Below are 57671 nucleotides of genomic sequence, written 5' to 3' on the forward strand. Positions count from 1 at the left end.
ACGACCACGTCGCTCGCGCGCACGCGGTCGGCGCCGAAGCCATCGTGGTGTCGGTGGGCTACCGGCTGGCTCCGGAGCACCCGTATCCCGCCGGGGTCAACGATGCGTGGGCCGCGCTGCAGTGGGTCGGTGCGCACGCCGCCGGCCTCGGCGGTGACCCGAGCCGCATCGCGGTCGCCGGAGATTCGGCGGGCGGCAACCTGGCCGCGGTGACGGCGATGCTGGCCCGCGACAACGCCGGGCCCGAGTTGGTGTTCCAGCTGCTGTGGTACCCGGTGGTGACCGCCGATCTTTCTCTGCCGTCGCACATCGAGAACGCCTTCGCCCCGATCCTGGACCGCGAGGTGATCGCGGCCTTCCTGGCCTGGTACCTGCCGCCGGAGGTCGATATCACCGACCCCACGGTGCTGCCCGTCACGCTCGCCCCGGCCAACGCCGCGGATCTGTCGGGCTTGCCGCCGGCCTTCATCGGGACCGCGGAGCACGACCCGCTGCGCGACGACGGGGCGCGCTACGCCGAGATGCTCAAGGCCGCGGGCGTTGCCGCGGAGCTGAGCAATGAGCCGACCCTGGTCCACGGCTACGTCAACTTCGCCCCGGTGATACCCGCGGCCGCGGCGGCTGCCGACCGCGGCTTGACCGCACTGCGGAAGGCGTTGTACCCCTAGCAGATGCAGCCCAACTATCAGACCGTGATCGTCGGCGCCGGATTCTCCGGTATCGACGCCGCGATCAAGCTCGACAAGGCCGGGCTGTCCGACTACCGCGTGATCGAGCCTGGCGCCGGCGTGGGCGGCACCTGGCACTGGAACACCTATCCCGGTGTCGCCGTGGATATTCTGTGGTTCTCCTACCAGTTCTCCTTCGAGCAGAGCCGGCAATGGTCGCGCACCTACGCACCGGGCCGGGAGCTGAAGGCCCATGCCGAACACTTGCCGGGCGCTGGGGACACCCTGCAACAGGTTGGAGCTCAAGGTTGAACGAATTGCATTACCTCACCGCAACAGAGTTGGCGCATCTGCTTGCTACCCAGCAGGTAAGCGCCGTCGAGGTCATCCAAGCGCACCTAGATCGAATCGACGAGGTTAATCCGCGTGTCAATGCCATCGTTACCCTCGTTGCCGAACAGGCGCTCGCGGCGGCGGCGGCGGCTGATGCCAGAGAACCGACCGGACCACTTCACGGACTGCCAGTCGCGCACAAGGATCTTGTCGACACCGCCGGCATCCGCACAACCTACGGATCGCCGCTTTTCGCAAACAACGTCCCCAGACGGGACCACTTGATCGTCCAACGGCTACGCACTGCCGGAGCCATCACCATCGGTAAAACGAACACCCCAGAGTTTGGCACCGGCTCGCACACGGTCAATGACGTATTCGGAGCCACCAGAAACCCCTACGACCTGTCCAAGTCCGCAGGTGGAAGCAGCGGCGGCGCTGCTGCGGCCCTGGCCAGCGGTATGGTGCCGCTAGCCGACGGATCCGACATGGGCGGCTCGTTACGCAACCCCGCGTCATTTTGCAATGTGGTCGGCCTTCGCCCAACACCTGGCCGAGCCCCGAACCCGTCAGAGATCGCAGCCTGGTTCAGCCTGCCCGTGTCTGGTCCGATGGCGCGGACAGTCGAGGACCTGACGCTAATGCTCGGAACTATCGCCGGTTTCGACCGCCGCTGTCCGTACTCGATTAAGGAAGATTTGAAGCTGGATCCTGAGCAGAGCATAGCGGGGCTACACGTGGCCTGGAGCCCGGATTTGGGCAGCTTGCCGGTAGATCATCGGACGATGGAAGTCACCGCGAGAGCGCCGAAAGTGTTGGAGCAGCTTGGTGCTCATGTCGAGCAGGTCGATTTGGATCTGAGCGGGGCAGAGGAGGCATTCAGGACCTACCGAGCGTGGTACTACGCGCTGGCCTTTGGCGATTTGACGAATCTGGGCCCCAACACCGCCTGGAATGTCGAGCAGGGCCGTCGGGTCACTGGCACCGATCTGGCCAAAGCCGAGCTAGCGCGCAGCAGCCTCTATCAGCGTATGGCCACTTTCTTCGATACCTACGACATTCTGATCGCACCGGTCAGCCAGGTCCCCCCGTTCCCGATCGAGCGACCATACGTCGATGAGATCAACGGAGAAAAGATGCCTGATTACCTCGCTTGGATGCGCTCTGCCTACTGGATCAGCGTGCTGCATGCGCCAGCTGCTTCCGTACCTGCCGGGTTCACCGCTGACGGCCTGCCGATAGGACTGCACATCGTGGGCAGACCATTTGAAGACGCCGAGGTCCTGCGCGTGGCACGAGCATTCGAACAGGTCACTCTGCACGGCTTGAACCGCCCACCGCTCTAGCGCGACGCAGCGTTCAGCCCAAATCTATCTCGACGGGTGGTGTCTGAAGCGGGCTGCGGTGAGCAGCGTAGCGCGGCGACCGAGACGCGAGCAGCCGGTACGTGCCGTTACGCGCCACCACCACCCTGGAGGCGCAATGGCGCAGTCGTCGTTTCGACCTCGACGACTACCGATTCACCAACCGCTAAGCTCGAGGCATGGCCAAGGAGTTTTCGCGTCTGGACGAGTCACTCCGCGAATTCATGGACAGTCAGGCCATGTTCTTCGTCGCCACCGCCCCGACGGAAGGCGGGCGAATCAACCTCTCCCCCAAGGGATACCGCGACACCTTCGCGGTGCTCGACGATCACACCGTGGCATACCTCGACCTGTTCGGCAGCGGGGTGGAAACCATCGCCCACTTGCGCGACAACGGGCGGATCACGCTGATGTTCTGCTCATTCGCTCGCAACTCGCGCATCCTGCGGTTGTACGGCACCGGACGCGCGGTCCGGCCCGACGACGCCGAATTCCCCGCTCTGCTAGCCCATTTCGGCGATCAGCATGCCGACATCCGGGCCGCGATTGTGATCGGTGTCGAGCGGATCGCCGACGCCTGCGGATTCGCGGTGCCGTATTACGAGCTCATCGACGAGCGGCCCGTGCTCGACACGTATCACGCCAAAGCCACCGACGAGACGTATGTGCGTGCCGTCGGCCGCAATCTGCGCAGCATCGACGGGTTGCCCGGCTTAGAATCCGATCATCCCCTGCCGCGCTAGATCGCGCGCTTGAGTTCGTCGACCTTGTTGAGCTGTTCCCACGGCAGGTCGATGTCGGTGCGGCCGAAGTGGCCGTAGGCGGCGGTCGGCGCGTAGATCGGGCGCAGCAGGTCCAGGTCGCGGACGATCGCCCCGGGCCGCAGGTCGAAGACCTCGGGCACGATCTTCTCGATCTTGACCGGGTCGACCGTGGCGGTGCCGAACGTCTCGATGAACAGCCCCACCGGCGCGGCCTTGCCGATCGCGTAGGCCACCTGCACCTCGACCCGTTCGGCCAGCCCGGCCGCGACGATGTTCTTGGCCACCCAGCGCATCGCGTACGCCGCCGACCGGTCCACCTTCGACGGGTCCTTGCCCGAGAACGCGCCGCCGCCGTGGCGGGCCCAGCCACCGTAGGTGTCGACGATGATCTTGCGGCCGGTCAGGCCGGCGTCACCCATCGGGCCGCCGACGACGAACTTGCCGGTCGGATTGATCAGGACCCGCGTCGACGAGGAATCCAGCGTCTCGTGGGCCAGGTCGGCCAGCACGGTCTTGATCACGTGCTCGCGCAGGTCGGGGTCCAGCGTCTTCACCAGGTCGATGTCGGCCGAGTGCTGGGTGGAGATCACCACGGTGTCCAACCGCACCGGAACGTCGTCCTCGTAGGCGATCGTAACTTGGGTCTTGCCGTCCGGGCGCAGGTAGGGCAGGGTACCATTCTTGCGGACCTCGGTCAGCCGCCGCGACAGCCGGTGAGCCAGCGCGATGGGCAGCGGCATCAGCTCGGGGGTGTCGCTGATCGCATAGCCGAACATCAGGCCCTGGTCGCCGGCGCCCTGGGAGTCCAGCGGGTCCGCGGCGCCCTCGACGCGGGTCTCGTGGGCGGTGTCCACACCCTGGGCGATGTCGGGCGACTGCCGCCCGATGCCAATGTTGACACCGCAGGTTTCCCCGTCGAAGCCCTTGTCCGAGTGGTCGTAACCGATCTCGAGGATGCGCTCGCGCACCGTGTTGGCGATGTCGGCGAAGGCCTCCTTGGCCGTCGTCGTGACCTCGCCGATGACGTGCACCTGACCGGTGGTGACCGCCGTCTCGACGGCCACGCGCGAGCGCGGGTCCACGGCCAGCAGCGAGTCGAGCACCGAGTCACTGATCGCGTCACAGATCTTGTCCGGATGCCCCTCGGTCACCGACTCACTGGTAAACAGCCGACCCTTTTCGCTCACTGCGTCTTCCTTCCGTACTCACTAATGTTAGTTAGGCAAATTATCTTAGGTGCCTTCAACTCAACCGGCTCCGGCGCGCGAATGCAACCTCGCGTTATCCGTTGTCGCCCTGCAGAAAAGTGACGATCGCGTCAACGATGCGACTGGCCATCAGCGTCTTCGATCCGTGCCGCAGCGCGGCCTCGGTTCCGTCGGAGGCCAGCAGCCAGCCGTCGTTGCTGTCCACCTCGAACGCCCGGCCGTCGCCGACCGCGTTGACCACCAACAGGTCACATCCCTTGCGGCGCAACTTCGCTCGCGAGTGGAACAGCACGTCGCCGTTGGCGTCGCCGGTCTCCGCGGCGAAACCGACGATGGCCCGCATGTTGGGCAGCTCGCCGTGGGCTCGCGCCCGGACCGCGCCGGCCAGCACGTCGTCGTTGCGCACCAACTCGATCGTCGGCGCGTCGTCGGCATCGTTCGGGCCTTTTTTGATCTTCGCGGCGGCAACGTGCGCGGGCCGGAAGTCGGCGACCGCGGCCGCCATCACCAGCACGTCGGCGGCGGGAGCGTGCTTGGAGACCGCGTCGGCGAGCTGCTGGGCCGTGCTGATGTGCACGACTTCGACGCCGGCCGGGTCGATCAGCCCGACGGTATGCCCGGCGATCAGCGTGACCTCGGCGCCGCGCTGGGCGGCGACCCTGGCGACGGCGTAGCCCTGCTTGCCGGAGCTGCGGTTGCCGATGAAGCGGACCGGGTCGATCGGTTCGCGGGTGCCACCCGCGGTCACCAGGAGCTTGCGACCGGCCAGGTCGTAGGGCAGGGCGTCACCGCGTTCCAGCAGCAGATGGGCCAGGGTGGTGATCTCCTCGGCCTCGGGCAGCCGTCCTTTGCCGCTGTCCGCGCCGGTGAGCCGTCCAAACGCCGGTTCCAGCACCACAGCGCCCCGACGGCGCAATGTCGCCACGTTGTCGACAGTGGCCGGGTGTAACCACATCTCGGTGTGCATCGCCGGGGCGAACAGCACCGGACAGCGCGCCGTGAGCAGCGTCGCGGTCAGCAGATCGTCGGCCCGGCCGTGCACGGCGCGGGCCAGCAGGTCGGCGGTGGCCGGTGCCACCACGACCAGGTCGGCCAGCTGACCGAGCCGGACGTGCGGCACCTCGGGAACGTCGGCGAAGACGCCGGTGTGCACCGGCTGCCCGGACAGCGCCTCGAACGTGGCGGCGCCGACGAAGCGCAGTGCGGATTCGGTCGGGATGACGCGGACCTCATGGCCTGCCTCGGCCAGCTGCCGGACGACGGTGCACGCCTTGTACGCGGCGATACCGCCGGAGACGCCGACGACGATCCGCTTGCGATCCACCTACGCCGGCCCTTCCTCGTCGAAGCGGCTCACAGACCTGATCACAGAGTCCGGTCCCGTCCCGTTACTCGCCCTCGGTGTGCTCGAGCAGGTCGGCGTGGATCTCACGCATCGCGATCGAGAGCGGCTTTTCCTGCAAGCCGGGCTCGACCAGCGGGCCAACGTACTCAAGGATGCCCTCGCCGAGCTGGTTGTAGTAATCGTTGATCTGCCGGGCTCGTTTGGCCGCGTAGATGACCAGCGCGTACTTGCTCGAGACGCGGTCCAGCAATTCGTCGATGGGCGGGTTGGTGATGCCCAATGGGGTGTCGTAGGCGCGCTGTCCCCCGGCCGACGGATCGAATTGATCCACGGCGGTCAGCGTCGCGTCGGACTGCGGAATACTCACTTAACACATTCTCCTGGCGCTTGTGCCTGTTCAAGAGCGGTTGAAATAGCTGAAATTTTGATTCGTGATCGCGTCTGACGAGTCGGCTCAGGCCGTACCAGGCGCGTTTCCCACGACCAAGGATACCAATTCGGCGCACGCAGACTCCAATTGACTGTTGACCACGACCTGGTCGAAGTCGTCTTGGGCTGCCAGTTCCTCCCGGGCGGTTTCCAATCGGCGCTGAATGGCCTCCGGCGTTTCGGTGCCCCGCCCGACGAGCCTGGCCTGCAGATCCGCCCAGCTCGGCGGGGCCAGGAACACGGTGATCGCCTCCGGCATCGCCTTCTTGATCGCCCTGGCTCCGGCCAGGTCCACCTCGATCAGCACCGGAAATCCCGCACTGGTCGCGGCGCGGACCGGCGCCGCCGGGGTGCCCGATCGCTGCAGTCCACCGTGGATGTCGGCCCACTCCAGCAGGGCACCCTCGTCGATGAGCTGCTGGAAGCGGGCGGGACTGACGAAGTGGTAGTCGACGCCGTCGACCTCTCCCGGCCGTGGCGCCCGCGTCGTGGCCGAGACGCTGAAATGCAGGTTCGGTACCTGTTCTCGCAGACACCGGACCACTGTTGACTTACCGACCGCTGAGGGGCCGGACAGCACCACCACGCGCCCCTTGCCTGATGGCTCGAGACGTGTGCGGTGCGCGGCGCCCGGTCCCTCGTCGACGTTCACCGGCGCCCCTGAGTCGGCGCGCCCACAGGCCAACCGGCCGGTATCGCCGCTGGTCGGCTGTGTTCGATGGTCCGCCTTCTCGTCAGGCCTTTCGGCCTGCATCGTCGGCGGGTTAGGCGGAGCCGAACTTTTCCAGCAGGGCCTTGCGCTGGCGATCGCCCAGGCCACGCAGACGGCGGGTCGGAGCGATTTCGAGCTCGGTCATGATTTCCTGCGCCTTGACCTTGCCCACCTTCGGCAACGCCTCAAGCAGTGCCGACACCTTCATCTTGCCCAGGACTTCATCACTCTCGGCGTCCTTGAGCACCTGGGTCAGGTTGGTGCCACCGCGCTTGAGACGGTCTTTCAGCTCTGCACGTGCTCGACGTGCGGCAGCCGCCTTCTCCAACGCGGCCGCGCGCTGCTCGTCGGTCAACTGGGGAAGGGCCACGATTCCTCCGTATCTAGATCAATCTCGTGTCTCTGCCGGGTGCTTGGGCCCAGCGGAGACGACCGTACTCACGCTTCCTGACAAAATCTAACCCGACCCCCTGGTTAAGAGGTTAAATGCCCAGCTTGCGCGGCGCCTACAAGTGCAGTCAGCGGCCTGCTTCGGCATCGCTGGCGGCGCCGGGATTCGGCACTTCAGCGGCCGCCGTGACCCCCCGCGAAGCATCGGGATTATGCCTTCTAACTGCGGGTTTAGCTCTGTGCGGTGCCACGCCGGGGATGGGTTGAGGGACCGTCGCGAAGGCCGCCGACTGATAGCCGCGAGGCCTCGTGCTGGGTATCACGATTTGCCATGGCGTGTCGCGCGTGTCGCGGCGTGGACAAACACCAGGTCGTCGGGCGGAAGTTGGTGGAGAAAGATTCCGATGCTGTTAACCGGGGCCCGAAGGCGCCCGCTATTGGACGCCGAGATAGGCGACGGAGTCCAGCATTCGTTCGGCCGCCGCCCGCAGCTCCGACACGCTCGGTCCGGCCCGCAGCACCTCGCGGGCCACCGCGGGCAGCAATTGGCCCGGAACGGCCCCACCCAGGCCCGCCAGGGCCTCAGGACGGCCGCCCTGCACGCCGACGCCCGGCACCAGCACCGGGCCGCCCAGCGCGCTGACGTCAGGCGCCTCGAAAACCGTCGCACCGACGACCACGCCGACGTGTCCCGGCTCGGTCGGGGTCGACGACCGGTTGACCACCGCCGCTTGGTCAATGACCAGCTGGGACACCGTGCGGCCGTCGAAGGTGGCGCGCTGCACGGTCGCGCCCTCGGGGTTGGAACTGGCCGCCACCACGAATACGCCCCGGTCGTGTGCGGCGGCGGCCTCCAGCAGCGGGCGCAGCGAGCCGAACCCCAGATAGGGCGAGGCGGTCACGGCGTCGGCGGCCAACGGCGAATCGCCGGCCCAGGCCGTGGCGTAGGCCGCCATCGTCGTACCGATGTCGCCGCGCTTGGCGTCGGCCAAGACCAGCACCCCGGCCGCCCGCAGCGCGGCGATGGTGCTTTCCAGCACCGCGTAGCCGGCCGAGCCGTAGCACTCGAAGAACGCCACCTGGGGCTTGACGACGGCGAAGCCGGAGAAGGCGTCGACACAGATATCGCAGAACTTGGCCACCCCGTCGGCGGTAGCCGGCAGGTCCCAGGCCCGCAGCAGCTCGGGGTGCGGGTCGATGCCCAGGCACAGCGGCCCGCGACGCGCCTTCGCCTCGGCCAGCCGGACGCCGAACCCGGTCATCGAGCGTCCTTTTCCGCCGGTCCCCCGCGTCCGATCGCGCTGTGCAGCTCCTGCAGCGAGCGCACCCCGATGTCACCGCGGATGCCGGCCTCGATGCCCTGCACCGCGGCCGACGCGCCCTGCACGGTCGTCACGCAGGGGATGTTGACCGACACCGCGACGGAACGGATTTCGTAGCCGTCGATGCGCGGGCCGGAGTTCCCGTACGGGGTGTTGATCACCATGTCGACGTCACCCGCCTTGATCGCCTCGACCGCCGACACCTCGGGACGACCGGGCTGCGGCGGCTCGAAGTGCTTGCGAACCTCGTCGCAGGGAATTCCGTTGCGGCGCAACATCTCCGCGGTGCCTTCGGTGGCCAGCACCCGGAAGCCCAGGTCGGCCAGCCGCTTGACGGGAAACACCAGCGATCGTTTGTCGCGGTTGGCGACCGACACGAAAATGGTGCCCGCTGCGGGCAGTGAACCGTAGGCGGCGGTCTGGCTCTTGGCGAAGGCGCTGCCGAAGTCGCGGTCGATGCCCATCACCTCGCCGGTGGACTTCATCTCCGGGCCCAGCAGGGAATCGATGGCCGACCCGTCGGCGCGACGGAACCGGTGGAACGGCAGCACCGCCTCCTTGACCGCGATCGGAGCATGCTGGGCAGCGTTGGCCCCGTCCCCCGTCGGCGCCAGCATGCCTTCGTCACGAAGCTGAGAGATGGTGGTGCCCAACATGATCCGGGCACAGGCTTTGGCCAGCGGAATCGCGGTGGCCTTGGACACGAACGGCACGGTGCGGCTGGCCCGTGGGTTGGCCTCCAGGACGTAGAGCACGTCGTCCTTCAGGGCGTACTGCACGTTGAGCAGCCCCACCACGCCGATACCGTGGGCGATGGCCTCGGTGGCCCGGCGCACCTTCTCGATGTCGCTGCGGCCCAACGTCACCGGCGGCAGCGCACACGCCGAGTCGCCGGAGTGGATGCCGGCTTCTTCGATGTGCTCCATGATGCCGCCGATGTACACCTCGGAGCCGTCGCAGAGCGCGTCGACATCGATTTCGACCGCGTCCTCGAGGAAGCGGTCGACCAGCACCGGGTGCTCCGGGGAGAGCTCGGTGGCGCGGGTGATGTAGCTCTTCAGCGTCTCTTCGTCGTAGACGATCTCCATGCCGCGCCCGCCCAGCACGTAGGACGGCCGCACCAGCACCGGGTAGCCGATCTCGTCGGCGATCCGGCGGGCCTGCGCGAAAGTCGTTGCGGTGCCGTACTTCGGCGCCGGCAGACCCGCGGTGGCCAGCACGTCACCGAAGGCGCCGCGGTCCTCGGCCAGGTCGATCGCCTCCGGCGGGGTTCCCACGATCGGCACGCCGGCGTCGGCGAGCCGCTGGGCCAGCCCCAGCGGGGTCTGCCCGCCGAGTTGCACGATGACGCCGACCACTCCGGGGCCACCGACTGGCGACTGCGCCTCGGCGCGGTACACCTCGAGGACGTCCTCGAACGTCAGCGGCTCGAAATACAGCCGGTCGGCGGTGTCGTAGTCGGTGGACACGGTCTCCGGGTTGCAGTTGATCATCACCGTTTCAAAGCCGGCCTGGCTCAACGTGGTTGCCGCATGCACACAGCTGTAGTCGAATTCGATGCCCTGCCCGATCCGGTTCGGCCCCGACCCCAGGATCAGCACCTTGGGCTTTTCGGTCTGGGGTGCGACCTCGCTCTCGGCCGCGGGGTCGAGCTCGTAGCTGCTGTAGTGATAGGGCGTCTTGGCCTCGAACTCCGCCGCGCAGGTGTCCACCGTCTTGTACACCGGGTGGATGTCGAGGCGCTCGCGCAGCGACCGCACGCCGTCCTCGCCGGCCAATTCGGGTCGCAGCGCGGCGATCTGGCGATCGGACAGCCCGCTGTGCTTGGCGTGGCGCAGCAGGTCGGAATCCAGGACGGGTGCACCGGACAATTCGGCGCGCAGGTTCTCGAGCTCATCGATTTGGGCCACGAACCAGGGGTCCACCCCGCTGGCCTCGGCGACCCGCTCCACCGAGGCACCCAGCCGCAACGCCAGCTCGATGTCGTAGAGCCGGCCCTCGGTCGGGGTCTGCAGGCGCGTCAGCACTTCGTCGACGTCGCCGTGCGCGTCGGGCTTGGTCCAGAAGCCGGCGCGGGTGGTCTCCAGCGACCGCATCACCTTGCCGAGCGCTTCGACGAAGTTGCGGCCCAGCGACATTGCCTCACCGACGGATTTCATCGCGGTGGTCAGGGTCGGGTCGGCGCCGGGGAATTTCTCGAACGCGAACCGCGGCGCCTTGACCACGACGTAGTCCAGGGTGGGCTCGAAGCAGGCGGGGGTTTCCTTGGTGATGTCGTTGACGATCTCGTCGAGGGTGTAGCCGATGGCCAGCTTGGCGGCGATCTTGGCGATCGGGAAGCCGGTGGCCTTGGAAGCCAGTGCGCTGGAACGGGATACCCGCGGGTTCATCTCGATGACGATCAGTCGGCCGTCGGTCGGGTTGATCGCGAACTGGATGTTGCAGCCCCCGGTGTCGACGCCGACCTCGCGCAGGATCGCGATACCCAGGTCGCGCATCCGCTGGTATTCCCGGTCGGTCAACGTCATGGCGGGCGCGACGGTGACGGAGTCGCCGGTGTGCACACCCATCGGGTCGACGTTCTCGATCGAGCACACCACCACGACGTTGTCGTTGCCGTCGCGCATCAGCTCGAGCTCGAATTCCTTCCAGCCGTAAATCGATTCCTCGATCAGCACATTGGCACTCGGGCTGGCGGCCAGCCCGGCGCCGGCCATCCGGCCGACTTCCTCGACGGAGCGCGCCATGCCCGAACCGAGCCCGCCCATCGTGAAGCTGGGCCGCACCACCACCGGCAGGCCGAGCTCGTCGACCGTCTCCCGGACCTCTTCCATCGTGAAACAGACTCGGCTGCGGGCGGATTCGCCGCCCACCTTGGCGACGATGTCCTTGAACATCTGCCGGTCCTCGCCGCGCTGGATGGCATCGAAATCGGCGCCGATCAGCTCGACGCCGTGGCGTTCCAGCGCCCCGTTCTCGTACAGCGCGACCGCGGTGTTGAGCGCGGTCTGTCCGCCCAGCGTGGCCAGCAGGGCGTCGATCTTGTTGCCGCGCGCCGCCTGCTGAACGATCACCTTCTCGACGAAGGCGGCGGTGATCGGCTCGACGTAGGTGTGGTCGGCATACTCCGGGTCGGTCATGATCGTGGCCGGATTGGAGTTGACCAGGCTGACCTGCAGCCCCTCGGCGCGCAGCACCCGGCACGCCTGGGTGCCGGAGTAGTCGAATTCGCAGGCTTGACCGATGACGATCGGCCCGGAGCCGATCACCAGCACGTGGTTGAGGTCGGTGCGACGCGGCACTAGCGGCCCCTTCCGCTTTCTTGGGAAGCCATCAGATCGGCGAATTGGTCGAACAGGTACTCCGCGTCGTGTGGGCCGGCGGCGGCCTCCGGATGGTACTGCACGGAAAATGCCCGACCATCAACCAGTTTGACGCCCTCCACTACTCCATCGTTGGCACAGGTGTGGCTGACGATCGCTTGGCCGAACGGCGTGTCGAACCCCTGGCCGGCCTCGCCTTCCAGCGCGAAGCCGTGATTCTGCGCGGTCACCGCGACCCGCCCGGTGGCGTGGTCGATGACCGGGATGTTGATACCGCGGTGACCGAATACCATCTTGTAGGTGGACAGGCCGAGCGCGCGGCCCAAAATCTGGTTGCCGAAACAGATGCCGAACAATGGGATTCCGGCGCCCAGCACCTCGCGAGTCAGCGCGACGACATGGTCCGCGGTGGCCGGGTCGCCGGGCCCGTTGGACAAGAACACCCCGTCCGGCTTGATGTCGGCGATCTGGGAGAAGGTCGCCGACGCCGGCAGCACGTGGCTGCGGATTCCGCGCCGGGCGAAGTTGCGCGGCGTGTTGGTCTTGATGCCCAGGTCCAGTGCCGCGACCGTAAACCGCTGCGGGCCTTCGGGTTCGACGACGTACGCGCCCGGGGTGCTGACCTCGCCGGCCAGATCGGCTCCCAGCATCGAACGTTGGTCGCGCACCCGGTCCAGCAACTCGTCCGGCTTGGCCAGCGCGTCACCGGAGAACACCCCGGCCTTCATCGTGCCGCGGCTGCGCAGATGCCGCACCACGGCCCGGGTGTCGATGCCGGCGATCCCGACGATGTCCTGGCGGATCAGCTCGTCCTCGAGAGTCCCGGTGGCACGCCAGTTCGAGGCGCGCGGCGACGGGTCGCGGACCGCGTAACCGGCGACCCAGATCTTGTCGCCCCGGCTTTCGGCGTCGTCGGCGTTCCAGCCGGTATTGCCGATCTGCGGCGCGGTGGCCACCACGATCTGGCGGTGATAACTCGGGTCGGTCAGCGTCTCCTGATAACCGGACATGCCCGTGGAGAACACTGCCTCCCCCAGAGCCTGGCCGATCTTGCCGAACGGCCTCCCGGTGAAGACGCGGCCGTCTTCGAGTACCAGTTGGGCTACTTCAGTCACCGGCGCCGCTCCTCATTACTACGCGCTGCTTCGTCGTCGGCAAGGCTCATGCAGCCTCCCCGAGCCATCCGTCGTATTCGCCGCGATTGCCGGCCCGGAACCCGGTGTCGATTTCGACGCCCGACGGTAGCCGCCACCGGATGGCCAGGATCCCGCTGCGGGCGGCGAGCTTGCCGGCCATCACACGTTCGGTACGCACTTCGGAAATCGCGCTCTGCGGAATCCAAATCGGGTTGGCACCGATGCGTTCCAGCAGGATTCCCTCGGGAAAGCGGCTCAGTACCGCCTTGCTGCGAAATCCGAGATCGCCGGCGGTGACCCGTTCGTTGCGTTCGGGAGCCAGCGTCGACCCGACGTAGACGCCACGCAGTGTGGTGGTGACCATGCCCACCTCGTCGGGCACGTCGGGCAGCGTGCCGATCAGCTCCTCCTGGCGCTGCGCGCGCCGGCGCCAGCCGATCATCATCATCTGGATCACCACCGCGATGAGCACCACCAGCACGGCCGCGAAGATCAGCGACCCCACCAAGGTTCCTGAATTCATGCGGGGCTCTTCCCATCCCGGGCGGTGATCTTTCCGCGCAGCAGCGTGGCCGTCACGGTGGCGGGCAAGGTCATCGACTCGTAGGGAGTGTTGGCCGAGCGGCTGGCCAGGACGGGCCCGGTGACCGTCCAGGTCGCATCCGGGTCCACCACGGTCAGGTTGGCCGGCTCCCCCACCTCCAGCGGGCGGCCGTGATCGGGTAATCCGACTATGCGCGCCGGGTTTTCGCTCATCACCCGCGCGACATCGCGCCAGGTGAGCAGTCCGGGCGCCACCATCGTCTGCACCACCACCGACAGCGCGGTCTGCAGCCCCAGCATGCCGGGGCGCGCGGCGGAGAACTCGCAGCATTTCTCGTGCTCGGCGTGCGGGGCATGATCGGTGGCCACACAGTCGATTACCCCGTCGGCCAGCGCTTGACGCAACGCGATCGCGTCCGCGGCCTCGCGCAACGGCGGATTGACCCGATTCACCCCGTCGTAGCTGACCAGCCTGCTGTCATCGAGCAGTAGGTGATGCGGCGTCACCTCGGCGGTGATCGAAATACCTTGCCCTTTAGCCCATTTCAAGAGCTCGACCGTTCCCGCGGTGGAGGCGTGGCAGATGTGCACGCGGGCGCCGGCATCGCGGGCCAGCAGCGCGTCGCGCGCGACGATCGATTCCTCGGCAGCCCGCGGCCATCCCGCGAGTCCGAGCCGGGCGGCCGTCGGCCCCTCGTGCGCCACCGCGCCGACGGTCAGCCTCGGCTCCTCGGCGTGCTGGGCGATCAGCACGCCCAGCCCGGTGGCGTATTCCAGGGCGCGGCGCATGATCAGCGGGTCGTGCACGCAGTTGCCGTCGTCGGAGAACATCCGCACCTGCGCGACGCCGGCGGCCATCATGCCCATCTCGGTGAGCTCGGTCCCGGCCAGCCCGACCGTGACCGCGCCGACGGGGTGCACGTCCACCAGGCTGACCTGCTGGCCACGATGCCAAACATGATCGGTGACCACCGGGCTGTCGGCCACCGGCTTGGTGTTCGCCATCGCGAACACCGCGGTATACCCGCCTAAAGCGGCTGCCGCCGAACCGGTTTCGATGTCCTCGGCGTATTCGCGGCCGGGCTCGCGCAGATGGGTGTGCAGGTCGACGAATCCGGGCAGCAACACATGACCGGTGGCGTCGATGACGTCCATGTCTTTTTCAAGAGCTCCGGACTCCGGCAAGCCGGCCCCGATTTCGGCGATCTGGCCGTCATCGACCAGGACGTCGACCCGGTCGCCCTCGCCGTACAACCGGACGCCGCGAAGCAACACGCTCATGCCACACCCTCTTTTGCCCTCTGCTCCGCCGAATCGGTACCGACCAGCACATGGAACAGCACGGCCATCCGCACGTGCACGCCGTTGGAAACCTGTTGCAGCACCGCGGATTGCGACGAGTCCGCGACCGAGGAAGCGATCTCCATCCCGCGCACCATCGGGCCCGGGTGCAGCACCACGGCGTGGTCCGACAGCATGGCTTGGCGTCGGTCGGAAAGGCCGTAGCGCACCGAGTATTCACGCACCGACGGGAAGAACCCGCCATTCATCCGCTCGGCCTGCACCCGCAGCATCAGCACGGCGTCGGCGGCGGGGAGCTCGGCGTCGAAATCGTAGGAGACAGTGGCCGGCCAGCCGTCGACCCCGACCGGCAGCAGGGTCGGCGGCGCCACCAGCACCACCTCGGCGCCCAACGTGGCCAGCAGCATCACGTTCGAGCGGGCGACCCGGCTGTGCAGGATGTCGCCGACGATCACCACGCGCCGGCCCTCGATTTCACCCAACCGCTGGCGGATGGTCAGCGCGTCCAACAGTGCCTGCGTGGGGTGTTCGTGGGTGCCGTCGCCGGCATTGATCACTGATGGGCCACCGTATTCACTGTTCGAGTGCGAGGTCCAGTCGGCCAGCAGGTGCGCCGCACCGGAGGCCGGGTGCCGGATGATCAGCGCGTCGGCGCCGGCCGCGTGCAGCGTCAACGCGGTGTCGCGCAGCGACTCCCCTTTGCTCACCGAGGATCCCGACGAGCTGACGTTGATCACGTCGGCGCTCATCCACTTCCCGGCCACCTCGAACGACACCCGGGTGCGGGTGGAGTTCTCGTAGAACATCGTGACGACGGTGCGCCCACGCAGGGTGGGAAGTTTCTTGACCTCGCGCCCGACCAGGGCCTGCGCGAACCGGTCGGCGTCGTCGAGGATGGCGGTGGCGTCGTCGCGACTGAGATCGCCGGCGGCCAGCAGATGTCTGGTCATGAAGCACTTCTCATTCGGGGTCTCTCCCAATGACGACGCCGTCGCGATCATCGTGCTCACGCAGCTGGACGTGCACGCTCTCGTCGCGTGAGGTCGGCACGTTCTTGCCCACGTAGTCGGCGCGCACCGGCAGCTCACGATGGCCACGGTCGACCAGCACCGCCAGTTGCACGGCCCGCGGCCGGCCGACGTCGCGCAGCGCGTCGAGCGCGGAGCGCACCGAGCGACCGGAATACAGCACGTCGTCGACGAGAATCACCAGGGCGTCGTCGATGCCACCGGCCGGGATCGAGGTGACCTCTAGCGGGCGGGGCGGCTTGGTCATCAAATCGTCACGGTACAAAGTGATGTCCAGCGCGCCATGGCCGACGTCGACGCCACAGAATTCACCGATGTTGGCGGCCAGCCGCGCGGCCAGGGTCACCCCGCGGGTCGGGATTCCCAACAGCACCACGCGCGGCGCGCCGGGACTGTCGAGCGCCGTCTTTTCGATGATCTGATGCGCGATACGGGAAATGGTTCGGCCGACGTCGGCCGCCGACATCAATTCGCGGCCGGTAGCGGAATCACCCGCGGCACCCATGCGAAACCTTGACCTCCTTCTCCGCCTCTCCGGACGGATCGTTAAAGGATGTCGACTGTCGCGCAGCCTAGCATTTCGCGGCTCGCACGACGACGGGGGACGCGCCCGCCCCCCGCGAGGTGACTCTGATGACCGCATTACGGCCCGCGCCTCCGGCGGCTACGCCCCCGAGATCGAGCAATAGTATTGTCCGTCCAGCACACAATTCGACGGCGGCGTGAAGGCACCGGTCAGCACGCCTCTCATGCCACCGGTGGCCGAACCACCGGGCGCAATGCTGCGATTCCAGTTGGCGGGGGTCAGAACGTAGTGCGTGCCGGATTGGGCAATGTTGCTGTTCCATGTGTGCGAGACACCCTGTCCCGCGGGCATGTCGAATTCGATTCGCCAATCGTTCAGCGGCGCCATGCTCGTGTTGGTGACGGTGAAGTTGGCGATGAAACCGGTCTGCCACGCATGTTCCACCGCCAAATTCGCCGCGGCCGCGGCCGCATGAGCTGCGGGAGCGAGGCCGAGTCCGAGGACGGCAACGACGAATGCGGACGCGGCTACGTGAAGCGCTGTGCGACAGCGCTTCACGTCATTGCTCAGGCCGGCCATAGCAACCAACATAGAGCCAAACAGGCGATATCGGCCCTTGGATCGCGGATAAGCTGCAGTACGGTTGCGCAACCGAAACCGTCATGAAATTTTGCCGCGATACACCACCGATACCCAGCTGTGATGACCTCGCCGCCGGCAGCCGGTCCGCAACCCGGGCGAGGGCTACGCTGGCGGAAATGACAGGCAGTAACCCCTCCGGCTTTCCGTCCGGATTGCAGCGCATGGATTTCGACGCCCTGTACCGCGGCGAGAGCCCGGGCGAGGGCATCCCGCCGATGGCCACACCGCCATGGGATACCAAGGCGCCCAAGGAGAATGTCATCGGCTGGCACACGGGCGGCTGGGTGCACGGCAATGTGCTGGACATCGGCTGCGGGCTCGGCGACAACGCCGTGTACCTGGCCCGCAACGGCTACACCGTGACCGGGCTGGACATCTCCCCGACCGCGCTGATCACCGCCGAGCGACGCGCCACGGACGCCGGAGTCGACATCACGTTCGCGGTGACCGACGCGACCACGCTCGACGGCTACACCGATGCGTTCGACACCATCGTGGACAGCGGCATGTTCCACTGCCTCGACGACCAGGGCAAACGCGGCTACGCGGCCGCCTCGCACCGCGCCACCAAGCCGGGCGCCACGCTGCTGATCAGTTGCTTCGCCGACGCCAACCCGCCCGATCCGGAGCGGCCGCGGCCGGCGGTATCCGAGCGGATACTGCGGGACGTCCTTGGCAGCGCCGGCTGGGACATCGTCGCGCTGGAACCCGCTTCGGTGCGACGCGAGGTCGACGGGAGCGAAATTGAGATGGCGTTCTGGTACGTCCGCGCGCAGCGCCGCTGACGCACCGTAGCCATCGCGCAACTAATCTGACTCGGGTGAGTGACAACGCCGACGGGCCAGCCCGCCCGCTGATCGGGTTCATCACCGGCGACAACGCGCCGCAGATCGCCCCGGCACCGGTTGGCCGGGAGTGGATGACAAAACAGGCAGAAGCGGACAAGGGTTGGCCCAGCCGGTGTTTGCCAATGCTGATCGCCAACCAAAGCGGCTGGGTGATGCGCAATCCCTGCGCGTTCACCGCCACCTGGATAGCCCAAGACAGCATGGACGTGATGATCGAACCGGATCAATACGGAGCCGATCGGTTCTTGCCCGCCAGCCATTTCGGCAACGGCATCATCACTTGGCGACTGCCGATCCTGTTTCGCACCCCGCCCGGCTACAACCTGTTGGTCCGCGGACCGGCGAACTATCCCAAGGACGCCATCTGCGCGCTGGAAGGCATCGTCGAAACCGACTGGGCAAGCGCAAGTTTCAGCATGAACTGGAAGCTAACCCGCAAACTGATGCCGGTCCGATTCGAGGTCGACGAACCGATCTGCATGATCGTCCCGCAACGCCGCGGCGAACTCGAGGAATTCGCCCCCGAACTCAAGAGCATCGCGGCCGACGAAGAGCTACACCGCAAACATGAACTGTTCTTGCGCGAGCGTGACGCCACCAAGCACGCCGAACAACTGGCCAGGGTCGCCGCGGGAGACCGAGTGGACTGGCAGGGCGACTACACGCGAGGCAAGCACCGAGACGGCGAGGCGGGCGCACCGGATCACCAGACTCGCCGCCATCTTCGTTCGTTCACCGGGCCGGAATAGGCTGACATCCACTGTTATCACGCATTGAGCAGGTTAGACCCAAATCCCAAGCGAATTGCCAGGTTTCCCTTTTAATCTGACTCAAGTGAGTGACAGGTCCGACGGGACGTCCCGTCCGTTGATCGGCTTCACTACCCGCGACAACGCGCCCCCGATCGTCCCGGCACCGATTGGCCGCGCGTGGATGCCGGATATGTCGAAGACCCGTACGGGTTGGCCGAACCGGTGTCTACCGATGCTGATCGCCAACCAAAGCGGATGGGAGCTGCGCAATCCCTGCGCGTTCACCGCCACCTGGATGGGTCAGCCGGGTGGCGTGGACGTGATGATCACGCCCCATCAGCGCGGCACGGATCAGTTCCTGCCCGCCAGCCATTTCGGCAACGGCATCCTGACCTGGCATCTGCCGCTCCTGTTTCGCACCCCGCCCGACTACAACCTGTTGGTCCGCGGACCGGCGAACTATCCCAAGGACGCCATCTGCGCGCTGGAAGGAATCGTCGAAACCGACTGGGCAAGCGCAAGTTTCAGCATGAACTGGAAGCTAACCCGCAAACTGATGCCGGTCCGATTCGAGGTCGACGAACCGATCTGCATGATCGTCCCGCAACGCCGCGGCGAGCTCGAGGAATTCGCCCCCGAACTCAAGAGCATCGCGGCCGACGAAGAGCTACACCGCAAGTACGAATTCTTTCTTCGCTCCCGCAGCAGGGCACAGCAACTCGAGCAGCTGGCGCGGGTCGACGCGGGAGAGCAAGTGCAATGGCAGGGCGACTACACGCGGGGCAGACACACCGACGGCGAGGCCGGCGCGCCGGATCACCAGACCCGCCGTCACCTCCGTTCCTTTGCTCAGCAACAACCCGCCGAGCGCGAAGACGTGTCCTGGGACGTACGCGCGCAACAGGGTTAAGGCGGGTCGGCTGACTCACCTGCGCGTCAACACCTCTCGCGGGTCCTGGGGCACCGACGCGACTGCGCAACGATCTGCTTGGCGAGCTGCCGTGACTGCTTGCCCGTATGCCTGATCAGCGACGGTCGCAGCTGGTAGCCGATGAACCAGAGCCCGCGCGCGGCCGGCTCGGGCGCCAGTCGCATCGGGCAGCCCAATCGTCGAGGAGGCCGAGATGGCCGACGACGGCCTGGAGCCCGGATCGGAAGCCCGTTGCACAGATGACCACATCGGGCTCGAGCCGGGTGCCATCGACCAGGGATACCGCGGCGCGATCGAACCTATCGATCGTTTTGACCACCTCGATGGCTCCGTTCCTGATCGAGCCGATCACGTCGGCATCGACAACGGTCGGAGGATCGTTGCGCGCCGCGCAGGCGGCAAACGGGCCGTCGTCCGGGATCGGCAAGGGTGTCACCACGGTCCAACCGCCGGGTTGCGGATCGATGCGTTCGACCGTAACTCCCAGCCTCAGCGTGATGCCGTCTTGGTGTGCGTGGCGATCGAAGTAGTCCGCGACCGCACCGCAGGTGGGAAATGTGGGTGTGCGCTTGGGATAGGGGCGACCAGGCATATGCGACAGTCGGTGAGGAGTATTGAGCCTGTCCGTCTCGCAACGGCGTCGCCACGAATTCGCCACCTGGTCCGCACGCTCCACCAGAATCGCCGCCACTCCCCGATCCCGGAGGCTGACCGCCGTGGAAACCCCGGCCGGTCCCGCGCCGACGATCACCACACGTTCTTGGCGCATTTTCCCGGCCTCGACCTCATGACCCCAAGCTATCCATATCTGATGGCGCATACCATCAGATGTCGTGTGATCTCAGATACTTCTCGGCGTTCGCCCGGTGTCGTGTCGAGCCCTTAACGAAGCGCCGCTACCCTGACCGAGTGAATCTCGACCGCAATCAGGCCTCCATCCGTGAGGTCTGCGATGCCGGCCTGCTCGCCGGTGCGGTCACCGTGGTATGGCAGCACGGAGAAACACTGCAGGTCAACGAGATCGGCCACCGGGACGTGGGCGCGCGCCTGCCGATGCAGCGGGACACGCTTTTCCGCATCGCCTCGATGACCAAGCCGGTCACCGTGGCCACGATCATGAGCATGGTCGACGAAGGCAAGCTGACGCTCAAGGACCCGATCACGCGCTGGACACCGGAGTTGGCCGGCCTGCGGGTGCTCGACGACCCGCGTGGTCCGCTGGACCGCACGCACCCGGTCAACCGGGCGATCCTGATCGAGGATCTGCTGACCCACACCAGCGGGCTGGCCTACGGATTTTCGGTATCCGGGCCGATCTCCCGGGCCTACATGCGGCTGCCGTTCAATCAGGGCCCCGATGCCTGGCTCGAGGAGCTGGCCAAGCTTCCGTTGGTGCATCAGCCCGGCGAGCGGGTCACCTATAGCCACTCCATAGATCTGTTGGGCGTCATCGCTTCTCGTGTCGACGGCAAGCCGTTCCACGAGGTGCTCGACGAGCGGATCCTGGGCCCGGCGGGCATGCCCGACACCGGGTTCTTCGTTTCACCCGAGGCCCGGCGACGCGCCGCGACCATGTATTCGCTCGACGACGATCACCGGTTGCGCCACGACGTCATGGGGCCGCCGCACATCAGGCCGCCGTCGTTCTGCAACGCCGGCGGCGGGTTGTGGTCGACCGCGGAGGACTACCTACGATTCGTCCGGATGCTGCTCGGCGACGGGACCATCGACGGCGTGCGGGTGTTGTCGGCCGAATCGGTCCGCCTGATGCGGACCGACCGGCTCACCGACGAGCAGAAGCGGCACGACTTCCTGGGCGCTCCCTACTGGATGGGGCGCGGCTTCGGGTTGAACCTGTCGGTGGTGACCGATCCGGCGAAGTCGACGCCGCTGTTCGGGCCGGGCGGAGTGGGAACGTTCAGCTGGCCGGGCGCCTATGGGACGTGGTGGCAGGCGGATCCGTCGGCGGATCTGATCCTGCTGTATCTGATTCAGAACATGCCCGACCTGACCGTGGACGCGGCCACCGCCGTCGCAGGCAACACGTCGTTGGCGAAACTTCGCACCGCGCAACCGAAGTTCGTCCGCCGCACGTACCAAGCGCTCGACCTCTAGCACCGTGGTCACCCACCCGCCCGATCGCATCGTCGGCCCGCGGCTGGTGCTGCGCCTGCCTACGGTCGGGGACGCCGGCGCGCTGTACCAGCGGGTCGCCCGCGATCGCGCGGTCACGAAATACCTGATGTGGTCGCCGCATCCGGACGTGGCGACGACGCGGCGGGTGATTGCCGAGAAACTCAACGCCAGCGACGACGAGCGCACCTGGGCCGTCGAACTGCGGCACAGCGGCGAAGTGATCGGGTTGACCAGTTGCCGGCGCTCAGCGCCCGATTCGGTCGAGATCGGCTACTGCCTCGGCCGCAAGTGGTGGGGCAAGGGTCTGATGGGCGAGGTGCTGGACATGCTGCTGACCGCGCTGCGCGCCAACCCCGAGCTGTCCCGGGTCTGGGCGACCTGCAGCGTCGACAACGACCGGTCGGCACACCTACTGGAACGGGCCGGGTTCGTGCAGGAGGCTCGGCTGGAGCGCCACGCCGTCTACCCCACGATCGGACCCGAGCCGAGGGACGCCTTGCTCTACGGCATGGCCCTCTAGGCGTTCTGGACGTCCAAAGCCCGGCGCGCGTAGGCCCGCACGTCGGCGTCGCTGTCCTTGAGCGCGATGCCGAGCGCGTCACGGGCGGCGGCCTCATCGGCCCACCGGGTCAGGCTCAGGATGGCTGCCTTGCGCACGTCGAGGTGCGCGTCGGACAGCGCATCTGCCAGCCGCGAAATCGCAAGCACCCCGAGTTCCGTGGTGGCCCCGCCCAGCGCGCGCGCCGCGCCCTGGCGCACCTGCCATGCCGGCGCTTGCAATGCGCGTTCGACGGCCGCGAAATCGTTTTGACTGCACCCTAATTCACCGATTGCCGCAAGTGCGGCGGCGCGCACCAACGGGTCGGGGTCGGCGATCAGCGCGCTGACGGCCTCGACGCCGGCCCGCAGTGTGGCCAGGCCGGCGGCCGCGGCGATGCGGACCTCCCGGTTCTCGTCGTGAGTCGCGGCCCGCACCCCATCGACGTCGTCGACCGAGACCAGCGCGCGCACCGCCTCGATCCGCACCCGGTGGTCGGGATCGTCGAGCGCGCGACGGTATTGGCCCGCCGCACCGGCCCGGCGTGCGGACAACAGGTAGACCGTGGCCGCTCGCACCACCGTGTCGCCCGACGACAGATACGGCTCGGCACCGGCCGGGTCGGGCAGCACCTCGACCAATTCGCGGATGCCCTCGGCGCTGCAGCGACGCACCCCGGCGTCGGCGTCGTCGAGCGCGGCGAACAGGACGGGCGCATAGCCGTCGGGAATGTACTCGGTGAGCGTCACCACCGCCGTGCGGCGCACCCCGGGATCGGCATCGGTCAGATACGGTTGCAGGTCGGCGATGGTCGGCTCCTCGAGGGCGAGGACCTCGGCGATCCGCGGTGACGGCGGGTCGACTGTGGTTGCGGCCGAAGCGATTCGCGAGCCCGCGGTCGCCGGGGCTTTGCCGCCGACCAGCGCCGGCTGCTGCACCTCGTGCACCGTCTGATCGGCCGGCGGCAGGCCGTCCAGCTCCGGGACCGACACCAGGTACGGGGCCACCGGCCGCTTGAGGAACAGCATCTCGCCATCGGGTCCCTTGCGCAGGTTCAGATGATAGCCCCACTCGCCGTCGTTGCGGACCGGCATGTCGGCACGTTTGTGGTAGAGGCCCCAACGCGATTCGGTGCGGGTGAGCGAGGAGCGTGCGGCCATCTCGGCGCAGTCCCGGATGAACGACACCTCGACGGCCCGCATCAGCTCGTGCGGATTGCGGGCGCCCATCCCTTCGATCTCGTGCCGCATCCGCTCGAAGGTGCGCACCGCGATCGACAGCTTGGCCGCCGTCTTCGGCGGAGCCACATAGTCGTTGACGAATCGTCGCAGCTTGTATTCGACCTGCGGCTGCGGCGGCCCGTCCGGATGTCGCAGCGGCCGATAGATCAGCTCGTGCGCGGCACGCAGTTGGTCGTCCGGAAGTTGCTGTGGCGCAGCGACTTGCGCCCGTATCGAGGCGGCGTGCGTACCCGCGAGGTCGCCGAACACGAAGGCACCGATCATGTAGTTGTGCGGGACACACGCCAGATCACCCGCGGCGTAGAGCCCGGGCACCGTGGTGCGGGCGTGTTCGTCTACCCATACTCCCGAAGCGGAATGTCCACCGCACAAGCCGATCTCGGAGATATGCATCTCGATGTCATGCGTCCGGTAGTCATGGCCCCGGTTGGCGTGGAACGTGCCCCGGGTGGGCCGTTCGGTGGTGTGCAGGATGTTCTCCAGCGCGGTCAGCGTCTCGTCCGGCGGGTGCGACACCTTGAGATAGATCGGCCCGCGCGCGGAGTCGATTTCACTCTTGACTTCCGACATCATCTGTCCCGACCAGTAGTCGGAGTCGACGAATCGCTCACCGTCGGAATTGACCTGGTAACCGCCGAACGGATTCGCCACGTAGGCACACGCCGGGCCGTTGTAGTCCTTGATCAACGGATTGACCTGGAAGCACTCGATACCGGACAGCTCGGCGCCCGCGTGATAGGCCATCGCATACCCGTCGCCGGCGTTGGTCGGGTTCTCGTTAGGTGCCGTACAGGTAGCCCGACGCGGGCAGCCCGAGCCGGCCACACGCTCCCGTCGACAAGATGACGGCCTTGGCGCCGATCGCGACGAATTCGCCGGTGCGCGTGTTCAATGCGGCCGCACCGACCGCACGGCCTCCATTTTTGGGGTCGGTGAGCACCCGAACCGGCATCAGCCGGTTCTCGATCTGGATCTTTTCGCGCATGGACCGCTGCCGTAGCACCCGGTACAGCGCCTTCTTAACGTCCTTGCCTTCGGGCATGGGCAACACGTAGGAACCCGAGCGGTGAGCCCGGCGCACCGCGTACTCGCCGTGCTCGTCTTTTTCGAACTTCACCCCATAGCGTTCCAGCCGCTGCACCATCGCGAACCCGCGGCTGGCCGTCTGATAAATCGTGCGCTGGTTGACGATTCCGTCGTTGGCGCGGGTGATCTCCGCGACGTAGTCCTCCGGCTCGGCCTTGCCGGGGATGACGGCGTTGTTGACCCCGTCCATGCCCATCGCCAGCGCGCCGGAATGCCGCACGTGGGCCTTCTCCAGCAGCAGCACCTGCGCGCCGTTCTCGGCGGCCGACAGTGCGGCCATGGTTCCCGCGGTGCCACCGCCGATGACCAACACGTCGCAGTCCAGGCGCACCGGCATTACATCCGGGGCTTCCATCATGCCGCCGCCACCGAATGATCGAGTGCGGCAATGACTTCGGCGCGCAGCGCGGTGCGCTGCTGATCGATGCGCGGCTCCGGAACGTCGATCAGGCCACGCAACGGCTGACCGGCCTTGCCGAGCACGGCGATGCGGTCACCCAGCAGCAGCGCCTCGTCGACGTCGTGGGTGACGAAGACGATCGTCGTCGGATGCGCGCTCCAGGTCTCGATCAGCAAGCGCTGCATGGCCGTACGGGTTTGAGTGTCCAACGCGCCGAACGGCTCGTCCATCATCACCGCGCGCGGCGTCCCGGCCAGGCCGCGAGCCAACTGGACCCGCTGACGCATGCCGCCGGACAGGCTCTTGGGCAGGTAGTCGCCGAAGCCGGTGAGACCGAGCTCGGCGATCCAGCGGTCGGCCTCCGCGCGGCGACCGGAACGCGGCACGCCACGCAACCGCAAGGCCAACTCGATGTTGGATCGCACGGTGCGCCAGGGCAGCAAGGCGTTGTCCTGGAACACCATCCCGCGGTCGCCCGAGGTGGTGGCCACGTCGGCGCCGTCGGCCAGGATCCGGCCGGCGTCGGGTCGCAGCAGTCCCGCCACGGCACGCAACACGGTCGACTTGCCGCACCCCGACGGTCCGGTCAGCACCAGGATCTCCCCCGGACGCACGACCAGGCTCAGGTCGTCGATCACCGGATCCCCAGTGTAGGACAGTCGAACTCGATCCAGTTCCAGGCTCATTGCAGTCACCGCTGTTCCTCCTCGGCGCGTGGCAGCCAGCTGGTCACCCGGCGGCCGACGACCTCGACGGCCGCGGCGGTCGCGAATCCGAGTACGCCGATCGTGATGATGCCGACGAATACCTGTGGGTAGGCCAGCACGGTGTAGTCCTGCCAGGTGCGGTAGCCGATGCCGAGGCGGCCGGAGATCATCTCCGCGGAGATCACGCAGATCCATGCCACCCCCATGCCGACCGACAAGCCGCCGAAGACTCCCGGCAGGATGCCCGGCAACACCACCTTTTTGAGCACGTCCCAACGGTTTCCGCCGAGGGTGCGCACCGAGTCCTCCCACAGAGTGGGCAGCGCCCGAACCGCATGCCGGGTGCTGACCATGATCGGGAAGTAGGCCGCGAGGAAGGTGATGAACACGATGCCGGCCTCGTCGGTCGGGAACAGCAGGATCGCCACCGGGACCATCGCGATCGCCGGAATCGGCCGGGCCAGCTCGGCCAGCGGACCAAAGGTGTTGGCGAACAACCGGGAACGGCCCAGCAGCACGCCCGTCGCGACGCCGACCACGGCGGCCAGCCCGAAACCAGTGAGAATCCGGATCAGGGACTGCGCCAGGTCCAACCAGTACTCATAGGTGCCGAGCCGACGCTGCAGCGCGTGGACGATCTCGGTGACCGTCGGCAGCGTGTCGAAGCGCAGCAGCAGTCGCACCCTGTCGGCGGTGAGCACTTGCCACAACCCGATCGCGGCGGCGATCGAGGCCAGCCGCAACAGCCGCCACTGCCACGGTGAGGCGGACCTCCGCGGGGCGCGGATCGCGGGGACCGCGTCGACGACGTCGCCGGGGCCGCCGGATCGCCGGTCAGGAAAGCAGTCATACCGAACCTCCAAGGGCCTGTTGGTAATTGACGACAGCTCCGCCAGGGTGGGCGGCAAGGTAGCGATGCGCGCCGGCCGGGGTTCCGAACGGCAGATAGCTCCGGCCGTCCCGCACCCAGACCGCCTTGTCGGCGAACCATCGGGTGCCCAGTTCGGCGTCGGGAACGTAGGCAGCACGCACTTTGGCGCCGTGGGCGGTCGCGTCGCGCACCGCTCGCAGCAGGCTGGTCGGGTTGGCGAGCGTCTGGGTGGCCTCGGATCCGTCCAGCCGCAGTTCGCTGGCCAGGGCGGGGTCTCCGCTGAGCACCGACGGGTTGGCGCTCGCGGCCCGGGTCGCGTCGTAGTTGAGCCCACGCGCGCCGAACACGGCACGCAACGGAGCGTCCTGGACGAACCCGGCGACGTCGAGTTCGGCGAAGTCGCCGATCGACTTCAGGTACGGCACGTCGTTTTTCAGTGCTTCGACCAGTGACGGTTTGAGCGTGGTATCGAACGACGTGCCGCCGGGACCGTTGTAGAGGTAGACTACTTCCGGTGCCAACCCGGCCGCCTGGGCGACGATGCGGGCCGCCTCCAGCGGCTTCTGGTTGAGGAAGTCGGTGGCGTCGAGTTGCGACTGCAGGAAAGCCGCCAGCACTTCGGGATGCGACGACGCATATGTGCGGCGCACCACCACCCCGTGCAGGATGGGCAGGTTCAGCTCGGCGCCGTCGTAGAGCAGTTTGGCCTTGCCCTGGAACACCAACAGCCCCGGCCAGGCGACGAATTGCGACAGTCCTTGCACTTGACCGGATTCCAGGGCTGATGCGCCGATTTGCGGTTGCTGGTTGAGTACCTCGACGTCCTTGATCCCGGCCCTATCCAGGGCGCGCATCAGGGTGCCGTGTCCGGCCGAGCCCACACTTGCCGAGACCTTCGAGCCGGCCAGGTCACTCAGCGTGGTGGCCGTCGAACCGGGCGCCACCACAATCATGTTCAGCGCGCCCTTGGGGTTGTAGCCGGTGATCGAGACGATCTCGGTCTTTGCCAGCGGGTTGGCCTGCGTCTTGGAGCCGTTGATCAGCATGGGGTAATCCCCCATCGAGCCGATGTCGATCTTTTCGGCCAGCATCTGCGCGGTGATCGGGGCGCCCGTGTCGTAATCCTGCCAGTGGACAGCGTATTTGGTGCCGGTGCGGGTGGTGATGTCTGCGAGCCGGCGCTCCAGATAGCCCTGAGCGCGCAGTAACGTCCCGGCGGTGACGGTGTTGATGGTCTTGGACTGGTATCCGATTACCACATTGACCACACCGGAGGACGCCGAGAGTGACTCCAGCGAGCAACCGGCGATGACCGCGACGATCATGGCCGCGACCGACGCCACCCTGAAGGCGTGTCGTTTCATGAAACTTCCTGGGCTGTGGGTTATTCAGCGAAGTAGATACGGCATGTTGACCGTGACGGCACCGGTCGGACAGCGGGCGGCGCAGGGGCCGCAGTACCAGCATTCGTCGACGTGCATGTACGCCTTGCCGGTGGCGGGGTTGATGGCCAGCGCGTCGAGCGGACAGACGTCGACGCAGAGCGTACAGCCGTCGATACACAGCGACTCGTCGATCGTGACGGGCACGTCGACCCGATTGTTGTTGACCAGCGTCATGGCTTGCTCCTTATCAGGTGGCCGCGCATCGTGATTCGATCGCCGCGCATCCGGATGTACTCCAGGTCCACGGGTCGGCCGTCGTCCAGGCTGGTAAGACGCTCGAGCATCAGCAGCGCCGACCCGTCGGGCACGTGCAGGGTGGCCGCCGAATGCACATCGGCGGGGATGGCTTCCAGCGCAAGCGATGCCTCGCCCAGCCGGTGGCCGCTCACCTGCTCGATCAGCGCGAAGAGATCGTTGGTTTCCAGCGGATGGTCCAGAATCTGGGTCCCGATATCCGGGGCGAGATAGGTCAGGTCGAGGCTGAGCGGCAGGTCGCCGAGATAGCGCAACCGCTCGATGAACACCACCGGCTCGCCGGGCTCCAACCGCAGCCGGCTGGCCACCGCGGGCGGGGCGACCACCGGCATGGCGGCGCGCACCTCGTTGCGGACTTCGCCGATGTGTTTGAAGGTCTCCTTCAATCCCAGCAGGGAGTCGATCCGGTGGTCGTACTTGCGCTGCGCGACGTGGGTGCCGACCTTGGGTCCTCGATCGATCAGCCCCTCGTGTTTGAGGATGACCAGGGCCTCGCGAATGGTGTTGCGAGACATTGCGAACTCGGCCGCCAATACGCCTTCGGCCGGCAGTCCGTCCGGATAGGCCCCGGCGTGGATCTGCTGCCGCAGCACATCGGCTACCCGGCGGGCGCGGTCGGCCCGGGGTCCGCGAATGGGTATCGCCTCAGCCACGCCGCCACGCTAACGCAGCTCAGGGGCATATTCCGGGTGGGCGATCGGGGCCTGCGAGGTAGGGAAAGCCTATTGCGCCGGGTGCACTTCGGTGTCCACCAGCGCAAACCCAGACCCCGACGGCCATTGCGCCACCTGGGAAAACGCGCGGCCTTTGCGATCCCGGTGAGCGGAAAGTTCGCGCCGGCCACTGCGCCACGCGCGTGGTGCGGTGAGCGTCGACAACCAAATAGTGACCCCCGCAACACGTATATTGCCAGTTTATACTGTCAATATCTATGCTGCTCGTATGTCCCACGCCGGGCATCCCACTCGCTCGGCGGACCGAGAGGTTCTCACTGTCCGGCATCAGCGCGCACGCCACGGCGTCGCACACCATGCCGACTTCCAGTGGCGCGGCTGCCGTTGGCAGCCCGCGGCCAGAGCCGCGTTAGAAGAGGAGACAAGATGAGTAAAGGATCGATTTTGAAGAATTTGATTCTTGATCCCGAGATATTGGTTATGCCAGGTGTTTTCGATACCAGCAGCGCGAAACTAGCTGAACAAGCTGGGTTTACAGCACTGGAGTGCAGCGGTGCGGCGATCTCCGGATTTCACTTCGGCCGGCCGGACTACTCGTTGATTTCACTCGAAAACATGGCGACCTGCACCGCTCGCATCGTGCGCAGTGTGGATGTACCGGTAATGGCGGACGGCGACAACGGTTTCGGCAACGCCGTGAGTACCTACTACACGGTCACAGCGTTTGAAGACCTCGGTGCCGCAGGGATCAACCTCGAGGACCAGATCTCCCCCAAGCGCTGCGGCCACCTCGCCGGAAAGGAGTTGATCGGTCTCGAGGAGGCAGTATCCAAGATCCGCGCCGCCGCTGATGCGCGGCGGGACCCAGATTTTGTGATCAATGCCCGCACCGATGCGCTCGCGGTCGAAGGATTGCCAGGAGTGATCCGCCGCGGCAACGCCTATCTAGAAGCAGGAGCCACGATGATCTTCGTCGAGGGAGTAACGTCGCGAGACGAAATTCGGCACGCGGTCGATAACATCCGCGGTCCGGTGGCAGTCAACATCGTTGACGGCGGAAAATCACCCGAGCGGTTGGCGTTCACCGAACTACAAGAACTTGGTGTGGCCCGGGTGAGCCTGCCGGGCGTACTGCTGCTGGCCGCTCTAGGTGGCATGAGGGAGGCACTGGCGCGCGTCCGCAAAGACGGCGACACCGCCGGTCTCAGCGATTTGCTGCTGCCGTTCCGCGAGGCGCACAACCTGTTTGGCATGAACGAGGTCGAACAACTCGAAGCCCGATACCTAGCATGACCGGCCAGCCTCGTACCATCGTGGACAAGATCTGGGACGACCATGTTGTCGCCGAGCTCGATGACGGCACGTCACTGCTCTACATCGACCGCGTATTGTTGCGCGACCGCAGCGGCGGGCTAGCTCTGCGCGCACTCACTGACGAGGGGCGCAGCCCACTTGACCGGAACCTGGTCTTCGGCACCATGGACCATGTGGTCGACACCCGACCTAATAGGGACCCCTCGGGTTCAACACCAGTTCCCAGCGGTGCCATGTTTATCGACACGTTCCGCGAACAAGCGCACCGACACCGGGTGAGTCTCTTCGATGTTGACGACGCACGCCAAGGCATCTCACACGTGGTGTTCCCCGAGCAAGGCATTGCCCTGCCAGGCACCACGATGATCTGCTGCGACAGCCACACCCCAACGCTCGGGGCCATGGGCGCATTGGCATGGGGCGTGGGCGTGACGGACTGCGAACACGCCTTAGCCACACAAACACTCGCGATGAAGCGTCCAGCGAGCATGCTCGTCTGCTTCGACGGTCCGCTGGGCCACCATGTCTACGCCAAAGACCTCAACCTGGCGTTGCTTGCCGCCATCGGTGCCAACGGCGCCACCGGACACGCAATCGAGTTTCGCGGCCAAGCGGTCAGTTCTCTTGACATTGAAGGGCGTTTGACATTGTGCAACATGGCCACTGAAACCGGTGCGCGCACCGCGGTCATCGCACCCGACGACGCCTTGCTGAATTTTCTGGCCGGGCGTCCCTACGCGCCTCGTGGCGATGACTGGGCAGCCGCCACGCAAGCGTGGCGACGCCTCGCCAGTGACCCCGATGCCCTGTTCACGCGCACCACACATATTGACTCCGCGGCCCTGGTGCCTCATGCCACATGGGGTACCAGCCCCGCTCACGGCGGAGCCATCGACATGGCGATCCCCGATCCGGCCGACACGGCTGATCCCGCAGGCACGCAACAAGCGTTGCAGTACATGGGATTACAACCAGGCAGCCCGCTTGCCGGGACTGCGATCGATGCGGCCTACATCGGCTCCTGCACCAATGCTCGGCTCAGCGATCTTCGGGTGGCCGCCGAGGTGCTGCGCGGACACACGGTCGCCGACGGCGTCACCGCCATCTGCGTGCCCGGATCCACGGCGGTACGTCGTGCGGCCGAGGCGGAAGGCATCGACAAGATATTTGTCGACGCAGGCGTTCAGTGGCGTGAATCAGGCTGCGGCATGTGCTTCTACGCCGGTGGAGATCGGTTCCCGCCGGGAGCACGTGTCGTGAGCACCACCAACCGCAACTTCGAAAACCGGCAAGGCCCTGGAGTGCGCACCCACCTCGCTAGCCCCGCGACAGTAGCTGCCAGCGCCATCACCGGCCGACTGACCGACCCCAGAGAGGTGTGACACCAGTCATGCAACCCTTCCGACAGGTGACCGGCATCGCGGCCCCTATGCTGCGGGCCAACGTTGACACCGACGCCCTCAGTCCGTCCCGATTCAAGCCGACAGAGCTCGCCAAGTACGGCTCGTTCAAGGAAGCCTTGTTCCTCGATTGGCGATCCGACGAACACGGCCGCCCGCGAAACGATTTCGTTCTCAACCAAGATCCTTATGATAAGGCAACCATCCTGGTAGCTGGGGAAAACTTTGGCTGTGGAAGCTCACGCGAATCAGCCGTTTGGGCGTTGCGCGACAATGGTTTTCGCGCTGTGATCGCGCCAAGCTTCGCAAGCATCTTCCAGAGCAATTGCATTGGCAACGGGCTACTCCCGCTGCCACTACCCGCTGACGGACACCAGCAACTGGTGGTCGAAACTTTCGGCTCGCAAGCTGTGCCTTTCATCGAGATCGACCTCCTGGCTTGCGAAGTCGGTGCCGTCGGGGGCCCGCGCCACCGATTCCATATTGATGAACGCTCACGCAACCAGTTACTCCAGGGGCTTGATGCCATAGGTCAAACCTTGCAGTTGCGTAGCCAAATCGAACGATTTCGGACAGCGGATTACCGAAACAGACCTTGGATCTACCACCGGCCCGAGGCCACAGACCTTCCCTAGCAACACGAAATAGAAGGCACCCCAATGGATTCTCGAGAAATCACGCTGGACCCCACGACTACAGCCCTGATCCTGATCGACTTGCAGAACGGACTAGTGAACATGCCGCTCGCGCCGAGCACCGGACATCAGGTGATCAATGTCGCTAGACAATTGGCTGATTATTTCCGCAAGTTCAACGTGCCGGTCGTTCTAGTCAATGTGACCTATACGCGTCACCAAAGACGGCTGGGGCGCGTTTGCTTCCACACAACTCGACAACGAGCTGCGCATGCGCGGCATCAGCTCAATCGTGTTGGCCGGTATTGCGACAAACTTTGGTGTCGAGCAAACTGCACGAGAGGCCCTGCAATTGGGCTACGAAGTGATATGCGTGCCCGACGCGATGGCGAGCCTATCGAAGGCCCATCACGACTTCGCAATCCAACATATCTTTCCGTTCATCGGGCGGGTGCGCACTTCGAGCGAAATCCTAGGCCAGCCGGGTCAATAGCGTCAGGGCCGCGGCAATCAATTGCAGTTCTTCATCGGTGTAGCGATCCCGCAGCTCGTCGGCAAGCCATTGATCACGAAGTTGGCGGCCTTGCTGCAGATCTCGGACTGCCTTGCTGGACAGTCCGACCAGCAACCGGCGCCCGTCCTCAGGGTCTGGCGTGCGAGTGAGCAGCCCGGACTTGTCCAGGTGATTGACGATCGCCGCCATCGATTGGCGACGAACACCCTCAGCCGCAGCCAGGTCGCTTGTTGATGCCGGACCATCGTGGGAGAGCCGACTGATCACCGAGATCTGTGACGGAGTAAGCCCTTTGTTGTCGTACTCGTGTTTGAGGCGACGCCGCAGCCGGCTGACTAGCAGCCGAAGGTCATAGGCCGCCTGACCCGCCAGTTGGCGGCTAGATGGGGACCGCGCCATCCGAGCAGAATACACTTCATAGTTTCAACTATTTTTGATCGTCCACCCATAACATATTGACCGTTTAGGCTGCTTCTCTGCCTATGGTGTCTTCGAGATAGCGGGGCTTGCATGCCTGATATCCGCCGATCAGCAGCGCCACGACGGTGACCAGCAGGAAGCCGAACGACAAGTCCCACCGGCCGCTGACCTGATGCAAGACACCGAAAACCAACGGTCCGGCGCAGGCAACCAGGTAGCCGACGCCCTGGACGAAACCGGACAGCGCCGTCGCGCCCGCCCCGGTGCGGCAGCGAAGGTTGATCAACGTGATCGCCCCCGCGAACGTGCTCTTGCCGAGCCCGACGATGAGCACCCACACGAGAGTCGCGGTCAGCGGAAGCCACAGCAATCCCGCGAAACCGATCAAAAAGCAGACCCCGCAGCCGATCACGACGGAAAGGGGTTGGCGAATCTGACAAACAACGCCGGCGTGAAAAGCGCCGCGACCAATCAGCTGATCGAAAACATCGCAACCATGGCGCCACCGAGCGCCTCACTGCCGCCGGCCGAGGTGATGATCTGCGGGATCCAGGTCAACAGCGCGTAGGTGTTCAACGACGTCATCGCGAACATGACGGTCAGGGCCCAGGTGACGGGCGAGCGCCACACGACCGCAACGGTTTCCGACGCGCGATGATCCGCGGTGTCGGCCGCGCCAGACCGCAACGTGATGATGCCCCAGGGCAACAGCGCAGCGAGGGGAATCAGGGCCCACACCCCGAGCGATACCTGCCATCCGTGGGCGTCGGCGATGGGGACCGCGAGGGCGGCGGGAACGATGGTGCCCAACTGGATACACGATGTGTAGACCGCGCTCATCGATCCGACGCGATCGGCGAAGTAACGCTTGATGAGCGGCGGGATCACGATGTTGCCGATCCCCATTCCGGCCAGCGCCAGCGCCGTGAACCCCAACAGGCCGGCCACGTCCGAGACCACCGAACGGCCGCCCGTCCCCGCCGCGGTCGCGGCGGCCGCGTACCAGGCCAAGCGCTCGAGCCCGATTCGTCGGCCCAGCGCCGGACCGACGAATCCGGCCAACGCGAACATCGCGGTCGGAAGCATCCCCAGGATCCCGCCGATGGCACTGCCGAAGCCCAGCGCGCCGGACACTCGCGACAACAACGGCGTCAGTGAGGTGACCGCGGCCCGCAGAGCCAGCGAGAACAACACGATCGCCAGCAGCACCGTGATTCGCCCGGCAACGAGCGACCGCCCGGTGGAAGGAGGCTTTAGCTGGGCATTCACCATCGCAGTCATCGTCCCAATTCTGTCGGAGTATTCATCGACTCATCCGATGATTCGATGTATTAGTCAAACCGGGCTACCATTGGGGTGTGCAAACCGTTCGGCGCCAGACGCTCGTCGCGCAGGTCAGCGATCAGCTGCGCGACGAAATCACGTCCGGGCGATGGCAGGTCGGCGAGCGCATCGCGACCGAACCGGAGTTGTGCGAAATGACCGGCGCCTCGCGTCACACCGTGCGCGAAGTGGTGCAGGCGCTGGTGCACGCGGGAATGCTGGAGCGCCGGCAAGGGTCGGGTACTTACGTCCTCAGCAACGACGAGCACTGCGGCGCCCTCGCCGAGTATTTCGCGGCGGCCCGCGAACGCGACGTGCTGGAGTTGCGCGAGGCGCTGGAAGTCACTGCCACGGCACTGGCAGCGCAGCGACGCGACGCGACCGACGTCGCCGAGTTGCGGGCAGTACTCGTGCGGCGAAACGAACTGTGGCGGAAAGACCCCGACACCGAATCCGAACGCGCCGAACTAGTTTCGGCCGACATGGCGCTGCATCGAGCGATCGTTGCGGCCAGCCACAATGAGATCTACCTACAGTTCTACGATCTGCTGGTACCGACGCTGTGCCGATCCGTCGAGACCCGGCCCGTCGGCAGTGCGGACTCGCACGAGGCCCAACATACCGAGCTGGTCGACGCCATCGTCGCGGGCGATCCGAAACGGGCCGAAGCGGCCGCCCGCGTCTTCATCTCGATCCTGCGCGGATAGCGAAACGCCTTAGCGTCCAGCGTGGTTGAGGTAGATGTGCTTGGACTCGAGGTATTCCTGCAGCCCGTGCACGCCCAACTCGCGGCCGATGCCGGACTGTTTGAACCCACCCCACGGTGCCTGCAGCGGCGCCGCCTGCGTCTCATTGACCCACACCACGCCCGCGCGAATCGCGCGGGCGGCCGTCAGGGCGCGGCTGAGGTCGGAGGTCCACAGCGTCGCGGCCAGACCGTACGGACTGTCGTTGGCCATCCGGAGCACTTCGTCGGTATCGGTGAATCGCACCACCGCCATGACCGGGCCGAAGATCTCTTCGCGCGCGACGACCGCCGTGTGCGGAACCTCCAGCACGGTGGGCGGTACGAAGAAGCCGTTCTCGAGGTCCGGGTCGGTCGGCAGCCGACCGCAGACGGCGACGTTGCCCTCCTTCGCGCCGACGCGGATGTACTCGGTGACTCGCTCCTGTTGAGCCCGGCTCACCAATGGGCCCATCGTCGTGTCGGGATCCAGTCCGTCGCCCAGTTTGAGGTCCGCCGCAATCGCGCAGATATCGTCCAGCACTTCGTCATACACATCCGCATGGATGTAGACACGCGAGCCCGAGGAGCATATCTGGCCCTGGTTTGCGAACACGCCCGCCGCGGTGCCGGCGATGGCCGCCGCAACGTCGGCGTCGCCGAAGACGATGTTCGGCGATTTGCCGCCCAGCTCCACCCCGACCCGCTTGATCGAATCCGCCGCCGAACGCAGCACCAGTCGGCCCACCGCGGACGATCCGGTGAACGACACCTTGTCCACCCCCGGGTGGGCGACCAGGGCGGCACCCGCTCGAGCGCCGCCCGTCGCCACCTGAAACACCCCGTCCGGTAATCCCGCTTGAGCGAAGATGTGCGGTAGCCGCAGCGAGGTAAGGGGTGTCTGCTCGGCCGGTTTCAGGATCACGCTGCAACCGGCAGCCAATGCCGGCGCAACCTTTTGGGCCGCCAGCATCAAGGGGTAGTTCCACGGAGTGATCGCAGCGACAACCCCGACGGGTTCGTGGACGACGATGCTCAGCGCTTCGGCCGAGACGGGGAAGCTCTCCCCTGCCAATTTCGTTGGCCAGCCGGCGTAATACTCCAGGATCCGGGCGGCTTCCGCCACGTCCCACTGCGCCTCGACCAGCGGCTTGCCGACATCCAGCGACTCGAGCCGGGCCAGTTCATCGGCGTTGGCGCGCACCAACTCCGCGGCACGCGCCAGCACTCGGCCACGCTCGTCGTCGGGCGTGCCCGGCCACCACTGACCGCCGTCGAAAGCGCGGCGCGCCGTGGCGACCGCGCCCTCGACGGTGGCTTCGTCCATGTCTTCGATGGACGAGATCTGTTGCGCGGTAGCAGGGTCGAGAACCTCGATCGTCTTCATCCGTGTACCAACGCTTCGGCGGCCGCGGCGCGACCGGTGCGGACCGCGCCTTCCATATAGCCCGCCACCCACTGATCGGAGCCGCAGACGTAGAACGGCGGCTCGTGGGTGCCGTGCAGCGGCCCCACTCGGTGGACATCACCGGGACGCCACTGTGTCACGTAGCCCTGTGTCCAGGGATCCGTCCCCCACAACCGCTCGAAGGTCGCGACGGGGCTCAACGCCTGCGCCCCGAACCAGCTTGCGAGTTCGGCGAGCGCCTCCTCTTGGCGGTACCGCGTCGACGAGGACAAGTAGGCGGCGATCCGCTCGGGCGGAACCAGGCACGAGAGCACACCCTCGGTCTGCGGCCACGAGGACCCCAGGATGCCTTCGGATTCCGTCAGACCATTCTGACCCCGATCGCGCCAGAACGGCCGCGTATACGCGGCAACGAATTTCGCGGCCAGGGCGTGACGTTGCCGATGCAATGACTCCAGCCGGGCGTCGGAAACACCCTCCACCTTGATGTCGCGCAACGGTCCTGCCGGCAGCGAGCTCACCACCGCATTCGCCTGCACCAGCTCGCCCGAGATCAGTTGCACGGTACTGCTTCCCGGCGCCACCTTGATCGCGCGGACCGGAGAATTCAACCGAATGCGGTCGCCCAGTTCGGCGGCCATCCGCAGTGCGACCGTCGCCGAGCCCTCGGCCACCCGGAGGTTCTCCCAGTCGTCATACGAGTAGAGCTCCTTACTCGGCATGCTGGCCGCCTTTCGCAGCAAGGCGAGCAACGAAGTGCGTTCGAAGGAGCCCGAACTCAGGCCTAACTGGCCTGCCTCCAGCGCGCGCCGTACGTTCGGCGTCGCACCGATGCCGCCCAGCCAGCTCATCACCGGCGTGGTGTCCAGCGCCACCGCGTTCGGGTGCGACCACGGGTCGTCCGCGTCGACGGTCGCGGCCAGCGTCGCGAACTCATGCTTGACGTCGTCCATGCTGCGGCGATCCTCGTCGGAGAACCACGACGGTTCATCACCGATGCAGACATCGTCATGCAGGATGTAGGTGAGCTCGCCCGGCTCGGCGACATAACTCGGAATCAGGGTGAGTCCGAGTTCGGCGACCAACTCGTGATACGCGGTGTGCCCGTTGCCTATCACCTCACCACCGAGCTGGACAATGCGGCCGTCGTCGAGCGTGACCTGCTCGACGCGCCCGCCCACTCTGTTGCGGGCCTCGAGAACAACGATGTCGGCGCCCGCCCTCATGAGGTCGCGGGCGGCGGACAAGCCGGATAGACCGGCACCCAGAACGGCTACATCGTAAGGCATTGTCTTATTTCCTGATTCGGCTCATAGTGCGAGGCAGTGCTCGGGGTGCCAACCGATTCGGACCCGTTCACCGTCGGCCCATCGTTCCTCGGTGCGCGCCGAGTCCAGGTTCTGTTCCAGTACCGAAAGCTCAACTCCCGGTGCGACTTCGAACAGGTAGGTCGTGGTGGCTCCCGCGTAGACGGTGGCTTTGAGGATGGCGTCGGTCTGCACCATGTCCGGGGTGAGGTCGGACATCCAGATCTTCTCCGGACGCACGGCGATCGACACCTCGTCGCCCACCACACAGCCGTCGAGTGGACCGGTGCGTAGCGATGCTCCGCCGGGAAGCGTAAGACCGGTTCCCACGTATCGCCCGGTCATCAGGTTGGCGGTGCCGATGAACTCCGCGACACAACGGTTGGCGGGTCGCTCATAGATGTCCTCGGGGGTGCCACATTGCTGGATGGCGCCGGCGCTCATCACCGCAATGCGGTCCGACATCGTCAGGGCCTCCTCCTGGTCGTGCGTGACGAACACGAAGGTGATGCCGACCTCACGCTGGATGCGTTTGAGTTCCACCTGCATCGTCTTGCGCAGCTTGAGATCCAGCGCGGCAAGCGGCTCGTCGAGCAACAACACCGAGGGACGGTTGACCAGTGCCCTGGCCAACGCGACACGCTGGCGTTGACCTCCGGACAGCGCGTTCGGTTTGTCTTTGTCCCGGCCGGTAAGCCGCACCATTTCGAGCATCTCGCCGACGCGCCGGGTTATCTCGGGCTTGGCGACCTTGCGGCGGCGTAACCCGAATGCGACGTTGTCCCAGATGGAGAGGTGGTCGAAGAGTGCGTAGCTCTGGAAAACCGTGTTGACGTCCCGGCGATTCGGCGGCAGATGGGTAACCACTTCGCCGCGCAACAAGACCTGGCCGGACGTGGGATCGACAAAGCCGCCGATCATCCACAGCGTGGTGGTCTTACCGCAGCCGGAAGGCCCGAGCAGCGAACAGAATTCACCCGGCGAGATGTCGAGATTCAGGTCCCGCACCACGGTGCTGTCACCGTACGACTTCGAGATGTTTCGCAGCGAGACCGCGGCGATGGTCGGCACGGGGTGCAGTGCCTCCGACTCACCGACCACGCACGAGCTCAAATCGCCTATGGCTGTAGCCAATTCTCATCCTCCTAACAAGTTGAGGCCGTTGCCGCGCCTACCGAAGAATCGCGGGACGAGTAGGGCGATCCCGATCAGAGCCAGCGAGGCGACCAGCATCAGCGTGCCGACGGCGTTGATGGACGGCTGGATTCCAAACCGGATCGCGGAATAGATACGCACCGACAGCGGTTGAGGGTCGACACCGCTGGTGAAGAATGCCAGCACGAAGTCATCGAAGACCAGGGTGAAAATCAGGATCAGGGCCGACATGATGGCCGGCAACATCATCGGTAGCGTCACCAAGCGAAGCGACTGAAGCCGCGTGGCACCAAGGTCCATTGCGGCAGCCTCGACCTCCGGGTTCAGTTCCGCGACACGGGCGCGCAGGATCACCGTCACATAGGAGATCGAAAACGTCGCCTCGGCGAGGATCAGGGTTGTCAATGACGGTTGCAACCCAACACCTTTGAACAGCATCAGCGATGCGACACCGGTGACGATCTCCGGGGTGATCAGTGGGATCAGCATGATCGCGTTGGCCGCGCTGCCCAGCTTCGAGCGCGCCCGGACCAGGCCGAAGGCCAGCGGGACGCCGATCGCGATCGAACCGATCATCGCCGCGACCGCCACGACGACACTCGTATTCAGGGATTGGATCAGCGCGCTGTCGTGGAAGAACGCCTCATACCAACGAAGTGACCAGCCGTCGAACACGGTGAGCGACTTCTTGTTGTTGAAGGAGAACAGGACCACCGCGATGATCGGCAGGTAGAGCAACACGAAGAACAGCGCCGTGACCGCAATGGCGAAGCGTGGCTTGCGATTGATGCCTGAGCCCCTCATCGGCGTGCCGCCTTGGCATCGCGCGCCGTCTGGCGCAGGTAGCCGAGCATGCAGACGAGCAACAGGATCATCAACGCCATGGTCAGTGCAGCCCCACCGGGCCAGTTCTGGCCGGCAAAGAACTGGTTCTGGATGAGGTTGCCGATCATCAGGTTGTCGGGCCCACCCAGCAACTGCGCGCTGATGAAATCCCCCATCGCGGGCAGGAATACGAGTGCGAGGCCCGCGTACGCGCCCGATCTCGACATGGGCACGGTCACGGACAAGAAGGTACGCAACGACGTTCCGTAGAGGTCGCGCCCCGCCTGGATCAGTGCGCCGTCCATGCGCTCCAGCGAGGCGTAGATCGGCAGGATCATGAAGACGGCATAGCCGTAGACCAGGCCACCGATCACCGCCGCGGAGGTATTGAGGATCTGGAAGTCCGCCGAGACGCCTAGCGTGCGCAGCCAGGTCATCACTATTCCCTCGTCGGACAGCAGCGTCTGCCAGCCGTACATGCGCACCAGGTAGTTAGCGAAGAACGGCACCACGAGCAGTGCTACCAAAGCGTTCTTGTAACGCCCGCCGTGCCGCGCGATCGCGTAGGCGACCGGATAGGCGATCAGCAGGCAGATCACCGCCGCGACAACGGCATACACCAAACTGCGCACGGCCACCCGAAAATAGGTCGGGGTGAAGACGCGCACGATGTTCTCGAGTGTGGTGCCGAAGCGTGGGTTGCCGAGTGCGTCGGTGGTTCCGAAACTCAGCGCGATGAGCAAAAAGAGCGCGAAGACGAAGAATGCCGACATCCACAGCGTGCCGGGCACCAACATCCAGGTCCACATGCGTTCGGCGCGGGCGCGCCGTGGCGCCGGGGCGGCGGCCTGAACCGTTGTGGTGGTCATCCGCCGACCGTCAGTTCCGTGTAGGCGGCGTCACGCGCCTGGGTCTTGGCCACAGTATTGTTGGCGTAGAAGAGATTACGCGACAGGTCCTCGACGGTGACGGCACACGACGGGAATGCCGCGACGATCTGAGCGTAGGTGTCCTCGGTCCCGTGAACCGGCATCGGATATCCGATGTGATCGATGTTCTTCCGGACGTTCTCGGGGCGCAGCATGTAGTCGATGAAGAGCAACGCGGTGCCCGGGTGGCGGGCGTTGACCGGGATGGCGTAGGCATCGGTGTTGATCGGCGCACCCTCTTTCGGCGCTTCGAATCCATAGATCGACGGGTCCGGCGCCTGTCGCAGCAGCGCGGCGATGTCTCCACTCCAGGTCTGGTGCATCCAGGCGTCACCGGAGAGCAGGTTGTTGTAGTCGTCGCTGGAGAAGCCGCGCAGGTAGGGGCGCAGGCCGCGAAACTTCCTGACCATCGCCGCAAGTTGACGGTCCTCTGCGGTATTGAGGTCGTACCCGAGCAACAGCGCCAGCATGCCGAGCACTTCGTTGCGGTCGGCCAGCACGAACGTGTGTCCCTTCGAGGCCTCGTTCCACAGGTCCGACCAGCTGCCGGGCAGCGTTTCGCCGAGTTTGTCTTTCCGCCACGCGATTCCGGTCTTGTACATCGTGAACGGAATGGAGTGCGCCGAATGCCGGTCGTACCACGGATCCCGGAAGTAGGAGTAATGGTCGAAGATCAGCGAGGCGTTCTTCAGCGTCGACGGGTCGATAACGCGTAATTGATTGGCAGCGACCATCTTCTGCACCCACTGCGCGGAGGGAAAGATGATGTCGTAGCAGTTTCCCGCGGAGAGCTTGGCCTGCATACTTTCCATCGAGTCGAAATTCGACTGAATCACCTTGACGCCGTACTCTCGCGCAAACCCCTCGAACACAGTGGGATGCACGTAGTCCGCCCAGTTGAAGTACACAAGATCGCCGTCAATCCGCGGCTTGACGGGCTCGGTCGCGACCGCCTGCAGCTTGGGCGTCAGGTAGGCGCAACCGGGCGAAGCAAGAAGGGCCGCGACGCCGGCACTGCCGGCGAGGAATCTGCGGCGATCGATACGGGTGCTCATCGCCAACCGTCGTTGGGGAATTCGCCGGCGATCCCCAGCAACCCACCGGCCTGTTCCCAGACCGCCGCATGAGCGAGCTCGACCGTCAGCGAAGGGTTCTCGAGCATCAACTGCCCGCCGTAGCCGTCACACAACGCGCTGATCAGCCGGGCGTGTGCCCCGATGTCACACAGATTGAACTCCCCCGACGCCACGCCATCGGCGAGGGTCTCAGCGATCCAATCTTGTTGTGCGCGGTCCAGTTCGATGGCCAGAGCGCGCGACTCCGGGTTGCGAAGCGCTCGACACCACAATTCCTGGTACATGGCCCACTCTCTGCGCAATGCCTCGGTACTCGGCAGCGAAGCGGAGATGATGCGCGCCAGACGTTCCGTCGCGCTGTCGTTTTCGGCGTCCGCCTGGTAGACGTCTCGACCCGTATTCTCGAAGGAATACCGTAGCGCTTCGGCGAAGAGCTTCTCCCGGTTGTCGAAGTGGTAGTGCAGAGCCGCCGTGGATACCCCGGCCCGCTCGGCGACCATCCGCATCCGAATGCTTTCGAATCCCTCTTCGCTGATGATTGCGCACGCGGCAGATAGGATCGCTTCCCTGGTCTCGGCAGCGATTTCGGCTCTGCTGCGCCTGCTGGCCTCGGACGCCATCACCATTTGCGACCGGCTTCCGCATCCAGGTCGCCCAGGTCGGCACGGATGCGACTCGCGAACCAGGAGACGCCCCGCTCACGCGTGGACAGCGGTCCCGGCTGAAAGTCGGTGTTGCCCATACCGATCTGCATCCGCTGCACGAGATCTTCGTCCTCACGCGTGGTGATCGCGCTGATGTAAAAGTTGAGCTGTTGCGCGACGCGGGTGCGCGTGTCGCAGTTCGACCGTCGTAGGTAGGAGCCGGGAACGTCGACCCGATCGACACCACGCGGGTTCATCTTCCAGACGAGCACGTGGTCGGGATACAGGTCGATCATCGTGTTCGGGTAGATCGCGATATAGCGAAAGACACGGCGGTCTTCCTCCAGCAGCCCGGGCATCGGGCGTACCACTCCCTGGTAGAGCCGCTCGGCCCAGTTGTCAGAAGCCTTGTCGCGCAACGGCGCATCGTAGACGGCATAGAGATCGGCGGTCTGAACCGAATAGCGCTTGTAATCGAGCAGTCGCATCAGGCCCGGGTGCGCAACCGGGACGTGGTAGCCCTCCAGGTAGTTGTCGACGGCCACCTTCCAGTTCGACTCCTGCGCCTCTTCCGGCTTGTTGACGTGGACGCGCGCCTTGCCGAACGTCTCCATCGTGCCGCCCAGGTAGCGCTCCAGCAGAGGGCGGACGCCGGCCAACTGCGGTCCAAGTGGTTCGGCGGCGAGGTCGAGGTTGACGAAGATCAGACCGCAGAACACCTCGGCCCGGGCACCGAACAGCGACAGTTTCGACTTGTCCAAACACGGGATCGTGCGGTTCTCCGGCGCCCCGACGAGCTTGCCGTCGAGGTGATACGTCCACCCGTGGTATGGACAGCGCAGCGCCTTGCCCTCACCCGGCTCCGCGACCAGGCGCGTACCGCGGTGCCGGCAGGTGTTGAGGTGTGCGCGGATGTCGCCGTCCTCGGTGCGGATGACCACCACCTCTTTGCGGCCCACCGAGCCGACGATGCGCGACCCCGGGTTCGGCAGGTCCGTCACGTGTCCCACCAATTGCCAGGTGCGGTCGAAGATCCGCGTCTGTTCGAGATCGGCGATCCGCGGATCGGTGTAGTAGCGCGAATCCAGCCCCGGCTCCAGCGGTTTGACGTCGCCTTTCACCGGGCGCGGTCTGACCTTGACGGATGTCTCGTTCATGTCTGCGCGCCTCCTGGCACTTGTCTACTCCTTGTAGAACTTTTCTACCTCAAGTGAAAATTCGACTAGCTGACTAACTAATTAGTTTGATAAGTTGACCAGTGCTACACATCACATGTCAAGGGGGAAACGGATCTGAAACACACCGACATGTATCCGAAACATGGGTGCTCCGCAGGGGCGGCCAGGACTCGATCGACACAGGAGGTCATGGTGAAGAGGCAGCTTCGGCGCGCAACGGCCTGGCTGGGACTCACGCCCGATCCGGAACAGTCTCTGCCCGAGCTTCTCGCCCGCCTGGAGGGCGGATCAGCCCTGCCCGAAGAGCAAGACCGGGTCACCAGGCTGATCCTGCGTGGCACCGGGAGACGCTGGTTGCGCTACCTCGACCGCGCCGCTCAGCTTGCTCTCAATGCCGTCGACGGGCGCGCCGGAGACCCCGCGACGGCCCTCGCCGTCGCTCAAGTCGTGCTCCATCACGACCAGATGTTGATCGGGTTACCTGGCGACGCGTACCGCCGCACGAGCGACCGTCGAAAGCTCCTCGCCGCTGCCATCCCCGCGCTCGAGACGCTTGCTGATAACCGAAGGAAAATGCCATGAAACTGATGTCGATACGGACGCCTGTCAGGGGTACGGCCTCTGCCAAGCAGCCGCGCCAGCACTTCTGGATCTGGATGACGACGGCTACGCCCGGCTAATCGGCGACAGCGTGCCCACATCCGAGCACAACCATGCCCACGACGCGGTCAACGCTTGCCCGGCGCGGGCCTTGCGGGTGCGCGCATGAGCCGGGATCTGCGGAGCCTGTTCGACCCGGCGTCGATCGCCGTCGTCGGTGCCAGCACCGATCCGGCCAAGTGGGGCAATGCCGTTGCGCTGCAGGCGCTTCGCGGCGCGGATCGACACCGAGTGCAGCTGGTCAACCGAAGTGGCGGAGAAATCCTCGGGCAACCGACCGTCACATCGGTCGCCGAACTGGACGGGCCCATCGACCTGGCCGTCATCGCGGTGCCCGCGGCCGGATTCGAGGAAGCCGTCGATGGCGTACTGGCCAAGGGCGCGCGTGCCATCGTCGCGATCACCGCCGGCCTGGGCGAGGCCGGCGAAACAGGACGGGCACGCGAGGATGCTCTGATTGCGCGTGTCCGAGCGGCCGGCGCGGTGCTGGTGGGCCCCAATTGCCTTGGCCTCGTGGACAACACGACCGCGACATATCTGTCGTCGAATCAATTCGCACCGGGTAACATCGCGCTGCTGAGCCAGAGCGGCAACCTGGCCATCGAACTCGATCGGCTGTTCACCGCCCGGGGACTGGGGATCTCGCGGTTCGTCTCGCTGGGCAACCAGGCCGACGTCAACCTCGTCGAGTTGATCGACGCGTGCGCGGCCCACCCCCGGACTGCGGCGATCGCCGTGTACATCGAGGACTTCCGGGACGGTCGAGGGTTCGTCGACGCGACCGCGGCCGCGGTCGCCTCGGGTACGCCGGTGGTGGTGCTGGCCGCGGGCGCGAGCACCGCCGCTGCCCGCGGCGCCCAGTCGCACACCGGTTCTCTCACCAGTGATTCGGCGGTGATCGCCGCGGCATGCGAGGTGGCGGGAGCCATCGGAGTGCGCACCCCCCGCGAACTCGCCGATGTACTGTGCGCGCTGCGGCAACGGGCGGTCCCGCGGGGGCGCCGGGTCGCGATCCTGACCGATGGCGGCGGGCACGGCGTCATCGCCTGTGACGTGGCCGAGGCCGCCGGACTCGACGTTCCCGCCCTCGGCGAGCACACCCAGGCTCGACTCCGCGACGCGCTGTGGGCGCAGTCTCACGTCGGCAACCCGGTCGACCTGGCCGGCGCCGGCGAGATGGATCCGGACAGCTATGCGCGGGCGTACGCGGTGCTACAGGCCTGCGACGAGGTCGACGGGATCCTGATGACCGGGTACTTCGGCGGCTATTCGAGCGGCGAGGACGGCCTCACGGGTCTCGGGCCCGCCGAGTGTGCCGCCGCCAAACAGATCGCCGCCGATGCGGTCGGCGCCAAACCGGCCGCGGTGCAGTCGATCTTCCCAGAGGCACCGGCGACCCGGATCCTGCGCGACGGAGGCGTGCCCGTCTTCGGCGCGATCGCGGATGCCGCCATGGCGCTGGCCGCCGTAACCGGACAGGCATCGACAGCCACCCTGCTCGACCTGCCGGCACCGGCGCCGCCCGTCGCCGCCACCGACTACATGGCGTCGCGGCGTGCCTTCGTGGTCGCCGGAATCGAGTTCGTCGCGGCCCGCGAAATTCGCACCTTCGACGAGTTGAGTGTCGCCGCCGACGAACTGCGCCCGCCCTACGTCCTCAAGGCGTTGGGACTGCTGCACAAGTCGGATGCGGGCGGTGTGTTGGTAGGCCTGGCGTCGCGCGAAGACCTGTTCGACGCGCACGCCCGCCTTTGCGCGAAGCTGCGCCCCCCATCGTTCTCGGTCGAAGAGATGGCGGATCTGGCAAGTGGAATCGAGCTGATCGTCGGAGCCCGTTGGGATTCCCGCTTCGGGCCGACCGTCTTGGTCGGAATGGGCGGCACCGCGACCGAGGTGCTGCGCGATGTACGGGTGGCGCTCGCGCCGATCGACGAGACCGCGGCGACGCGCATGATTGAGCGGTTACGCACCGCACCGCTGCTCTACGGACACCGTGGCAAGCCGGCAGTCGACGTCGCCGCCGCCGCGACCATCGCCCGCTTCAGCCGATATGCCGCGGCCCATCCCGAGATCGCCGAGCTCGAGATCAACCCGCTGTTGGTCACCGTGTCCGGGGCAACGGCTCTGGACGCCCGAATCGTCTTACACCACTAGGAGATTGCGATGGACTTCACCTACACCGCCGCCCAGCAAGAACTGAAGGCACGCGCGGCCGCGTACGCCGAACTGCTGATGGGCTACGAGAACGAGGCCGAGCAGGCCGGCGGCCCGCTTCCTCAGGAGACGGTCGACAAGCTGACCCAGGCCGCGATGGACGCCGGGATGTACGGCATCAACATGCCGGTCGAGTGGGGCGGAGCGGGGCTCACGCTGCTCGAACAGGTGATCGTCGAGGAGGAATTCGGCAAGGTCACGAACTGCCTGTGGGACATCCCGTGGCGGCCTTCCAACGTGCTGGCGCTGGCCTCGCCCGAGCAGCGGGAGCGCTACCTGCTGCCCATCCTGCGCGGGGAACGCTTCGACGCCTTCGCCACGACCGAACCCGACGCCGGATCCGACGCCGGCGCGATCGCGACCACGGCAACTCCGGTCGACGGCGGCTGGCTGCTCAACGGCGAGAAGTGGTTCGTCACCTGCGGCGACATCGCGGACTTCCTACTGGTGCAGGCAAATGTGCTGCCCGACAACGAATCCACCCTATTCTTCGTCGAGAAGAACACCGAGGGCGTCCGCATGAGCCGGGTGCCGCACTTCATGCACTCCGCCGTCAACGGCCACCCCGAGTTCGTCTTCGAGAACGCCTTCGTGCCTGCCGATGCCATCCTCGGCGAGATCGGACAGGGCTTCGAGCTCACCAAGGACTGGTTCACCGACGAACGCCTGATGATCGCCGCGCGAACCGTCGGGGTGGCCGAGCGCGCACTGAAACTCGCCCGCGATTGGGCCACCCAGCGCAAGCAGTTCGGATCACCGATCAGCGACTTCCAGATGATCCAGTCGATGCTCGCGGACTGCGCCGTCGACATCGCTGTCAACCGCGCCTACACCCACCAGGTCGCCTGGGAGGCCGACCACGGGGTGGACCGAAAGACATTGCACGCCAAGGCATCCATCGCGAAGCTCTCGGCCAGCGAAGCCGCGGGCCGGGTAGTCGACCGCTGCCTTCAGATCTTCGGCGGCCGCGGCTACGACCGGGCTTACCCGATCGAGCGGATGTACCGCGAGGTGCGCGTCGACCGGATCTGGGAGGGCACCTCGGAAATCCAGCGGGTGATCATCGCGAACGAACTCATCAAGCGCGGCACCGCGTTTCTCGATCTGCCGGTCGCCTAGATGAGTCGGGTGCTGCGATCCGACGCGCACCGCGGGGCGGTCGCGCTGGTCACCGGCGGCGGCGCCGGAATCGGCCGGGCCGTCGCCCTCGACCTGGCGCGGTGCGGCGCCGATGTGGTGATCGCCGGCCGCCGGCCGGAGCCGCTGCAGAAGACGGCCGCCGAAATCGAATCCCTTGGCGCGCGGGTAATCGCCGTAGCCACCGACGTCCGGGAGGACGATCAGGTCCTGCAGTTGACCGATCGCGCGATCGAACGGTTCGGCCGGATCGACATCCTGGTCAACAACGCGGGCGGTCAGTTCAGCGCCCCCGCCGAACAGATCACGGTCAAGGGCTGGCGCGCCGTGCACCGAGTCACGGTCGACGCGGCGTGGGCGGTGACGCGCGAAGTCGCGGTGCGCGCGATGATCCCGCAGCGCTCGGGCGCGATCTTCTTCCTGGCGTTCTCACCCCGACGCGGTATCGCGACGATGGTGCACGCCAGTGCCGCCCGCGCCGCGCTGGAGAATCTGGCGGCGGGACTTTCCTTGGAATGGGGCCGATTCGGGATTCGGACCATCTGCATAGCGCCGGGCACGATCGCGACTGAGGGCATGCGGCGCAACTACTCCCCCAGTGACCGTGCCAACTGGGAAGCCGCGGTGCCGCTGCGCCGATTCGGCACGCCGGAAGAAGTCTCGGAAGTGATCGCATTTCTCGCGTCACCGTCGGGGAGCTATGTCACCGGCACGACTGTCGTCATCGACGGCGGTGCCGATGCCCTGGGCGCCGGACAACCGGCACCCGAACTGGATAAAGAATATAGTGAAAGGATCTGTTGTTAAATGGAATTCGCATATACCGCACGGTTAGCCGAGCTCAAAGAGCGCGCCCGCGCCCTCACCGAGAAGATCATGCCCTTCGAGGACGAGTGCGAACGCAACAACGGACTATCGATCGAGTCGCATGCCTCGATCAAGGCCGCCGTGTTGGACTCGGGCCTGCAGGCGATCAACACGGCAACCGAATTCGGCGGGGCCGGGCTGAGTGTGCTGGAACAGGTCGTGGTGCAAGACGAACTCGGCAAGCTGACGAACGCACTGTGGGACACGGTGTGGCGGACGGCCAACCCGCTGGCGCACGCCTCCGCGGAGCAACGTGAGCGGTACCTGATCCCGAGCGCGCGCGGTGAGCCCCGTGACGCGGTTGCCATCTCGGAAGCCGCTGCTGGATCGGACTTCTCGGCCGCCAAGACCACCGCGATGCCGGACGGCGACGGCGGCTACGTGATCAACGGCGAAAAGTGGTTCGTCACCGTCGGAGATGTCGCCGACTATCTGATCGTGCTCGCCTACGTCGAGCCGGAACACGCGCCGACCATGTTCCTGGTGGACGTAGCCACACCGGGGGTTGCCATCACCAACGTCCCGCGCTACACCCACACGTTCGTCTACGAGCACCCCGAATTCAGCTTCACCGACGTGCGCGTCGGGGCGGATGCGGTGCTCGGCGGCGTCGGAGCCGGACTGGAACTGACCCGGGACTGGTTCACCGAGGAGCGATTGATGATCGGCGCCCGGACCATCGGCGCCGCCGAACGCGCACTGACACATGCCGTCGACTGGGCACGCGAACGAGTGCAGGGCGGCCAGCCGCTGATCAACCGACAGCTCATTGCGAGCATGATCGCCGACTCGGTCGTCGACATCACCACCAACCGGGCGCTAACCCACCAGGTCGCCTGGGAATTCGACCAGGCCGATCTTGGTGATCCCGACCAACGAAAGACATTGCACGCCAAGGCCGCGACAGTGAAACTCGCCGCGTCCGAGGCATCGAACCGGGTGGCGGATCGCGCCGTGCAGATCTTCGGTGGCCGCGGCTACATCCGCGACTATCCGGTCGAGCGGCTGTGGCGTGAGCTGCGGGTCGACCGGATCTGGGAAGGCACCTCGGAGATTCAACGCCTCGTCATCGCGAACGAGACCAGCAAGCGCGGGCTGGAAAAGCTGCTGTCCTTCCGCACACCGTCTGATGTGCGGTGATACTGCACTGCAGCTTGTGTCGCAATTCATATACGGTTAGCCTAACCGTATATTATGGTTAAAAACGTGTTCGATGACATCGTTGGGACGGCTGATGTTTCGCGCATCGACGACGTCGCGGTGCTCATGCTGCGACGGGAGCGCAAACTCAATGCGCTCTCGTCGCACATGGAATCCGAATTGCTGCGCGCACTGAGCAGTCCGGAGGTCAAATCCAGCCGAGCCGTCGTCGTCACCGGCGGCGACACCGTGTTCTCGGCGGGTGCGGACCTCACCGAACTGCGGCTGATGACGACCCGCGACATCGTCGAGTACTACCGCGGCTCGGGCCGAGTGTACGAAGAATTCCCGATGCTCCCACAACCGACGGTGGCCGCGATCACCGGCTACTGCCTAGGCGGCGGACTGGAATTGGCGCTGGCGGCCGACCTGCGAATCGCCGATGCCGCAGCCGTTTTCGGCCTGCCGGAGATCGGTATCGGAATCCTGCCCTCCTCGGGTGGACTCACGCGCATCGTTCGGGCTGTGGGCGCGGGGCGCGCCAGCGACCTGGTGCTGCGTGGGCGACGGCTCAACGCCCAGCAGGCGGAGCAGTGGGGCATCGTCACCGAGATCAGCCCGCCCGGCTGTCATGTGCAGTGCGCGATCGGCATCGCGCGCACACTCACCGAGCACTCGCCGCTCGCGCTGCAAATCACCAAGCGGGTGCTGAACGTGAGCTTCGATGCGCCCAAGGAAGCCGCGCTACTGCTCGAGCAGCTCTCCTATGCGGTCCTCAACGACGCCGACGAATTCGTAACCAGTCCAGAGGAGTGAGCGTTGACAGACCCAACAGATTTCGCATTACGGCCACCCGAGATCAACTCCGCACTGATGTATGCCGGAGACGGTTCGGGCTCGATGCTCGCCGCGGCATCGGCATGGCGAAGTCTCGCCGCCGAACTGAATCATTGCGCGGCGGCGTTTGACTCGACGATGACCGCGCTGGTCGACGAGCAATGGCACGGCCCGGTGTCTGCATCGCCGGCGGCCGCTGCCGCGGGGCGCTATACGACGTGGCTGCGGACCACCGCCGCCTGGGCCGACCGCACCGCCATGCGGGCCGACGCGGCCGCGGCCGCCTACGAAGCTGCCTTCGCCGCGACCGTCCCACCGGCAGTGGTCGCCGCTAACCGAAGCGAGTTGGCTTACCTGGTGGCGACCAACTTGCTCGGGCAGAACACCCCGGCAATCATGGCCACCCAGGCGCAGTACATCGAGATGTGGGCTCAGGACGCCGATGCGATGACCACCTACGCGGCCGCGTCGATGGCCGCCGCGCGGCTGACTCCTGCTGCCGCACCACCCGAGGTCGTCAACCCGGGCTTGACGGACGACCCGCTCACGCCAGCGTGGCAGCCGCCGGAATGGTGGACGGACTTCATCAACAACTGGGGACCGAACTCCAACTTTGTGAACTCCATTGCCACCATGGCCGCCGGCTTCGCCCTGCCTTCCACGTATTCAGGCTTGAGTGCCGGCGGCGACGCCGCGGCCGCGGCCGGGGACGGTGCCGCGGCGGCCGCCGACGGTGCCGCGGCGGCGGGCGCCGACACCGCCGGCGAGCTGTCACGGGTGACCGGTTTGGGGGCCGTCACCTCCGGCACTGGCAACGCCACCCTGATCGGCAAGTTGGCGGTACCGCAGAGCTGGACCACGGCGTCAGAAATCACCCGCGTCTCATCGGCGATTGGCACACCTATGGTTTCGCAAGGGCAAGCAGCCGCACCCGGTATGCCCGGAATGCCGATGGCAAACATGAGTAGCCGAGCCATCGGACGTCACGCCCCGCAATACGGCTTTCGCCCCCAGATCATTACGCGGCCACCCTCCGCAGGCTAAAACCCATCCACCAGACCGGCCGCAACGATCTGCGCCCTACGGACGAAATCACGTGCCCACGGAGCACACCCCTGTGTTCAGTGGCGACGGCATATTTAGGCGAAACATATTGCAACAAACCGTGATACGGCCCGCTGCTACGGGATGGTGCTGACACAGTAATGGGGGCTGGCACGCGCATTTGCGCCGTGCAAGCCCCCATTTGGTTTAGTGACAGACTCTTACGAGCGCATCAATTACCCCGCGCCACCCACTCGTCGTAATGCACGATCTCTCCCCCGATCGTGGTGGTGTCACCATGTCCGGTGTAGACAACGGTATCGGCGGGGAGCCGACCCAGTTTGTCTTTGATCGATCCGAGAATGGTGGGGAAATCCGAGAACGAACGGCCCGTCGCCCCAGGGCCGCCCTGGAACAGGGTGTCGCCGGAAAATACCGCCGCAAGGTCAGGGACATACAGGCATGTCGAGCCCGGGGAATGCCCGGGTGTCGTAATGGCGTGCAGATCGATGCCACCGGCGGTGAGTATCTGACCATCTTCAATCGGCAGGAATGCCTTGTCGCCATGGGTCATTCGACACAACATGCCGTCAGCAGGGTTGAGCAATACCGGCGCATCGAGGTCAACGCCAAGCTCTGGGGCAACGGTGATGTGGTCGTTGTGGCCATGGGTACAGATCACGGCGACGACGTGGCGACCACCGACCGCAGCCTCGATCGCCTTCGCGTCGTGGGCTGCGTCGACGACGATGACCTCTTTGTCATCGCCGACGACCCAGACATTGTTGTCGACTTCCCAACTGCCACCGTCAAGTTCGAAAATTCCCTGGGTGATCACACGTTGGATACCGCTACCGATTGCGGTCATTTGAGCACCACCACCGATCGCAGCACCGTGCCCTGCTTCATCTCGGCGAACGCCGTTTCGATGCCGCCGAGATCGATACGTTCGGTGACGAATGTGTCCAACGGCAGACGTCCCTGTTGATAAAGATCGACTAGCACCGGAAAGTCGCGTTCGGGCAAGCAGTCGCCGTACCAAGAGGACTTGAGCGCGCCACCGCGGGAGAAGAAATCCACCAGCGGCATGTCGAGCATCATGTCCGGGGTCGGAACACCGACGAGCACCACGGTTCCGGCGAGGTCGCGCGCGCAGAACGCTTGCTTCCACGTCTCGGGACGGCCCACCGCGTCGATCACGGCATCGGCACCGAATCCGCCCGTCAGCTCCCGGACGGCGGTGATCACGTCGGGGATTGCCGTCGCGTCGATCACGTGGGTCGCCCCTAGCTCACGCGCCCATTCGAGTTTGCGGGCGTCGCGGTCGATCGCGATGACGGTGGCAGCGCCGGCCAGCCGAGCTCCGGCAATCGCGGCAGCACCCACACCGCCGCAGCCGATCACTGCCACGGAGTCGCCGCGTCCCACGGCCGCGGTGTTCACCGCGGCGCCGAGCCCGGCCATCACCCCACAACCCAGCAACCCGACCACCGCCGGATCGGCGACGGGGACCTTGGTGCACTGTCCCTTGTGGACCAACGTCTTCTCCGCGAACGCCCCAATGCCCAGTGCGGGCGTCAACTCGGTGCCGTCCGACAGGGTCATCGGTGCCGACGCGTTGTGGGTATCGAAGCAGTACCAGGGCCGGCCCCGCTTGCATGCCCGGCAGTGCCCACAGACCGCGCGCCAGTTGAGGACGACGAAATCGCCGACCTCGACATGGGTGACGCCGGAACCGACCGTTTCGACGACACCGGCAGCCTCATGTCCTAGCAAGAATGGGAATTCATCGTTGATCCCGCCGTCGCGGTACGCCAGATCGGTGTGGCAGACCCCGCATGCCTGGATCTTCACGACGACATCGTGCGGACCCGGATCGGGCAGGATGATGGTGGTCAGCTCGGCCGGTGCGCCCTTGGTCAGGGCCACAACGCCCTCTACCTGCTGCATGAGTTCTTCCTTCTTCCGTGGAGATTCGTTGGATGTGAGAGTTCGGGTTATGTTTGTGCTCAGCGCATCTCGCCAGCCCCGACATAGGGAAAGCGGGTGACCAGGAGGTCACCTTCGGCGAATCGCGATAGCCGGAAGTCGGATTCCGGGATGCGCGGATCTTTGGAGCGCCCCTCGACGACGAGATCGGCGATCAGCGTTCCCACCGCCGGAGCGATCTTGAATCCGTGGCCGCTGAATCCCGCTGCGACCAACAGACCGTCGATATCGGTTGTGGAGATGACCGGATTCCAGTCGGGCGTCACGTCGTAACACCCCGCATAGCTGCTCGCGATCGATGCGTTCTCCAGGCCGGGGAACCGAGTACTGATCTTCTCCACGGCGAGGTCGACGAACGCCTCGTCTGCCCGGTTGAGATACCGATCGGGATCGACGATATCGAGTTGGGCGAGATCAGAATTGCCGAACAGGATCTCCGAGTTGACGTCGGGCCGCACGTATTGCAGTGACACCAGGTCGGAAAACACCGGCACCGGGCCGAGATCGATTCCGGGAGACAGCATCACGATCTGCTCGCGATGCACCCGGATCGGCACGTCAATGCCGTAGGGCAAAAGGAAAGCCCGAGTCCACGCGCCGGTGGCGACGATGACGGTGTCGGCGTGGATCTCGCCGCCGTCGGCCAACAGGATGCCGCCGACCCGGTCGGCATTGACGCTGAGCCCGACGACTTCGGTCATCTGTCGGAGTCGGACGCCGGCGGCGCGGGCCGACACCATGAAGGCTTGTGTGGTCTGATAAGCGTCGCCGTAGCCGCCTCGCGCTTCCCAGCCAAACGCACCGAAGGGGCGAAGGTCGGCCCATGGCCACATCTTCGCGACCTCGGCCGCGGCGATCTCTTCGGTCTCTACCCCGACTTCTCGTTGAGCGGCCAGGCTTTTACGCATGTTGTCGACGTTCGCGTCGCTGACGCCGACAACGTAGCCGGTTTGGCGGAAGCCGATGTCGCCGCCAAAGATCTCTCCGGCATTCTCGAACGTCTCCAGCCCGACCGTCGCCATCGCCGCCAGCGAGCTGACGCCGTAGTGACAGCGGATGATGCCGGAGGACTTCCCGGTCATTCCGCTGCCCACGGTGTTGCGTTCGACGACAACGACGTTGGTGATCCCGCGCTGGCTGAGTGCCCAGGCGGCAGCCGCGCCTTCGAGGCCGCCGCCGAGGATGATGACGTCTGCGGTATCTGCCATTACAAACCCGCACCTGGGATCCAGGAGGTCCCCGCCAGCGGCACCCGCGCCATCGCCGCGGCCTCGATCGTGATCGCAACCAAGTCCTCGGGTTCGAGGTGCTGGAGGTGAGCCTTCCCGCACGCGCGGGCAATGGTCTGCGCCTCCATGGTCAGCACCCGCAAATAATTAGCCAGCCGGCGCCCGCCCGCCACCGGGTCGAAGCGAGCCGCCAACGTCGGATCCTGCGTGGTAATGCCGGCCGGGTCCCGGCCAACTTGGAAGTCGTCGTAGAAACCGGCTGCGCTGCCAAGCTTCTCGTACTCGTCGGCATAGCGGGGATGGTTATCACCCAGCGCGATCAAGGCTGCGGTCCCGATGGCGACGGCGTCAGCCCCCAGGGCCATCGCCTTGGCCACGTCCGCGCCGGTGCGAATGCCACCCGAGACGACAAGCTGCACCTTGCGGTGCATCCCCGCCTCCTGCAACGCCTGCACCGCTTGGGGAAGAGCAGCCAACGTCGGGATACCGACGTGTTCGATGAACACGCTCTGGGTAGCCGCTGTTCCCCCCTGCATCCCGTCCACGACGACGACGTCGGCGCCGGACCGCACGGCCAGGCTGACGTCGTAGTAGGTGCGGGTGGCGCCAACCTTGACGTAGATGGGCTTTTCCCGGTCCGTGAGTTCGCGCAACTCATTGATCTTGATCGCGAGGTCGTCAGGCCCTGTCCAGTCCGGATGACGGCAGGCACTGCGTTGGTCAATGCCTTCAGGCAACGTGCGCATCCGAGCGACTCGCTCAGAGATCTTCTGCCCCAACAGCATTCCCCCGCCGCCGGGTTTGGCGCCCTGACCAAGGACTACCTCGATGGCATCCGCCTTACGCAGATCGTCGGGATTCATCCCGTAGCGTGACGGCAGGTATTGGTAGACGAGGTATTTAGATTGGCCGCGCTCCTCCGGTGTCATTCCCCCGTCACCGGTCGTCGTCGACGTACCCACCGCGCTGGCACCGCGGCCCAGCGCCTCCTTCGCGGGGCCGGACAAGGCGCCGAAACTCATGCCGGCGATCGTGACCGGGATCAACAGGTGCAGAGGATTTTTCGCATGCAAGTCGCCCAGCACGACATCGGTGTCGCATCGCTCGCGATAACCCTCTAACGGATACCGCGACATCGATGCACCCAGGAACAACAAGTCATCGAAGTGCGGAAGCGGACGTTTGGCGCCCCAGCCACGGATGTCGTAGATTCCGGTCTCGGCGGCCCGCTGGATGTCGGCGATGACACCACGGTCGAAGGTAGCCGATTCGCGCAAGCCGGATGCACTGTGTGCAGCGTTACTGCCAGTCATCACAAGTCCTTTCAGTACGCCGCTGTGTTGTCGACATCGAAGTGGTAGAGCTGACGCCCCGACCCGTACCGCGTGTAGGTGGCGGGATCGTCATCGAACCCAGCAGCTTTGAGCAGCCCGGCAAGTTCCTCGAGGTGCTCGGCACGCATTTCTTTGCGCACGCAATCCGCGCCCAGGGACTCCACTGTGCCCCGCACGTAGATGCGGGTCTCGTAGATCGAATCGCCGAGGCCGTGACCGGCCTTGCCGCGTATCACGAGCCGCCCGTCCTGGGCCATGAACGCACTGTTGTGCCCGACGTTTCCGCCGACGACGATGTCGACGCCCTTCATCGAGATGCCGCAGCGCGCGCCGGCGGTGCCCTCGATGACGAGCAGACCGCCGCGCGCGGTGGCACCCGCTGACTGCGACGCGTCGCCCTTCACGACCACCGTGCCGCTCATCATGTTTTCGGCAACTCCAATGCCGGCATTGCCGTTGATCGTCACTTCCGCTTGCTGATTCATCCCCGCCGCGTAGTAGCCGACGTGACCGTTAACGGTGACCTTCACCGGCGCGTCAAGACCGACGGCCACACTGTGCGCACCCTTCGGGTTGTCGATGACGACCTCGCCGGTGAGGTCGTTGGCGTGCAACGCCTGATTGACGTCGCGCAGCGACACGGCCGCTAGATCGAAGCTCATCGCGTCCATACGTAAACCACCTCCGGCTCGGGTTCCCACACTCGTGCGCTGCCGACGCCCGGCAACCCGGACAAAGCTCGGTATTCCGATGCCATCGCCACCCAGTCGTCGGTCTCGGCGATGATCGCCGGTTTGCAGGCGATCGCGTCGCGCACCACCGCGAACGAGTCGTGGTTGGAGACCAGCAACGTGTAGAAGCCGTCGAACGTCGCGCAGAGTTCCTTCAACGCGGCTTCGATGCCGCGGCCCTCGGCCAGTTGCTTGGCGACAAAACGGGCACCGACCTCGGTGTCGTTCTCACTGTCGAATCGCACACCGGCCCTGGACAGTTCACGGCGGATGGTGGCGTGGTTGGAAAACGACCCGTTGTGCACCAAACACTGCTCGGGCCCGACCGCGTAGGGGTGCGCCCCGCCGGGAGTGACCGCCGATTCGGTCGCCATCCGGGTGTGCCCCACGCCCTGCCATCCATGCGCGTCCGGTAATCCCCAGTGCACAGACAGTTCCCGTGGCGTACCCACGCCCTTGAGCACCGTGAGGTCCTTGCCGAATCCCGCAATCAGCGGGTCCGGCAACACGGCCCGCGCCGCTTCGAGGAGCGGCGTCGCATCCAGTGGCGCGCTCAGCAACAGAATGTCATCGAGGTAGCCAGCGTTGACGTGGACACCGAGCCGTTCGGTCAACGCGGCGCCGATGACGTCGGACTCGACACTGACATCGAGGAGGCTCACGCAGCCATATCCCGGTGGGGACCAGTCGGAATGCCCATAGATGGCTACTCCGGCGG

The 57671-nt window shown here is 65.8% G+C and carries 54 protein-coding genes and 4 pseudogenes (2 of these 58 cut by a window edge); 22 read left to right on the top strand and 36 right to left on the bottom strand.

The window, feature by feature from the left end; all coding sequences use genetic code 11:
* The 4 genes and pseudogenes from G6N54_RS06215 to G6N54_RS06230 form a co-directional block, all read left to right on the top strand.
* Window positions 1–668, top strand: partial view of an alpha/beta hydrolase gene (locus G6N54_RS06215; RefSeq protein ID WP_163789028.1) — the 3' portion only. It extends 295 nt beyond the left edge of the window; only the last 668 of its 963 coding nucleotides appear in the window; the start codon falls outside the window, past its left edge; it ends in the stop codon at window positions 666–668.
* A gap of 3 nt (window positions 669–671) precedes the next feature.
* Window positions 672–932, top strand: a pseudogene (locus tag G6N54_RS06220) (NAD(P)-binding protein); the annotation flags it as partial.
* Between the two features lie 44 nt (window positions 933–976).
* Window positions 977–2347 carry an amidase gene (locus tag G6N54_RS06225; RefSeq protein ID WP_163789029.1) on the top strand — a complete coding sequence of 457 codons (1371 nt, stop codon included), beginning with the start codon at window positions 977–979 and terminating at the stop codon, window positions 2345–2347.
* A gap of 197 nt (window positions 2348–2544) precedes the next feature.
* Entirely contained in the window at window positions 2545–3108 is a 564-nt protein-coding gene (locus tag G6N54_RS06230; protein WP_163789030.1) for a pyridoxamine 5'-phosphate oxidase family protein, read from the top strand.
* Here G6N54_RS06230 and metK read toward each other — a convergent pair.
* The 13 genes from metK to G6N54_RS06295 all read right to left on the bottom strand — a co-directional run bounded on the left by metK (window position 3105) and on the right by G6N54_RS06295 (window position 16972).
* Window positions 3105–4316 (bottom strand): methionine adenosyltransferase, encoded by a 1212-nt coding sequence (gene metK, locus G6N54_RS06235; RefSeq protein WP_163789031.1) that lies wholly within the window; start codon window positions 4314–4316, stop codon window positions 3105–3107. The two genes, G6N54_RS06230 and metK, sit on opposite strands and share 4 nt — an antisense overlap.
* 94 nt (window positions 4317–4410) lie before the next feature.
* Window positions 4411–5661 (bottom strand): bifunctional phosphopantothenoylcysteine decarboxylase/phosphopantothenate--cysteine ligase CoaBC, encoded by a 1251-nt coding sequence (coaBC, locus tag G6N54_RS06240; RefSeq protein WP_163789032.1) that lies wholly within the window; start codon window positions 5659–5661, stop codon window positions 4411–4413.
* Between the two features lie 64 nt (window positions 5662–5725).
* Window positions 5726–6049, bottom strand: a complete 324-nt coding sequence (gene rpoZ / locus G6N54_RS06245; protein ID WP_085221997.1) for a DNA-directed RNA polymerase subunit omega — start codon at window positions 6047–6049, stop codon at window positions 5726–5728.
* A gap of 87 nt (window positions 6050–6136) precedes the next feature.
* Entirely contained in the window at window positions 6137–6763 is a 627-nt protein-coding gene (gmk, locus tag G6N54_RS06250) for a guanylate kinase (protein WP_232073742.1), read from the bottom strand.
* A gap of 112 nt (window positions 6764–6875) precedes the next feature.
* Entirely contained in the window at window positions 6876–7193 is a 318-nt protein-coding gene (mihF, locus tag G6N54_RS06255) for an integration host factor, actinobacterial type (RefSeq protein ID WP_003407240.1), read from the bottom strand.
* A 454-nt stretch (window positions 7194–7647) separates the two neighbouring features.
* Complete coding sequence (pyrF, locus tag G6N54_RS06260; protein ID WP_163789035.1) at window positions 7648–8475, bottom strand: orotidine-5'-phosphate decarboxylase; 828 nt, start codon at window positions 8473–8475, stop codon at window positions 7648–7650.
* On the bottom strand, window positions 8472–11837 hold the full coding sequence (gene carB / locus G6N54_RS06265) for a carbamoyl-phosphate synthase large subunit (RefSeq protein WP_163789036.1): 3366 nt from the start codon (window positions 11835–11837) through the stop codon (window positions 8472–8474). The genes pyrF and carB overlap by 4 nt, the downstream gene beginning before the upstream one ends.
* A complete protein-coding gene (gene carA, locus G6N54_RS06270; protein ID WP_163789038.1) occupies window positions 11837–12973 on the bottom strand; it encodes a glutamine-hydrolyzing carbamoyl-phosphate synthase small subunit in 1137 nt (378 codons plus the stop codon). The genes carB and carA overlap by 1 nt, the downstream gene beginning before the upstream one ends.
* 46 nt (window positions 12974–13019) lie before the next feature.
* Window positions 13020–13517 (bottom strand): PH-like domain-containing protein, encoded by a 498-nt coding sequence (locus G6N54_RS06275; protein WP_163789040.1) that lies wholly within the window; start codon window positions 13515–13517, stop codon window positions 13020–13022.
* Entirely contained in the window at window positions 13514–14818 is a 1305-nt protein-coding gene (locus G6N54_RS06280; protein ID WP_163789042.1) for a dihydroorotase, read from the bottom strand. The genes G6N54_RS06275 and G6N54_RS06280 overlap by 4 nt, the downstream gene beginning before the upstream one ends.
* Window positions 14815–15789, bottom strand: coding sequence for an aspartate carbamoyltransferase catalytic subunit (locus G6N54_RS06285; protein WP_163789043.1), 975 nt, complete (start codon window positions 15787–15789; stop codon window positions 14815–14817). The genes G6N54_RS06280 and G6N54_RS06285 overlap by 4 nt, the downstream gene beginning before the upstream one ends.
* Window positions 15790–15799: 10 nt before the next feature.
* On the bottom strand, window positions 15800–16372 hold the full coding sequence (gene pyrR / locus G6N54_RS06290; RefSeq protein WP_163789044.1) for a bifunctional pyr operon transcriptional regulator/uracil phosphoribosyltransferase PyrR: 573 nt from the start codon (window positions 16370–16372) through the stop codon (window positions 15800–15802).
* 159 nt (window positions 16373–16531) lie between these two features.
* The gene (locus tag G6N54_RS06295) at window positions 16532–16972 is read right to left on the bottom strand and encodes a cellulose-binding domain-containing protein (RefSeq protein ID WP_163794549.1); all 441 of its coding nucleotides are present in this window, start codon (window positions 16970–16972) and stop codon (window positions 16532–16534) included.
* A 215-nt stretch (window positions 16973–17187) separates the two neighbouring features.
* On the opposite strand from G6N54_RS06295, the gene G6N54_RS06300 reads away from it, so the two are divergent.
* The 3 genes from G6N54_RS06300 (at window position 17188) to G6N54_RS06310 (ending at window position 19545) form a co-directional block, all read left to right on the top strand.
* Window positions 17188–17820 carry a class I SAM-dependent methyltransferase gene (locus tag G6N54_RS06300; RefSeq protein WP_163794550.1) on the top strand — a complete coding sequence of 211 codons (633 nt, stop codon included), beginning with the start codon at window positions 17188–17190 and terminating at the stop codon, window positions 17818–17820.
* Between the two features lie 35 nt (window positions 17821–17855).
* A complete protein-coding gene (locus tag G6N54_RS06305; protein ID WP_163789045.1) occupies window positions 17856–18632 on the top strand; it encodes a DUF6065 family protein in 777 nt (258 codons plus the stop codon).
* An 85-nt stretch (window positions 18633–18717) separates the two neighbouring features.
* A complete protein-coding gene (locus G6N54_RS06310; protein WP_163789046.1) occupies window positions 18718–19545 on the top strand; it encodes a DUF6065 family protein in 828 nt (275 codons plus the stop codon).
* Window positions 19546–19660: 115 nt separating this feature from the next.
* Here the strand turns inward: G6N54_RS06310 and G6N54_RS06315 are convergent, their stop codons facing one another.
* Window positions 19661–20335 carry an NAD(P)-binding domain-containing protein gene (locus tag G6N54_RS06315; RefSeq protein ID WP_232073423.1) on the bottom strand — a complete coding sequence of 225 codons (675 nt, stop codon included), beginning with the start codon at window positions 20333–20335 and terminating at the stop codon, window positions 19661–19663.
* Between the two features lie 140 nt (window positions 20336–20475).
* Between G6N54_RS06315 and G6N54_RS06320 the strand changes: the two genes are divergently transcribed.
* Window positions 20476–21681, top strand: coding sequence for a serine hydrolase domain-containing protein (locus G6N54_RS06320; protein ID WP_179969176.1), 1206 nt, complete (start codon window positions 20476–20478; stop codon window positions 21679–21681).
* A gap of 4 nt (window positions 21682–21685) precedes the next feature.
* The gene (locus G6N54_RS06325; protein WP_163789048.1) at window positions 21686–22222 is read left to right on the top strand and encodes a GNAT family N-acetyltransferase; all 537 of its coding nucleotides are present in this window, start codon (window positions 21686–21688) and stop codon (window positions 22220–22222) included.
* Here the strand turns inward: G6N54_RS06325 and G6N54_RS06330 are convergent.
* From G6N54_RS06330 to G6N54_RS06355, 6 genes and pseudogenes are all read right to left on the bottom strand, one after another.
* Window positions 22219–24922, bottom strand: a pseudogene (locus G6N54_RS06330) (fumarate reductase/succinate dehydrogenase flavoprotein subunit). The gene G6N54_RS06325 and the pseudogene G6N54_RS06330 overlap by 4 nt on opposite strands.
* On the bottom strand, window positions 24922–25653 hold the full coding sequence (locus G6N54_RS06335) for an ABC transporter ATP-binding protein (protein WP_163794551.1): 732 nt from the start codon (window positions 25651–25653) through the stop codon (window positions 24922–24924). Before G6N54_RS06335 ends, G6N54_RS06330 begins: the two are co-directional and overlap by 1 nt.
* Window positions 25654–25658: 5 nt before the next feature.
* A complete protein-coding gene (locus tag G6N54_RS06340; RefSeq protein ID WP_163794552.1) occupies window positions 25659–26462 on the bottom strand; it encodes an ABC transporter permease in 804 nt (267 codons plus the stop codon).
* Window positions 26463–26520: 58 nt separating this feature from the next.
* Window positions 26521–27909, bottom strand: coding sequence for an ABC transporter substrate-binding protein (locus tag G6N54_RS06345; protein WP_163789049.1), 1389 nt, complete (start codon window positions 27907–27909; stop codon window positions 26521–26523).
* Between the two features lie 24 nt (window positions 27910–27933).
* Entirely contained in the window at window positions 27934–28164 is a 231-nt protein-coding gene (locus tag G6N54_RS06350) for a 4Fe-4S dicluster domain-containing protein (RefSeq protein ID WP_163789050.1), read from the bottom strand.
* Window positions 28161–28898 (bottom strand): GntR family transcriptional regulator, encoded by a 738-nt coding sequence (locus G6N54_RS06355; protein WP_163789051.1) that lies wholly within the window; start codon window positions 28896–28898, stop codon window positions 28161–28163. Before G6N54_RS06355 ends, G6N54_RS06350 begins: the two co-directional genes overlap by 4 nt.
* A gap of 447 nt (window positions 28899–29345) precedes the next feature.
* On the opposite strand from G6N54_RS06355, the gene G6N54_RS06360 reads away from it, so the two are divergent.
* From G6N54_RS06360 to G6N54_RS29845, 4 genes and pseudogenes are all read left to right on the top strand, one after another.
* Window positions 29346–30212, top strand: a complete 867-nt coding sequence (locus G6N54_RS06360) for an isocitrate lyase/PEP mutase family protein (protein WP_163789052.1) — start codon at window positions 29346–29348, stop codon at window positions 30210–30212.
* Window positions 30209–31615 (top strand): 3-isopropylmalate dehydratase large subunit, encoded by a 1407-nt coding sequence (locus G6N54_RS06365; RefSeq protein ID WP_163789053.1) that lies wholly within the window; start codon window positions 30209–30211, stop codon window positions 31613–31615. The genes G6N54_RS06360 and G6N54_RS06365 overlap by 4 nt, the downstream gene beginning before the upstream one ends.
* Window positions 31616–31623: 8 nt before the next feature.
* Window positions 31624–32268, top strand: a complete 645-nt coding sequence (gene leuD / locus G6N54_RS06370) for a 3-isopropylmalate dehydratase small subunit (RefSeq protein WP_163789054.1) — start codon at window positions 31624–31626, stop codon at window positions 32266–32268.
* Between the two features lie 102 nt (window positions 32269–32370).
* Window positions 32371–32761: pseudogene (locus G6N54_RS29845) on the top strand (isochorismatase family protein).
* Here G6N54_RS29845 and G6N54_RS06380 read toward each other — a convergent pair.
* Together G6N54_RS06380 and G6N54_RS06385 are read right to left on the bottom strand one after the other, a co-directional pair.
* Window positions 32741–33181, bottom strand: a complete 441-nt coding sequence (locus G6N54_RS06380) for a MarR family winged helix-turn-helix transcriptional regulator (protein ID WP_163789055.1) — start codon at window positions 33179–33181, stop codon at window positions 32741–32743. The pseudogene G6N54_RS29845 and the gene G6N54_RS06380 sit on opposite strands and share 21 nt — an antisense overlap.
* A 64-nt stretch (window positions 33182–33245) precedes the next feature.
* Window positions 33246–34483 (bottom strand): annotated as a pseudogene (locus tag G6N54_RS06385) (MFS transporter).
* A 77-nt stretch (window positions 34484–34560) separates the two neighbouring features.
* Here G6N54_RS06385 and G6N54_RS06390 point away from each other — a divergent pair.
* Window positions 34561–35232, top strand: coding sequence for a FadR/GntR family transcriptional regulator (locus G6N54_RS06390; protein ID WP_163789057.1), 672 nt, complete (start codon window positions 34561–34563; stop codon window positions 35230–35232).
* Window positions 35233–35241: 9 nt separating this feature from the next.
* On the opposite strand, the gene G6N54_RS06395 is transcribed toward G6N54_RS06390, so the two are convergent.
* The 8 genes from G6N54_RS06395 to G6N54_RS06430 are packed head-to-tail and all read right to left on the bottom strand — an operon-like array spanning window position 35242 to window position 43750.
* Window positions 35242–36636 carry an aldehyde dehydrogenase family protein gene (locus G6N54_RS06395; protein WP_163789058.1) on the bottom strand — a complete coding sequence of 465 codons (1395 nt, stop codon included), beginning with the start codon at window positions 36634–36636 and terminating at the stop codon, window positions 35242–35244.
* Complete coding sequence (locus G6N54_RS06400; protein WP_163789059.1) at window positions 36633–37946, bottom strand: flavin monoamine oxidase family protein; 1314 nt, start codon at window positions 37944–37946, stop codon at window positions 36633–36635. Before G6N54_RS06400 ends, G6N54_RS06395 begins: the two co-directional genes overlap by 4 nt.
* Window positions 37947–37967: 21 nt before the next feature.
* Window positions 37968–39098, bottom strand: coding sequence for an ABC transporter ATP-binding protein (locus tag G6N54_RS06405; RefSeq protein ID WP_372513169.1), 1131 nt, complete (start codon window positions 39096–39098; stop codon window positions 37968–37970).
* A gap of 3 nt (window positions 39099–39101) precedes the next feature.
* Window positions 39102–39923, bottom strand: a complete 822-nt coding sequence (locus G6N54_RS06410) for an ABC transporter permease (RefSeq protein WP_163789060.1) — start codon at window positions 39921–39923, stop codon at window positions 39102–39104.
* Window positions 39920–40813: an ABC transporter permease gene (locus G6N54_RS06415; protein WP_163789061.1), complete on the bottom strand. Its 894-nt coding sequence runs from the start codon at window positions 40811–40813 to the stop codon at window positions 39920–39922. The genes G6N54_RS06410 and G6N54_RS06415 overlap by 4 nt, the downstream gene beginning before the upstream one ends.
* Window positions 40810–41928, bottom strand: a complete 1119-nt coding sequence (locus G6N54_RS06420; protein ID WP_163789062.1) for an extracellular solute-binding protein — start codon at window positions 41926–41928, stop codon at window positions 40810–40812. The genes G6N54_RS06415 and G6N54_RS06420 overlap by 4 nt, the downstream gene beginning before the upstream one ends.
* Window positions 41925–42575 carry a TetR/AcrR family transcriptional regulator gene (locus G6N54_RS06425; protein WP_197939574.1) on the bottom strand — a complete coding sequence of 217 codons (651 nt, stop codon included), beginning with the start codon at window positions 42573–42575 and terminating at the stop codon, window positions 41925–41927. Before G6N54_RS06425 ends, G6N54_RS06420 begins: the two co-directional genes overlap by 4 nt.
* A complete protein-coding gene (locus G6N54_RS06430; RefSeq protein WP_163789063.1) occupies window positions 42569–43750 on the bottom strand; it encodes an aromatic ring-hydroxylating oxygenase subunit alpha in 1182 nt (393 codons plus the stop codon). Before G6N54_RS06430 ends, G6N54_RS06425 begins: the two co-directional genes overlap by 7 nt.
* Before the next feature lie 210 nt (window positions 43751–43960).
* Here G6N54_RS06430 and G6N54_RS06435 point away from each other — a divergent pair, with 210 nt between their 5' ends.
* From G6N54_RS06435 to G6N54_RS06470, 8 genes are all read left to right on the top strand, one after another.
* A complete protein-coding gene (locus G6N54_RS06435; protein WP_163789064.1) occupies window positions 43961–44353 on the top strand; it encodes a hypothetical protein in 393 nt (130 codons plus the stop codon).
* Window positions 44325–44540: a ferredoxin gene (locus G6N54_RS06440; RefSeq protein ID WP_232073427.1), complete on the top strand. Its 216-nt coding sequence runs from the start codon at window positions 44325–44327 to the stop codon at window positions 44538–44540. The genes G6N54_RS06435 and G6N54_RS06440 overlap by 29 nt, the downstream gene beginning before the upstream one ends.
* Window positions 44537–46585, top strand: coding sequence for an acetate--CoA ligase family protein (locus tag G6N54_RS06445; protein WP_163789065.1), 2049 nt, complete (start codon window positions 44537–44539; stop codon window positions 46583–46585). Before G6N54_RS06440 ends, G6N54_RS06445 begins: the two co-directional genes overlap by 4 nt.
* A gap of 9 nt (window positions 46586–46594) precedes the next feature.
* The gene (locus tag G6N54_RS06450) at window positions 46595–47764 is read left to right on the top strand and encodes an acyl-CoA dehydrogenase family protein (protein ID WP_163789066.1); all 1170 of its coding nucleotides are present in this window, start codon (window positions 46595–46597) and stop codon (window positions 47762–47764) included.
* Window positions 47765–48589, top strand: a complete 825-nt coding sequence (locus tag G6N54_RS06455; RefSeq protein ID WP_179969177.1) for an SDR family oxidoreductase — start codon at window positions 47765–47767, stop codon at window positions 48587–48589.
* On the top strand, window positions 48590–49789 hold the full coding sequence (locus tag G6N54_RS06460; RefSeq protein ID WP_163789069.1) for an acyl-CoA dehydrogenase family protein: 1200 nt from the start codon (window positions 48590–48592) through the stop codon (window positions 49787–49789).
* A 66-nt stretch (window positions 49790–49855) separates the two neighbouring features.
* Complete coding sequence (locus tag G6N54_RS06465) at window positions 49856–50605, top strand: enoyl-CoA hydratase/isomerase family protein (protein ID WP_232073436.1); 750 nt, start codon at window positions 49856–49858, stop codon at window positions 50603–50605.
* 3 nt (window positions 50606–50608) lie between these two features.
* Complete coding sequence (locus G6N54_RS06470; protein WP_163789073.1) at window positions 50609–51670, top strand: PPE family protein; 1062 nt, start codon at window positions 50609–50611, stop codon at window positions 51668–51670.
* 232 nt (window positions 51671–51902) lie between these two features.
* Here the strand turns inward: G6N54_RS06470 and G6N54_RS06475 are convergent, their stop codons facing one another.
* The 6 genes in view from G6N54_RS06475 to G6N54_RS06500 are tightly spaced (at most 59 nt apart) and all read right to left on the bottom strand, a layout consistent with a single transcriptional unit that may run on beyond the window.
* Complete coding sequence (locus tag G6N54_RS06475; RefSeq protein WP_163789075.1) at window positions 51903–52538, bottom strand: MBL fold metallo-hydrolase; 636 nt, start codon at window positions 52536–52538, stop codon at window positions 51903–51905.
* Complete coding sequence (locus tag G6N54_RS06480) at window positions 52535–53620, bottom strand: S-(hydroxymethyl)mycothiol dehydrogenase (protein ID WP_163789076.1); 1086 nt, start codon at window positions 53618–53620, stop codon at window positions 52535–52537. Before G6N54_RS06480 ends, G6N54_RS06475 begins: the two co-directional genes overlap by 4 nt.
* A gap of 59 nt (window positions 53621–53679) precedes the next feature.
* Window positions 53680–54867 carry an NAD(P)/FAD-dependent oxidoreductase gene (locus G6N54_RS06485; RefSeq protein ID WP_163789078.1) on the bottom strand — a complete coding sequence of 396 codons (1188 nt, stop codon included), beginning with the start codon at window positions 54865–54867 and terminating at the stop codon, window positions 53680–53682.
* A complete protein-coding gene (locus G6N54_RS06490) occupies window positions 54867–56201 on the bottom strand; it encodes an FMN-binding glutamate synthase family protein (protein WP_163789079.1) in 1335 nt (444 codons plus the stop codon). The genes G6N54_RS06485 and G6N54_RS06490 overlap by 1 nt, the downstream gene beginning before the upstream one ends.
* Before the next feature lie 11 nt (window positions 56202–56212).
* Window positions 56213–56893, bottom strand: coding sequence for a GltB/FmdC/FwdC-like GXGXG domain-containing protein (locus G6N54_RS06495; protein WP_163789081.1), 681 nt, complete (start codon window positions 56891–56893; stop codon window positions 56213–56215).
* A protein-coding gene (locus G6N54_RS06500) for a class II glutamine amidotransferase domain-containing protein (protein WP_163789083.1) crosses the window boundary here: on the bottom strand, window positions 56881–57671 show its 3' portion. Its footprint extends 106 nt past the window's final position; the window shows 791 of its 897 coding nt (coding positions 107–897); the start codon falls outside the window, past its right edge — the gene reads right to left on this strand; the stop codon is at window positions 56881–56883. Before G6N54_RS06500 ends, G6N54_RS06495 begins: the two co-directional genes overlap by 13 nt.

The sequence above is a fragment of the Mycobacterium stomatepiae genome (genome assembly GCF_010731715.1).
GTDB lineage: Bacteria > Actinomycetota > Actinomycetes > Mycobacteriales > Mycobacteriaceae > Mycobacterium > Mycobacterium stomatepiae.

Bases quoted from the DNA above. Each gene is read 5' to 3' on its own strand.
- G6N54_RS06450 (WP_163789066.1), top strand. From the start codon at position 46,595: ATGGACTTCACCTACACCGCCGCCCAGCAAGAACTGAAGGCACGCGCG.
- G6N54_RS06280 (WP_163789042.1), bottom strand. From the start codon at position 14,818: ATGAGCGTGTTGCTTCGCGGCGTCCGGTTGTACGGCGAGGGCGACCGG.
- G6N54_RS06360 (WP_163789052.1), top strand. From the start codon at position 29,346: ATGAGTAAAGGATCGATTTTGAAGAATTTGATTCTTGATCCCGAGATA.
- G6N54_RS06285 (WP_163789043.1), bottom strand. From the start codon at position 15,789: ATGACCAGACATCTGCTGGCCGCCGGCGATCTCAGTCGCGACGACGCC.
- G6N54_RS06485 (WP_163789078.1), bottom strand. From the start codon at position 54,867: ATGGCAGATACCGCAGACGTCATCATCCTCGGCGGCGGCCTCGAAGGC.
- G6N54_RS06395 (WP_163789058.1), bottom strand. From the start codon at position 36,636: ATGAAGACGATCGAGGTTCTCGACCCTGCTACCGCGCAACAGATCTCG.
- G6N54_RS06350 (WP_163789050.1), bottom strand. From the start codon at position 28,164: ATGACGCTGGTCAACAACAATCGGGTCGACGTGCCCGTCACGATCGAC.
- G6N54_RS06475 (WP_163789075.1), bottom strand. From the start codon at position 52,538: ATGACCGCAATCGGTAGCGGTATCCAACGTGTGATCACCCAGGGAATT.
- G6N54_RS06400 (WP_163789059.1), bottom strand. From the start codon at position 37,946: ATGCCTTACGATGTAGCCGTTCTGGGTGCCGGTCTATCCGGCTTGTCC.
- G6N54_RS06415 (WP_163789061.1), bottom strand. From the start codon at position 40,813: ATGACCACCACAACGGTTCAGGCCGCCGCCCCGGCGCCACGGCGCGCC.
- G6N54_RS06455 (WP_179969177.1), top strand. From the start codon at position 47,765: ATGAGTCGGGTGCTGCGATCCGACGCGCACCGCGGGGCGGTCGCGCTG.
- G6N54_RS06275 (WP_163789040.1), bottom strand. From the start codon at position 13,517: ATGAATTCAGGAACCTTGGTGGGGTCGCTGATCTTCGCGGCCGTGCTG.
- G6N54_RS06295 (WP_163794549.1), bottom strand. From the start codon at position 16,972: ATGGCCGGCCTGAGCAATGACGTGAAGCGCTGTCGCACAGCGCTTCAC.
- G6N54_RS06380 (WP_163789055.1), bottom strand. From the start codon at position 33,181: ATGGCGCGGTCCCCATCTAGCCGCCAACTGGCGGGTCAGGCGGCCTAT.
- G6N54_RS06335 (WP_163794551.1), bottom strand. From the start codon at position 25,653: ATGAGCCTGGAACTGGATCGAGTTCGACTGTCCTACACTGGGGATCCG.
- G6N54_RS06425 (WP_197939574.1), bottom strand. From the start codon at position 42,575: ATGGTGATGGCGTCCGAGGCCAGCAGGCGCAGCAGAGCCGAAATCGCT.
- G6N54_RS06490 (WP_163789079.1), bottom strand. From the start codon at position 56,201: ATGACTGGCAGTAACGCTGCACACAGTGCATCCGGCTTGCGCGAATCG.
- G6N54_RS06435 (WP_163789064.1), top strand. From the start codon at position 43,961: ATGGTGAAGAGGCAGCTTCGGCGCGCAACGGCCTGGCTGGGACTCACG.
- G6N54_RS06315 (WP_232073423.1), bottom strand. From the start codon at position 20,335: ATGCGCCAAGAACGTGTGGTGATCGTCGGCGCGGGACCGGCCGGGGTT.
- G6N54_RS06460 (WP_163789069.1), top strand. From the start codon at position 48,590: ATGGAATTCGCATATACCGCACGGTTAGCCGAGCTCAAAGAGCGCGCC.
- G6N54_RS06495 (WP_163789081.1), bottom strand. From the start codon at position 56,893: ATGGACGCGATGAGCTTCGATCTAGCGGCCGTGTCGCTGCGCGACGTC.
- pyrR (WP_163789044.1), bottom strand. From the start codon at position 16,372: ATGGGTGCCGCGGGTGATTCCGCTACCGGCCGCGAATTGATGTCGGCG.
- pyrF (WP_163789035.1), bottom strand. From the start codon at position 8,475: ATGACCGGGTTCGGCGTCCGGCTGGCCGAGGCGAAGGCGCGTCGCGGG.
- leuD (WP_163789054.1), top strand. From the start codon at position 31,624: ATGCAACCCTTCCGACAGGTGACCGGCATCGCGGCCCCTATGCTGCGG.
- G6N54_RS06420 (WP_163789062.1), bottom strand. From the start codon at position 41,928: ATGAGCACCCGTATCGATCGCCGCAGATTCCTCGCCGGCAGTGCCGGC.
- G6N54_RS06445 (WP_163789065.1), top strand. From the start codon at position 44,537: ATGAGCCGGGATCTGCGGAGCCTGTTCGACCCGGCGTCGATCGCCGTC.
- G6N54_RS06480 (WP_163789076.1), bottom strand. From the start codon at position 53,620: ATGCAGCAGGTAGAGGGCGTTGTGGCCCTGACCAAGGGCGCACCGGCC.
- G6N54_RS06365 (WP_163789053.1), top strand. From the start codon at position 30,209: ATGACCGGCCAGCCTCGTACCATCGTGGACAAGATCTGGGACGACCAT.
- G6N54_RS06230 (WP_163789030.1), top strand. From the start codon at position 2,545: ATGGCCAAGGAGTTTTCGCGTCTGGACGAGTCACTCCGCGAATTCATG.
- G6N54_RS06410 (WP_163789060.1), bottom strand. From the start codon at position 39,923: ATGAGGGGCTCAGGCATCAATCGCAAGCCACGCTTCGCCATTGCGGTC.
- G6N54_RS06345 (WP_163789049.1), bottom strand. From the start codon at position 27,909: ATGAAACGACACGCCTTCAGGGTGGCGTCGGTCGCGGCCATGATCGTC.
- G6N54_RS06430 (WP_163789063.1), bottom strand. From the start codon at position 43,750: ATGAACGAGACATCCGTCAAGGTCAGACCGCGCCCGGTGAAAGGCGAC.